This window comes from Rathayibacter sp. AY1C7 (genome assembly GCF_002931865.1).
GTDB lineage: Bacteria > Actinomycetota > Actinomycetes > Actinomycetales > Microbacteriaceae > Rathayibacter.
Map to the genome: position 1 here is coordinate 1 of NZ_PSWB01000023.1, position 56,917 is coordinate 56,917.

A 56,917-nucleotide genomic window follows, 5' to 3' on the forward strand; every position below is an offset into this window, starting at 1 on the left:
CCCCTCGGCCGAGCCGACCCGCACGCCGGCTCCCGCTCCGCAGGCGCCCTCCGAGAGCACCGCTCCCGACACCGAGGACGCCCCCACCGGAAGCTGACACCCGACCACCCGACCACTCGCCCCACCCGCCCCGCTCGCGCGGGGGAACGCCGACGGCCCGGAGGACACTGTCCCCCGGGCCGTCGGCGTCCGTCAGCGCGCGTCGCGGCGGCGGCGCGTGACTCCGAGCGCGAGCGCTCCACCGGCGAGCAGGGCGAGAGCCGCCGCGGCGGTCCAGCCCGTCTCGACGCCGGTGCTCGCGAGTCCCGAGCCGGTCCGCGGAGGAACGGCGCCGGCCGGAGCGGGAGCCGGCGTGCGGGTCGGCTCGGCCGAGGGGTGCGCGGTCGGCGCCGTGGTCGGCTCACCCGTCGGCGCCACCGTCGGCTCGACGGTCGGCCCAACAGGCGGTCCCGGCGTCGGTACCGTCCCCGTCCCGAACACGGACGCCGCGGAGCCGAGCGATGCGAGCACCGTCTCGCCGTTCGCGTCGTCCACGCCGTCGTTGTCGGTCACCGCGAACACCTCGCCGGAGCCGGTGATCCCGAGGCCCTCGAGCTTCTCCTGGGTCCAGCCGTTCCCGGCCTGCAGCGCGGGCAGCACGTCGACCGCGAGGGTCTTCTCGAGCATCGGCAGCGTCTCGCCGACCGCCGCGCCGGCCTCCGTCGGCAGCGGCACCGTGTACACGGCCTTCAGCGCGGCGTCCGGCCCGTTGAGCTTGTCGCGCTCGATCACCGCGAGCGTGCCCGCGGGGGTCAGCGTGATCTCCGAGAGCCCGTTCCAGTCGCCGTCCGCCCCGGAGACGGCCTCCAGCGGGTAGCCGAAGAAGCTCCAGCTGTCGGCGGCGACGTCGTAGCGCCCGATCCGGACCACTCCGTCGGCGTCGATCGAGGCCTCGCGCTGCAGCGCCGTCCAGACGATCTCACCGGCGGCGCCGTCCTCGACGGTCACTCCCTCGAAGCCCTGCTTGCCCAGTGCGGAGGCGAGCTCCGCGGGCAGGGCGATCCGCTCGGTCACCGCGGCGTCCGCGTCGAGCCGCAGGAGCGCGTTGCCGTCGCCTGTCCCGCCCTCCGTCACGGCCCAGAAGCCGCCGTCGACGCGGGCGGCGATCCCCTCCAGATCCAGAGCGGCGGGCTCGCCGCCCTCGGTCACCGTGAGCGTCGAGTCGAGCAGCGCCGGCGAGACGGAGGTGTCGATAGAGTGGAGGGTGCTCGGCGCGTAGGCGCTGTCGCTCACCGCGTACAGGCGGTCGGGCGCCGCCGGGTCGGTCGAGAGGCCCGAGAGCGCACCCCAGGGCAGCGGCGATCCGTCGACGTCGGCCGACAGCACGGTCGGGAACGCGGGGGCGGAGGCGCCGAGCGCGTAGAGCTGCACACTCGCGCGGACGGCGGCCTCGGCGTCGTCGGTCTCGCTCGAGACGACCAGCAGGTCGCGCTCGGGCAGGGCGAGCAGCCCCTCCGGGCCGGGCGTCGACGGCAGCGCCTGCACGAAGCGCGGCGCGGTCGGCTCCGACACGTCGTAGACGGCCACGAAGTTGGCCCGCTCGGCGCCGACGAACACGTAGGGGACGCCGTCGAAGGTGGCCGAGAGCAGGCCCTCGGGCTCGGAGCCCTTCGCGTCGGAGCGCTTGTCCGGGTAGAGCCCGAGGCGCACCGCGAGGTGGTCGAACGAGTTCCCGGCGTCCCACTGCACGGCCCCGGTCGCGGCGTCGAGGATCGACCAGCCGCGCGTGCCGCCCTTCCAGTCGCCCTCGTTCGCGATCGCGACGTGGTCGTCGCCGACCCAGCCGATCGCGTCGGGCTCGCGCGGGACGTCGGTGATCGAGCCGGTCAGCGAGATCGAGTCGTCGTCGAGCGTGTCGATGCCGCCGACGGAGGCGGTGCCCGCGGTGTACGAGGCGGTGACGGAGCGGGTGGCCAGGTCGACGATCGCGACGGCGTTGTTCTCCTGCAGCGTCACGGCGACGGCCGTGTCGGCCGGGTTGATCGAGACGTACTCGGGCTCCGGGTCCGACGGGGTGTCGAGGCCGGCGAGACCGGTGAGGTCGACGTGCTCCGGCACCCAGGCGGAGGGGTCGCCCGCGAGGTCCATCACCACGAGCTCCCCGGCGGGCGCCTGCGGGAGGTCGCCCTCCTCGCCGCCCTCGGGGGCGAGGTCCTCGTCGCGCTGGTTCTCGATCGCGATGACCGCGGTCGAGCCGTCGGTGGTGACGTCGATGGAGTCGGGCTGGCCGCCGAGCTCGATGCTCGCGACGGGCGCGAGGTCGTCGGCGTGCAGCACGCTGACGTGGCCGGAGGGGTTCGCGAAGTCGCCGTCGCTCGTGTCGACCACCGCGAGGACGTACTCGCCGGTCGCGTAGACCGAGGTCGGCTCGCCGCCCACGCCGACGCCGCCGAGCGGCTCGGGGGCGTCAGGGTCGGAGATGTCGAGGACGTCGATGCGCTGCCCGGCGGAGTCCGTCGAGTAGACCAGGCGGCCGTCGGGCGACGCGCTCGAGATCTCGGCGACGGCGGAGTCGGCGGACGGGTCGGCTGCGTTCAGGTAGGCCGGCACCGTGGCGATGCGGGTGAAGAAGGAGTCGCCCGCGGCGGAGGCGGGCAGGGCCGCGGCTCCGAGGGTGCAGCCGGCGAGGGTGACGGTGAGGGCGAGGGCGGCGGTGCGGGTGCGGGTATGACGAGAGGACACGGGTCTCCTGAGCGGCTTCGAAGGAACCCGCCCACGCTGGCCGCCCCCGGTGAACGCGCCGCCGCCCGCAGGTGTCCGCCCGGCGAACGCGCGGTGGCGGAGCCGCGACCGGGCGGGGGTCTCGAGACGCCGGCACGGACGCCTCGAGATCCGCCGGGCGGCGTGGTCAGCGCGCGAGGCCCTCCGCGGCCGAGCCCCAGGAGCCGAGGGCCGCGCGCACGCGCTCGTCGCGCGCGAGCGTCAGCGCCTCCGCGTACCCCTCCTCCAGCACGTCGTCGAGCCGCACCCGCGCACCCGTCTCGGAGGAGCGGACCGCCGCCTCCACCATCGCGAGGCTCCGCACGTTCGAGTGCACCTCGCCCGAGGGCACCGCCCCCGAGCCCAGCACCCGCACGAACTCCGCGAGCGAGCCCGCGATCTCCTCGGGCACGGGCTCGAGCGTGGCGGTCCGCACCGCCTCCGACTCGCGCGACTGCCACTCCGGAGCGCCGTCGCCGTCCCAGTGCGCGGTGCCGCCGGCCCCGTTCACGCGCCAGTCGCCGTTCCACGAGGTCTCGAGGCCGTCGGCGCACCAGCTGCCGGTGTAGCTGAAGCGCACTCCGCCGGCGAACTCGAACACGGCGCTCGCCGCGGCTCCGTCGGCGTACCAGCTCCAGGCCGGGTTGTACTCCTCGCAGTAGACCGCGACCGGGTCGCTGTCGAGCAGGTACCGCGCCGCGTCGAAGGCGTGGATCGCCATGTCGACCAGGAGCACGTGGTCCATCTCGTCGCGGAAGCCGCCGAAGCGGGGCGCCTTCGCGAAGTGCACGGAGGCGGTGCCCAGCTGCCCGAGCCCGGCGATCTGCTCGCGGAAGGCGGTGATCGCCGCGTAGTAGCGGCGCGACTGGCTGGTCATCAGGAGCCGGCCCGAGGCCTCGGCCGTCGCCGCGAGCACCAGCGCCTCGGCGATGGTCGGCGCGATCGGCTTCTCGGAGAGCACGGGCAGCCCGGCGAACAGCGCCTCCGAGCTGACGGGCAGGTGCGCCCGCGGCACGGTCACGTTGACCACGGCGTCGGCGCCGGAGCGCGCGGCGACCTCGGCGACGGAGGTGCCGACCGCGACCGGGCCGACCCCCTCCTCCTCCGCGGCAGCCGTGGCGAGGTCGACGTCGAGGTCGACGAGGCCGACGAGCTCGGCGTCCGGGGAGTCGCGGATGGTGCGGATCCAGGCGCGGCCCATCGCGCCGGCGCCGACCTGGACGAGGCGGACCGTCATCGGACGAGCGCTCCCTCGTAGTCCTGGCCGTTGTGGAAGTCCTCGGTCTCGTAGCGCTGCAGCACCGGGAGGCGGCGCTCGGGGCGCGAGGAGCGCACCCACTCGACGCCGTTCGCGATCACGCGGCGCACCTCGGCCTGGTGGTAGACGGGGTAGTCCTGGTCGCCGGGGGAGAAGAAGAAGATGCGCCCGTGGCCGCGCTTCCAGGTCATGCCGGAGCGGAACACCTCGCCGCCCGTGAAGGTCGAGAGGAACACGAGCTCGTCGGGCGCCGGCACGTCGAAGAACTCGCCGTACATCTCCTGCCGGGGGATCACGAAGGGGTGCGGGATCCCCTGGGCGATGGGGTGCGTGGGGTCGACGGTCCAGACCAGCTCGCGGTCCTGCTCCGAGCGCCAGCGCAGCGTGCAGGTGGTGCCCATGAGCTTGCCGAAGATCTTCGACCAGTGGCCGGAGTGCAGGACGACGAGGCCCATGCCCGAGAGGACGTGGCGCTGGACGCGCTCGACGATCTCGTCGGAGACGTCGCCGTGGGCCATGTGGCCCCACCAGACGAGCACGTCGGTGGCGTCGAGGACGTCCTCGGTGAGGCCGTGCTCGGGCTCGTCGAGCGTGGTGGTGGAGACGGTGGCGCGCTCGCCGAGGTTCTCGCGGATGCCGTCGGCGATCGTGCTGTGCATGCCGTCGGGGTAGATCGCGCGGACCTTCTCCTCGATCTGCTCATGGCGGTTCTCGCCCCAGACGAGGACGCGGACGGGGGAGGAGGGTGTGGTCACGGTGTTCCTTCTTCGACGGTGGAGACGGTGCGGCAGTGGGCGGCCCGACACGGGGTTAACCGCTTTACCGGCCGCGTCTCCTAGGATGCGGGAGACGTCCGCCCCGCGTCAACCACGGCCGGGCGGCGCGAGCGGAGGAGGCGCGGTGGCCACGATGAGGGACGTCGCGCGCCTCGCGGGGGTCTCGATCGCGACGGTCTCGTTCGTGGTCAACGACACCAAGCCCGTCTCGCCCGAGACCCGCGAGCGGGTGCGGGCGGCGATGCGCGAGCTCGGCTTCCGGCCGCACGCCCTGGCCCGCGCTCTCGCGCGGCGCCGCTCCGGGATCGTCGCGGTCGTCTATCCGCTCGTGTCGAGCCGGCCGCTCAACACCGCCACCTCGTTCCTGCTCGGAGCCGCCGAGGCCGCGGCGGAGCAGGACCACTCGATCGTCCTGTGGCCGACGGTCGGCGGCTCCGACCGCCTCGCCGACCTGCGCGCCGACGGCCTGATCGACGGCGTCGTGCTGATGCAGGTCACCAGCGAGGACGAGCGCGTGCCGGTCCTTCGGGACTCCGGCACGCCCTTCGCCCTCATCGGGCGCACCCGCGACCCGTCCGCCCTCGACTGGGTCGACATCGACTTCGAGGGGATGGTCGAGGAGGCGCTCGGCCGGCTCGCCGGCCTGGGGCACGCGCGGGTGGCGCTCGTGCTCGGCCCGGACCGCGACGCCGCGGCCGACTTCGGCCCCTACGCGCGCACCCAGGAGGCGTTCGCACTCGCCTGCGCGGCCCGCGGCGTCGAGGGCGTGCTGCTGCGCTGCGAGGAGTCGCCCGCCGGCGGCCGCACCCTCGCCCGCTCGTTCGACCCCGCCTCCGCGACCGCCGTGGTGATCGTCAACGGGGGCGCCGCCGTCGGGTTCGCGCACGAGGTGCGGCACCGCGGGCTGCGCGTGCCCGAGGACCTCTCGATCGTCCTGCTCGCCTCCGACCCCGACGTCGCCGACCTGGCCGACCCGGCGCTCGACCTGCTCGTCGCGCCCGGCCGCGAGCTCGGCCGCCGTGGAGTGGAGGCGCTGCTCGCCCGCCTCGCCGACCCGGCGGCGCCGCTCCTCCAGGAGCGCATCGGCGGCCCGTGGCGCCCCGGCGGCTCGGTCGCCCCTCCGCACTGACGGGCGCCACGGGAAGCCCCGGGGGCGCGCGCTACGGCACGATCGAGTCGATGTAGCCGCCGTCGACGCGCACGGCGGCGCCCGTGGTGGCCGAGGCGAGCGGGGAGGCGAGGTACGCCACCATGTGGGCGATCTCCTCCGGCTCGATGAGGCGCTTCAGCAGAGACTGCGGCCGGTGCAGGCGCATGAACTCGCGCTGCGCCTCCTCCCACGGGAGCTCGCGGTCGACCAGCTCGTAGACGAAGTCCTCGACGCCGCCCGTGTGGGTCGGCCCGGCGAGCACGCTGTTCACCGTCACCCCGGTGCCGGCGGCGGCCTTGGCGAAGCCTCGCGAGACGCCCAGCAGCGCGGTCTTCGACACTCCGTAGTGGATCATCTCGGCGGGCGTGACGACGGCGGAGTCGCTGCCGATGTAGAGGACGCGGCCCCACTCGCGCTCCATCATCCCCGGGAGGTAGGCACGGGTGAGGCGCACGCCGGTGAGCACGTTGACCTCGAAGTAGCGGCGCCACTCGTCGTCGTCGATGGAGAGCGCATCGGCGGAGCCGAAGATCCCGAGGTTGTTGACGAGCACGTCCACGTCGGCGGCCGCGCGCAGGAGGGAGGCCGTGCCCTTCTCCGTCGACACGTCGGCCGCGACTCCGCGCACCCGCGCCTCCGGCACCGCCGCGCCGACCGCCTCGATCGCCCGGCGGATCGACCGCTCGGAGCGGGCGTTCACGATCACCTCGGCGCCCGCCTCCGCGAGCGTCGTCGCGATGGCCAGCCCGATGCCCTGCCCCGACCCCGTGACGAGGGCCGTGCGCCCGGTGAGATCCAACCCGATCATGCTGCTCCGCTCCGCGCCGCCGCCCGCCGGCCGCGCTCGGGGTCGAGCATGCCACCGAGCCCTGACATCCGGCCCACTCCCGGCTGAGGACGCCCGCGGGTCGCCGCGGCGTCGCTCGGAACGGCGGAGACCGTTGCCAACCGGACACTCGTGCGTTACGGTCTAATCAATCGGCAATACGTATTACCCACGGGTAGTAGGCCGATGACCCAGACTGTCGACGAGGACGAGGCGGACGCGTGACCCCGATGCAAGCAGATGTCGCCGTGATCGGCGGCGGCCTCGGAGGAGTAGCGGCGGCGATCGCCCTCGCCCGCAACGGCCTCACGGTCGTGCTGACCGAGCAGTACCCGTGGCTGGGCGGCCAGCTCACCTCGCAGGGCGTCCCGCCGGACGAGCACACCTGGGTCGAGCAGTTCGGCGTCACCGCCGACTACCGGCGCCTCCGCGACGGCATCCGCGGCTACTACCGCCGCAACTACCCCCTCACCGCCGAGGCGATGCGCGACGACCGTCTGAACCCCGGCCGCGGACTCGTGAGCCGGCTCTGCGCCGAGCCCCGAGTGGCCGTCGCCGTGCTCGACGAGATGCTCGCCCCCTACCGCTCGAGCGGAGCGATCCGCGTCGTCACCGGCGTCGTCCCCTTCGCCGTCGACGGCGGCCCGGGCCGGATCGAGCGCGTCCTGCTGCGCGACGCGGTCTCGGGCGAGGAGCTCGCCGTCTCCGGACGGTACGTGGTCGACGCGACCGAGACGGGGGAGCTGCTCCCCCTCGCGGAGGTCGACTACGTCACGGGGTCCGAGTCGCGCGACGAGCACGGCGAGCCCAGCGCTCCCGCCGTCGCCGACCCGATGAACGTGCAGGCCGTCACCTGGTGCTTCGGCTTCGACAGCGCGGACGGCGACCACACCATCGAGCGCCCGGCCGACTACGACTACTGGCACGAGTACGAGGTGCCCTTCTGGGGCGGGAAGCTCCTCTCCTTCACCGCGCCGAACCCGAGGACGCTGCGCCCCGAGACCCGCACGATGCACGTCAACGCCGTGGGCGACACCCGCACCGCCGACCAGCGCGCGCAGGGCGGGGACACCGACCTCTGGATGTTCCGCCGGATCCTCGCGACCGAGACCCTCCGACCGGGCGCGCTCGACAGCGACATCGTGCTCGCGAACTGGCCGATGCTCGACTACCTCGACAGCTCGATCCTCGACGTGCCGGAGCCGGAGAAGCACCTCGCCGGCGCCCGCGCGCTCTCGCTGTCGTACTTCTACTGGCTCCAGACCGAGGCGCCCCGGCCCGACGGCGGCCGCGGCTGGCCCGGGCTCCGGCTCCGCGGCGACGTGATGGGCACCGCCGACGGCCTCGCGCAGGCCCCCTACATCCGCGAGTCCCGCCGGATCCGCGCGCTCACCACCGTGCGCGAGCAGGACGTGTCCGTCGCCGCCCGCGGGACGGGGAGCCCTGCGCGCTTCGACGACTCCGTCGGCGTGGGCATGTACCGGATCGACCTGCACCCGACCACCGGAGGCGACAACTACCTCGACGTGGAGTGCTCGCCGTTCGAGATCCCGCTCGGCGCCCTCGTGCCGCGCACCCCGACGAACCTGCTGCCCGGGGGCAAGAACATCGGGACGACGCACATCACCAACGGCGCGTACCGCCTCCACCCCGTGGAGTGGAACATCGGCGAGGCCGTCGGCGAGCTGGCGGCCCTCGCCCTCGCCGAGGACCTGTCGCCCCACGAGATCGCCGCCGACCCCGCCCTCGTCGCCCGCCTGCAGGCGAGGCTCGAGTCGCGCGGCGTAGAGACCCACTGGCCCGACGTCGTCGGGTACTGACCGGGAACACCGAGAAGACCATTGGAGAAAGAGAGACGATGAGACCAGCGAAGAAGCTGATGGCCTCGCTCGCCGCAGTCGGAGTGATCGCCGCCCTCTCGGGCTGCGGCGCCGCCGGCGGCGGGGACGACTCAGCACCCGTCGCTCTGAGGATGTCCGTCTGGACCTCCGACGAGAAGCAGCTCGCCCTGTTCGACTCGATGGCCGACGAGTACATCGCCGACCACCCCGAGATCGAGTCCGTGACCTTCGAGTCCCTCCCGTTCGCGGACTACAACTCGACCCTGACCACGCAGGCCGCGGGCGGCAACGCCCCCGACCTCGCCTGGGTGGGCGACATCGCGAAGGACCTGATCGACGCCGGAGCGCTCGCTCCGCTGACCGAGACCTTCGAGGGGACCGAGGGCTACGAGTACGACGACATCCTGCCCAGCGTGGCGCAGTCGTTCAGCCAGGACGGCGAGCTCTACGCGTACCCGTTCTCCAACTCGCCGTTCGCGCTGTACGTGAACCAGGACCTCATCGCGCAGGCCGGGCAGACCGTCGACCCCGCGACGCTCAGCTGGGAGGACGTCGACCGCATCGGCGCGGCCGTCAACGAGTCGACCGGCAAGGCCGGCTACATCATCCGCGACTTCGACTTCTCGGGCTGGCTGAGCCTCGCGAACCTGTGGGCGGGCTGGGGAGCCCAGCCGTGGAGCGACGACGGGACCCAGTGCACGATGGACTCGCCCGAGATGGTGGAGGCGTTCCAGTTCTTCCACGACTCGGTCTACGTCAGCGGCGCGACCCCCGGACCCGGCGTGACGGCGGACTTCTTCGCCGGCGACGCCGCGTTCACGACCGCGCAGGTCTCGCGCGCGAGCCTGCTCGACGGCTCGTTCCCGTTCGAGATCTACCCGCTGCCCGTCGGCCCCGCCGGCGAGTACGGCAACATCGGCCAGGCCGGCATGGCCGCGCTCGCAGGCGGCGACCACGTGGAGGAGGCGACCGGCTTCCTCTCGTTCATGACCAACCCGGAGAACTCCGCCAAGCTCGCGCAGTTCTTCCCGCCGCCCCGCGAGTCGCTGCTGTCCGGTGAGGAGCTGGCGAAGGTCAACACCCGCCTCAGCGCCGAGCAGCTCGACCGCGTCGTGGTCGACGAGCTCGCCGACGTGTCCGCCACCCCTCCGGTGACGAGCCCCGCCGAGATCACCTCGGTCGGCAAGACGGCGCTGGACCGCATGTGGTCGGCCGACGCCGACGTCGCCGAGGTGCTCGGAGGCGTCTGCGACGCCATCGCGCCCGTCCTCCAGGGGAAGTGATCCCGTGACCGCGACCTCGACGGACAGCCGCCGATCCGCTCCCGCCGGCGCCTACTGGAACCTCCGGCGCCGCGACGCGCTCGCCGGCTGGCTCTTCATCGCGCCCCAGCTGCTCGGTGTGATCGTGTTCGTGCTGCTGCCCGTCGGGCTCGCGGTCTGGTTCAGCCTCAACGAGTGGAACGTCTTCACCGGCTCCATGACCTTCGTGGGCGGCGAGAACTACGAGCGGGCGATCAACGACCCGAGCATCGGCGCGGTGCTCGGCACGACCGCGGTCTTCTCCGGGGGAGTGGTCGTCCTGAACCTCGCCCTCGGGCTGGGCCTGGCCGTGCTGCTCAACCGGAGGATCCCGGGCGGCGCCCTGTTCCGCACGCTCTTCTTCTCGCCCGTCGTCATCTCGGTGGTCGCCTGGACCCTCGTCTGGGGCTTCCTCCTCCAGGACAACGGCGCGATCAACGGCCTGCTCTCGCTGGTCGGCCTCGACGGGCCGAACTGGCTCCAGGAGGGACCCACCGCGATGGCGAGCGTCATCGTCACGCAGGTCATCCGCAGCGTCGGCGTCAACATGGTGCTCTTCCTCGCCGCGCTGCAGGGGGTGCCGGGCGACCTCTACGAGGCGGCCCGGCTGGACGGCGCGAGCCCCCGCGCGATCTTCTTCCGGATCACGCTACCGCTCATCTCGCCCACCCTGCTCCTCACCGCCATCCTCACGATCGTCGGCTCGCTGCAGGCGTTCGCGCAGGTCGCCGTCCTGACCGAGGGCGGGCCGGAGCTGTCGACGACAGTGCTCGTCTACTACGTGTTCCAACAGGCCTTCGAGTTCAGCGACATCGGCTACGGCGCGACGCTCTCGCTGATGCTGCTCCTCTTCGTCCTGATCCTCACGGTCGTGCAGTGGCAGCTGCGCAGGAAATGGGTCTTCTATGAGAACTGACGCCGTCGTCGAGCAGGGGACCCCGCTCACGCCACGCCTCGAAGCCGTCCCGGAGCCGCCCGTCAAGCGCCGCCGCGGCCGCAGCCCGCTCATGACCGCCCTGCTCGTCGTGACGCTGATCCTGCTCGTGCTGCCGTTCGCGGTGCCGACGTTCTGGATGATCGCCTCGTCGTTCAAGCCGGTGAACGAGATCTTCTCGAACCCGCCGACCCTGCTGCCGGACTCGCCGAGCCTGGCGGGCTACGCCGAGGCGTTCCGGTTCCAGCCGTTCGCGCTCCAGTACTGGAACAGCCTCTACATCGCGGTCACGGTCACCGTGGTGACGCTGCTGGTCTCGAGCCTGGCCGGCTACGCCTTCGCCCGGATCCCGTTCCCGGGCCGCAACGCGGTGTTCCTCGTCGTCCTGACCGGCCTGCTGGTGCCGACGGAGGTGACGATCATCCCGCTGTTCCAGATCTTCCGGCAGCTCGGCTTCATCGACACCCACGTGCCGCTGCTGCTGGTGCCGATGGTCGGAGCGCCGGCGGTGCTGGGCACGTTCATCATGCGGCAGTACTTCATCGCGATGCCCGGCGAGCTCGAGGAGGCCGCGCGCCTGGACGGCCTCGGCCGCTTCGGGATCTGGCGGCGCATCTTCCTGCCGCTGTCCAAGCCCGCGCTGTCGGCCGTCGCGATCCTGACCTTCCTCGGGTCCTGGAACATGTACCTCGAGCCGACGGTCTACCTGACCTCACCCGAGCTCTTCACCCTGCCCCAGGCGCTCACCCGCTTCACCGACGCCTACGGCGGGGAGATGTGGGACGTGCAGCTCGCCGCGGCGACGATGACGGTCGTGCCCGTGCTGGCCGTGTTCCTCCTCGCTCAGCGGCAGTTCGTGGAAGGGCTCGCGCACTCCGGTCTGAAAGGCTGACCCGGTGTTCACGGATCGCCCCCTCGCCGCCCTCCGCGAGTTCCGTGCGGAGGTCGCGGAGCCCGACGACTTCGACGCCTTCTGGCGGGCCACCCTCGCGCTCGGGCGGGAGGGCGGCCCCGCCGTGAGCGCCGCGCCGGTCGACGCGGGCCTCCCGCTGGTGCGGGTGCGGGACGTGCGGTTCCCCGGCTTCGCGGGCGAGCCGATCGCCGCCTGGCTGGTGACCCCCGCGGTCGACCCGGGCGCCCCGCTCCCCGTGGTGATCGAGTATCCCGGGTACGGCAGCGGACGGGGCCGTCCGATCGAGCACCTCTGGATCGCCTCCGCCGGGTACGCGCACCTGGTCGTCGACGCGCGAGGCCAGGGAGCCGGCCGCCTCGCCCGCTCCGGAGCCACCCCCGACCCCCACGGCAGCGGACCCGCGTACCCCGGGGTCACGACCCGCGGCATCGAGTCGCCCGAGACGTACTACTACCGGCGCCTGATCGCGGACGCGGCGCTCGCCGTCGACGCGGTGGAGGCGCTCCCCGGGCTGGACCCGGACCGCGTGTCGGTCTTTGGCGGCAGCCAGGGCGGAGCGCTCGCGACCGCCGCGGCGGCGCTGCGCCCCCGGGTGCGCGCGGCGATCGCCCTGGTGCCCTTCCTCTCCGACGTCCTGCGCGCGACGACCATCACGAACGAGGCGCCCTACGTGGAGATCGCCCGCTACCTCGCGACCCGCCCCGAGGACCTCGACGCCGTCGAGCGGACCCTCTCCTACGTCGACGGCGTCCACTTCTCGCGGCGCCTGGGCTGCCGGGTGCACCGCTCGGTCGGCCTGATGGACCCGATCTGCCCGCCCTCGACGGTCTTCGCCTCCCACAACGTCTCGGGCGGCGAGACGTCGATCGACGTGTGGCCGTACAGCGGGCACGAGGGCGGCGGGGTCGGCGACCGCGAGCGGGCGCTGGAGGTGCTGCGGGAGGTCCTCGGGTGACCGCGCGGGCGTGACCCCGCGTCTCAGGGCGTCGGCGCCTCCTCCATCCCGAGCCGCATCGCCAGGTCCATGGCGCGCAGGCGGGCCGGCGAGACGTCGTAGGGCAGGCTCCGGATGATCTCGCCGGCGCTCCGGGCGCGGGAGCCCTGCGCGGGATCGGGGGCCGGCGCGGGGTCCTCGGGCGGGTGCGCCTCGTCCCACGCGTCGAAGATCGCCTCGTCCTCCTCGAGCTGACCGGACTCCTCGACGACGCGCATCAGCCGGGCCTCGAAGGCGTGCCGCTCCTGCGCCACCTGCTCCACCCGGGGGTCGTCCTCGGCGACCGTGTCGTCGAGGGCCTCCTCGGCGGCGTCGACGCGGTCGGCCTCCGCCCGCAGCGCCGGATCGGCGGCGAGGACGACGAAGCGGCCGGCCTGGGAGACGGCACCCAGCGGGCCGAACATCCGCTCGGTGACCAGCAGGGTGTCGAGGTCGGCCTGGCGCAGCGAGCCCTCGGGTGCGCCCTCGAGGCGGCGCGAGACGATGTCATCGAGCAGCCCCAGCCGGCCGCCGAGGGTCCGCATGCGCCGGACCGAGGCCCGCTTCCGCTGCAGCTCCTCCTCCTGCGCGGCGAGCGCGGCGTCCAGTCGCGCGAGGACGCCCGCGACCTCGTCCTCGCGGTCGGCGCTGTCCTCGGCGCCGGCCGGGGCTGCGACGGCGAAGGCGTCCCGGATGTCCTCGAGTGCGACCCCGGCGTCGGCCAGGCGGCGGATCCAGAGCAGCCGGATGATGTCGTCGTAGCCGTAGCGCCTGCGGCCGTCTCCGCCCCGCTCGCGCTCGGGGAGCAGGCCGAGCCGGTGGTAGTGGCGGATCGCCCGCGGAGTGACGCCGGCGAACGCGGCGGCGTCGCCGATCTGCACCTGGCGGGGCGGGGCGGGGAACGACTGCATGAGGGACCTCTCCGATCGGGGCGGTGTGCATCGAGCAGACCACATGACGCAGGGGCAGGAGCAAGCCGACCCGGCCTGCTCCCGCCCCTCGTCCCCTCGCGCTCAGCGCGCCAGGCGCACCGTCGCGATCTCGAACGGACGCAGCTCGAGGCGCACGTCGGCCGACTCCGCCTCGACGGAGCTCTCGATGCGGACCTGCTCGGTGGGGCGCTCCATCAAATCGGTGCGGGTGACCGCCCGGACGGCGAAGGCGGCGCGGAGGGTCGCTGCGGCGCGGCGGCCGAGCGACTCGTAGAGCCGCACGATCACGTCGCCGCTCCCGTCGTCCGCCGCCTTCACGGCCTCGACGATCACCGAGGGGTCGTCGATCGACACCAGGGGAGCGACGGGCGCGGCGCCGGTGAGCCTGCGGACCGGGGTGTTCAGCGCGTAGCCGGCCTCGACGGCGTCGGGCAGCTCGGCGCCGACCACGAGCGAGACGGCGAGGCGGTGGCGGCCCTGGTCGGCGTCCGGGTCGGGGAACAGCGGCGCGCGCAGGAGCGAGAGCCGGACCGTGGTCGTCGGGGTGCCGGCCGCGGCGCGGTCGCGGGTGATGTCGTGCCCGTAGGTGGAGTCGTTGACGACCGCGACGCCGAAGCCCGGCTCGCCGACGTGCACCCAGCGGTGCGCGACGGTCTCGAAGCGGGCGGCGTCCCACGTCGTGTTCACGTGGGTCGGGCGGTGCACGTGGCCGAACTGGATCTCGGACGTCGCCCGGTCCGAGAGCAGGTCGAGCGGGAAGGCGAGCTTGAGCAGCTTGCGGCGCTCGTGCCAGTCGATGTCGAGGTCGAGGTCGACGGCCGCCCGGCCGATCTGCAGCGAGACGGTCTGCACGACCGTGGAGCCGCCGAACGAGCGGGTGATCACGACCGCCGGCACCTCGCGGCCGAGCGGGTCGTTCACGGTGCCGGCGCGGACCGAGTCGACGCCGACGAGGTCCTCCACCGTGCGGCGGTAGTTGTCGTCGAGGTCCCAGGCGTCCCACTTGTTCGGGGTGTCGCGGTGGAGCTGGAGGAGCCCCGCGGCGGCGCCGGCGGGCACGACCTCCCGGCCGCTCGCGAGGTCCACGACCGACTCGAGGAGTCCGGAGGCGCCGATCCGCACCCGGACGAGCCCGTTGTCGAGGACGTGGGCGTCGCCGTCGGAGCGGAGCGTCGGGGCCGAGTGCTCCGCGGCGGGGTCGGCCGCGGCCGCGCCGAGCGCCGGCACGCCCCCGACGGCGAAGGGGGAGGAGTTCACCAGCAGCTCCGCGGAGCCCTCGCCGGCGAGGGCCCGGACGGTCTCGGCGATCATCTCCTCGATCCGCTGCGCGATGCGGGCGTAGTTCTCCTCCGCCTCGCGGTGCACCCAGGCGATGGAGGTGCCGGGCAGGATGTCGTGGAACTGCTGCAGGAGGACCGTCCGCCACATCTCACGCAGCTCGTCGGCCGGGTACGGGACCCCGGCGCGGACGAGGGCCGTGGTCGCCCACAGCTCGATCTCGCGGAGCAGGTGCTCGCTGCGGCGGTTGCCCTGCTTGGTGCGCGCCTGCGACGTGTAGGTGCCGCGGTGGAACTCGAGGTAGAGCTCGCCCGACCAGGTGGGCGCGTCCGGGTACTCGGCCTGCGCCTCCTCGAAGAAGCGGCGGGGTGTGGACAGCTCGACGGTCGGCGAGCCCTCGAGGCTGCGCGTGCGGCGGGCGGCCGCGATCATCTCGCGGTTGGGGCCTCCTCCGCCGTCGCCGTAGCCGAAGGGCACGAGCGACATGGTGCCGCTGCCCTTCTCGGCGTACTGGCGCTCGGCTCGGGCGAGGTCCTCTCCGGAGAGGTCGGAGTTGTAGAGGTCGACGGGCGGGAAGTGCGTGAACACGCGGGTGCCGTCGATGCCCTCCCACCAGAAGGTGTGGTGGGGCATCGTGTTGGTCTCGTTCCACGAGATCTTCTGCGTGAGGAACCAGCGCCCGCCTGCTCCGGCGATGATCTGCGGCAGCGCGGCGGAGTAGCCGAAGGAGTCCGGGAGCCAGACCTCCTCGGTGTCGATCCCGAACTCGTCGAGGAAGAAGCGCTTGCCCTCGAGCAGCTGGCGCACGAGCGCCTCGCCGCCGGGCATGTTCGTGTCCGACTCGACCCACATACCGCCGACCGGCACGAAGCGGCCCGCGAGCACGTGGCCGCGGACGCGCTCGAACAGCTCCGGGTGGTCGCGCTTCAGCCACGCGTACTGCTGCGCGGAGGAGGCGGCGAAGACGAAGCCCTCCTCGCGCTCGATCAGATCGCAGACGTTCGAGAAGGTGCGGGCCACCTTGCGGGCGGTCTCACGGGCGGGCCAGAGCCAGGCGGAGTCGATGTGGGCGTGGCCGACGGCGTGAAGGTGGTGCGCGCTGGCCGAGGCGGGGCGCTCGAGGACGGTCCGCAGCGCCTCCCGGCCGGCGGCGGCGGTGCCGGACACGTCGTCCGGATCGAGGACGTCGACGGCGCGGTCGAGGGCGCGGACGATCTCGGCGCGGCGCTGGGAGGACTCGGGCAGCTGCCCGATCAGCCCGACGAGCACGGCCATGTCCTGCTCCAGCTCCCAGACCTCCCGGTCGAGCAGTCCGAGCTCGAGACGGCGGAGGCGGTAGAGCGGGTCGGACGGCAGGGCGCCGTCGGCGGGGCGGCCGCCGAGCGCCGTGGGGGTGAAGGACCAGTCGCCGGTGATGTTCGGGTTGGCGGCGGCCTCGATGTAGAGCTCGACCGTGCGGTCGCCCGCCTCGCGGCCGGGCAGCCGGTCGAGCGGGACCGACTGGTTGAACGGCTCGACGGCCTTCACGACCGTGCCGGTCGCGGTGAAGACGAGCCCCTCCGCCTCGAAGCCGGACTGGGCGCCGGTGTAGCCGAGGTCGACGACGAGCTCGGGCTCGCAGCCGTCGACGCCGACCCAGGAGGCGGGGATCTCGCCGCGCATGTGGAACCACACGGTGCCCCAGGGGGCGCCCCACGGCTCCCCGATGCGGGCGGGCGCGTAGGACGCGGCCCGCGCCTGGTCGAAGGGGACCGGCTCGCCCGGAGCGGTCCACGACTCGATCCCGAGCGGCTCGACCGCCCGGTGGATCGCCGGCCGGAGGCTCTCGGCGCGGAAGCGGGCGATGCGGGCTTCGATGCGGGTGCTGTCGTCATGCATGCGTTCTGGTGCTCGTTCCGTGTGCAGTGGGGGAGGGCGGCGGCGCGGAGGGCGCCGCCGCCCGGGGTCAGGAGGCGATGACGACGCGGTGCCCGTCGGGGAAGACGGCCACCTTCCGCCAGGTGTCGCCGGAGCGCTCCCAGCCCTCGTTGACCTGTCCGGCCGGAGGGGTCGGGATGGTCTCGGGGGCGCGGGCGACCGTGGTGTAGCCGGCCGCGCGCTCCACCCGGCCGCGGCCGAGCTCGAACGAGGTCAGGCGTCCGTCGTCGACGATCAGCGAGCCCTCGTCCACTCCCGCGGCGCCGCGCTCGATGAACGGGTTCACGAGGCGCGTCTGGGAGGAGTCGCTGCCCAGCACGATCGCCTTCTGCTGCGGGAAGCGGCCGAGGCTGAGCCCGTAGAAGCCGCCGAGGACGGTGAGGTTGCGCACCTCGAAGTCCGCTCCGCCGTTCGTCAGGCCGACGCCGAGGCAGTTCGCGCCCGAGGTCGGGAAGAAGTTCGGGTTCACGATCATGTGGCTCGTGCCGGCCTCGATCAGCACCTCCCAGCCGTCGCGGGAGCCCTCCGAGCGGAAGTTGATCAGGGTCAGGCCGGAGTTGACCGAGCGCCGGTTCTCGTTGCGGATCGACCGGAGGCCGACCGTGCCGCCGATGGCCTGACAGTCGAGCAGCGTCATGTTCGTCGGCGCGAGGAGGAAGCCGCCGAGGCCGGGGCTGATCGCCTCGACGTTGGTCATCGAGCCGCCGATGGAGGCCTTGCCCGAGTCCTCCACACCCCAGCCGGCGGGGGCGACGATCTTGATCTTGTTCCAGGAGTTGGCGTACGAGTACTCGTCGTCGACGCCCGAGACGAAGGTGGCGCGCTCGCGGAAGATGCCCGACTTGCCGGTCTTCTGGATCCACAGGTTGCGGAACTCGCAGTTGACCAGCGAACGCAGCGACATCCCGTGGCCGCCGGAGGGCGTGCCCGTCATCTCGAAGTCGGCGAGGACGACGCCGGTGGCCTTGTTGTTGTTGGCGGGGCCGGCCGCGTCGCCGGTCTGGCCGGAGACGGTGAAGATGTCGCGGGTCGAGCCCTCGATCTGGACGATCCTCGTCTGGCGCATGCCGGCGCCGACGATCTTCGGCCCGGCGTAGCCGTAGGGCGGCCCGTTCTCGGGCTGCACCGGGTAGCCGCGGTAGTCGACCGCGAGGCCCGTCACCCGGATCTCGCCGGCGGGCAGCGACACCTCGCCGCCCGGAGCGGTCATCGCCTTGTCGATGGCCGCCTGCACCGCGCGGGTGTTGTCGGCGCCGGCGCGGTCGTCCCAGCGGAACTCCTTGTCGAGCGGCGAGATCGGCCCCTCGGTGACGCTCAGGCGCTTCTTCTGCCCGGGAGCGTCGGCCGGGGGCGCGGCGGCGGCCGGAGTGGCGGCGCCGACGGCTCCTGCCGCGCCGGCGAGGGCGGCGGCGCCCCCGGCGAGGAAGAGGCGGCGCGAGTTGTCGGGCCTGCGCTGCGGATCGTGCTCGGGCTGCTGATCGGGCTTGTGCTGCCGATCGGGCCTCGGGGAGGCCGTGGTCTGGTTGTCTGGGTCTGCGGGATTCATCATCGTCGACGTTCCGCCCTCTCTCGCCCCGGATGGGCGTACGGCGATCCTTCGTCATCGGTAGCCTGAGGTCAAGACGTAATACCTATTACCAGGATGAAGCGGGGGTGTCCGGGTGCCGCGGATCACGCAGAAGGACATCGCGCGTCTCGCGGGAGTCAGCCAGACGACGGTGTCGTTCGTGCTCAACGACAAGGGCGAGCAGCTCGCCCGGGTCCCGGAGGCGACGCGGGCGCGGATCCTCAAGGCGATCCAGGAGACGGGGTACGTCGCCGACCCCATCGCGCGCCGCCTCAAGCAGGTCGGCACCGGCATGATCGGCGTCTACACCTACGAGAGCCTGTTCCCGCTCGACCGCGAGGACTTCTTCCATCCGTTCCTCGCCGGCATCGAGGAGGAGGCGCAGAACCGCGACATCGACCTCCTCCTGCTGACCAGCGGTCGCGTCGGCGGCCGTCGCGGCGGCCTCAGCGGCGGCACCACCCGGCTGCGCCTGGCCGACTCCTGCATCCTCCTCGGGCAGCGCATGCCCCGCGAGGAGCTCGAGTTCCTCAACGCGAGCGGCTTCTCCTTCGTCAGCATCGGCCGCCGCGACGACGCCGGCGGGCCCGTGCCCTACGTGGCCGCCGACTACGCGTCGATCGTCCGCGAGCTGATCTCCTGCGCGCGCGCCCTCGGCCACACCCGCTTCGCCTACGCCGGCCACGGCGAGGGCGTCGAGTCGTACACCGACCGCATGGCCGGCGCGCGGGCCGAGCTCGGCGACGGCTTCCTCCACCTCGTCCCGGGGCCGGAGGCGTCGCCGCGGGAGTGGATCCGCCGGATCGCCGCCGAGGGCGTCACGGTCGTCCTCGCCGAGCAGGAGGAGCAGTTCGTCCTCCTGCAGGAGGCCGCCGAGGCCGAGGGGGTGGCGGTGCCGGGCGACCTGTCGCTGGTGTCGCTCTCCGGATCGGCCGACCGCACCGGCTGGCAGGCCGGCTTCGAGCTGCCCCGGCGCGACATGGGGCGCCGCGCCGTGCAGATCCTGATCGAGGGCGACCCCGCGCGACGGGAGCAGCAGCTCCTCCGCTGCACGCTCGTCGACGGCGCCTCCCTGGCCGCGGCTCCGGCCTGACCGCTCAGTCTGAACGGCCGGGCTCAGCCCGAGTGGTGGCGCCCGATCGGCAGCACCAGCGGCGTCCGCGAGACCGGGTCCTCGATCACGCGCGACTCCATCCCGAACACCGCGCGCACCGTCTCCGGCGTCACCACCTCGGCGGGCGTGCCCGAGGCGTACAGGGCGCCGTCGCGCACGGCGACGAGGTGGTCGGCGTAGCGGGCGGCGAGGTTGAGGTCGTGCAGCACGATCACGATCGTCGTCCCGCGCGAGCGGTTGAGGTCGGTGAGCAGGTCGAGCACCTCGACCTGGTGCGACACGTCGAGGTAGGTCGTCGGCTCGTCCAGGAGGAGCACGTCGGTCCGCTGAGCGAGGGCCATCGCGATCCACACCCGCTGGCGCTGCCCGCCCGAGAGCTCGTCCACGGGGCGGTCGGCGAGCTCGAGCGTGCCGGTGTCGCGCAGCGCCTCCTCGACGATCGCGTCGTCGTCCGATCCGGAGCCGCGGCCGAACAGGCCCCGGTGCGGGTAGCGGCCCCGGGCGACCAGGTCGGAGACAGCGATCCCCTCCGGCGCGATCGGGGTCTGCGGCAGCAGCCCCACCTGCTGCGCGACCTGGCGCGTCGGGAGCCGGTGGATCGCGCGCCCGTCGAGCAGGACGCTCCCCGAGCGCGGGGTGATCAGCCGCGCCATCGCGCGCAGGAGCGTCGACTTGCCGCAGGCGTTCGCGCCGACGATCACCGTGATCCGGCCGGGCGGCACGGCGAGCGAGAGCCCGTCGACCACGACGCGCTCGTCGTAGGCGAGGGTGACCGCGTCGGCGGCGAGGGTGGGCGGGGCGTCGGTCACAGGGAGCCTCCGGAGCGGTTGCGGCGGGCGAGGAGCCAGAGCAGGAAGGGCGCGCCGAGGGCGCCGGTGACGACGCCGACCGGGAAGCGCGCGCCCGAGAACAGCGCGCCGACGACGTACTGGGCGAGCAGGTCGGCGGCGAGCACCACGACCGCGCCGACCAGGGCGGAGGGGATCAGCAGCGTGCGCGCGCTCGGCAGGATCCGCCGCGCGATCGGCCCCGAGACGAAGGCGACGAACGCGATCGGGCCGGTGGCGGCGGTCGCGACGGCCACGAGGCCGACTCCGACCGCGAGCAGTGCCAGCCGGCTGCGCCGCACGTCGAGTCCGAGCGCGGTCGCCGACTCGTCGCCGAGCTGCAGCACGCCGAGCCGGCCCGAGAGCAGCAGCGCCAGCGGCACCAGCACGAGCATCGTCAGCGCGAGCGGCGGGACGGAGGGCCAGGCGGCCGAGTTGAGGCTGCCGGTCAGCCAGCGCAGCGACTCCTGGACGTCCTCGAAGTCGGCGCGGGTCTGCACGTAGGCGATCACGCTCTGGAACATGGCCGCGACGCCGATGCCGATGAGGATCAGCCGCGCCCCGATCACTCCGCCGCCCTCGGCCAGTCCGGCGATGATCAGGGCGGTCGCGAGCCCGGCCGCGACCGCGATCACCGAGACCGCGCCGCCCGAGAGCCCGAAGAACGCGATCGCGACGACGGCCGCCGCGCTCGCCCCCGACGTGATGCCGATGATGTCGGGGCTGGCGAGGGCGTTGCGCAGCATCGTCTGGAAGATCACGCCGCCCATCCCGAAGCCCACGCCCACCAGGACGGCCGTGATGGTGCGCGGCAGCCGCAGCGTGCCCACGGTGAAGGAGGCGCCCGGCACGGTCTCGCCGAGGATCACGCGGACGACCTCCGGCACCGAGTAGACCGTGCTGCCGACCGTGAGCGAGACGGCGACGAGCACCAGAGCGAGCACCGCGAGGACCGCGCAGCCGATGACCGTGCGCCGACGGCGCAGCGTGCGGCCGGCCGCGATGCCGACCGCGGCGGGCGCCTCCGCGGTCCTCACAGCGCCCGCACCTTCGAGCGGCGCACGATCGCGATGAGCACCGGGGCGCCGATCAGCGCGGTCACGATGCCCACCTCGACGTCGCTCGGCCGGGCGACCACGCGGCCGACCACGTCGGCGACGAGCAGCAGCAGGGCGCCGAGCAGAGCGGAGGAGGGCAGCAGCCAGGCGTGCGCGGGGCCGGTGACGCGGCGGGCGAGGTGCGGGACGACCAGGCCGATGAATCCGATCGGTCCGGCGATCGCGGTCGCGGCGCCGCAGAGCAGCACGGCCGCGAGCCCCGCGACCAGGCGGATGCGCCCCACGCGCCGGCCGAGCCCGGTCGCCAGGTCGTCGCCGAGCGCGAGGGCGTCGAGCCCCCGCGCGCTGGACAGGGCCAGCACCGCGCCGACCGCGAGGAACGGGAGGACCTGCAGGATGCTCGCGGTCTCGGCGCCGCCGACTCCGCCGACCTGCCAGAAGCGGAAGCGGTTCAGCGTGGTCTCCTGCGTGAGCAGGACGGCGCTGATGAGGGAGGTGAGCGCGGCGGCGGTGGCGGCTCCGGCGAGGGCGAGCTTCAGCGGAGTGGCGCCCTCGCGGCCGAGCGACGCGACCGCGTAGACGAACGCCCCGGCGGCGGCGGCTCCGAGGAACGCGAGCCAGATGAACTGCGGCAGGCTCGTCGCGCCGACCCCGGCGATCCCGAGCACGACCGCGAGCGAGGCGCCGGAGTTGAGGCCGAGGATGCCCGGATCGGCGAGCGGGTTGCGGGTCAGGCCCTGCATCACGGCTCCGGCGAGCCCGAGCGCGGCGCCGACCAGGATCGCGAGGACCGTCCGCGGCACCCGCCCCTGCACCGCCGCGTCGACGATGGACGCCGGATCGGGCGAGGTCAGCGCCGGCCAGACCTCGCCGAGCGGGATCTCGCGGGAGCCGTACACGAGCGAGAGGACCGAGGCGACGGCCAGCGCGACGAGGGCGACCGCCAGCGCGGTCGCCCTCGTCTTCCGGGTGGGTGCGGTGCGGGTCACGACACCTTGTCGGCGGCCGCGGCGAGGCCGGCGGTGTACTCGTCGAGCACCCACGGGATGCTGAGCAGGTTCGGCGACGAGGTGGCCATGGCGGCGGAGGAGCCGTCCTCCAGCACGTAGACGGAGCCGCGCTCGACGGCCGGGATCTTGGAGAGCAGCGGGTCGGCCTGCAGCGCGGCGAGGGTCGTGTCGTCGCCGTAGACGACGAGCACGTCGGCGTCGAGCTGGTCGGCGTTCTCGGAGCTGATGGTGCCGCTGAACGCCTCCGAGTCGCCGGAGAGCTCGACGATGCTCGGGGCGACGTCGAGCCCGAGGTCCTCGACGAACTTCACGCGCGCGTCGTTCGGCGTGTAGTAGGTGAAGGTGCTCGCGTCGGTCGGGTCGTACCAGCCGTACATGAACGTGGTGCCCGCGAGCTGCGGGTAGGACGCGGTGGTCTGCGTGATGTCGCTCTCGATCTCGCCGACCTTCGCGACGGCCTCGTCCTCGAGGCCCAGCGCGGCGCCGTCGAGCTTCGCGGAGTCCTGCCAGGTCGTGCCCCAGGGCAGGCCCGGGTAGGCGACGGTGGGGGCGATCTGGCTGAGGGTGTCGTAGTCCTGCCGGGTGATGCCGGAGTAGGCCGAGAGGATCACGGTCGGGCTGAGGTTCGAGATCGCCTCGAAGGGCACGCCGTCGGTCTCGTCGAACAGGGTCGGGGTCTCGGCGCCGGAGGCGTCGAGCGCCTCCTTCGTCCACACCAGCAGGCCGTCGCCGTCCTCGTCGCCGTAGGAGGCGCGGGTGAAGCCGACCGGGGTCACGCCCAGCGCGAGCGCCACGTCCTGATTGGTCCAGCTCGTCGCGACGACGCGGTCGGCCGACTCGACGGTGGTGCTGCCGAAGGCGTGGTCGACGGTGACGGGGAAGCCCTCGCTGCTCTCGGCGGCGCTGCTCTCGGACGTGCCCTCGGAGCCGGCGTCGGCTCCTCCCGAGCAGGCGGTGAGCAGCAGCGCGGCGAGGCCGAGCGAGGCGACGGCGGTCAGGCGGAGGGGGGTGCGAGTGGCGGGCACGGCGATCCTTCGAAGGGGGTGGTGTGGGTTGCGAAGGTTAACCTAACCTAACCGCCTGGACGGGGCCAGTGGCCGGTGGGATCAGCGGCGGTGGGACGCGACCAGGCGGCGCAGGTGCTCGCGGGGAGCGTCGACGATCCGGACGGGGTCGTCGAGCACGAGCGTCGTGCGCTCGGATCCGTACTCGGGCCAGCCGGCGTCGCCCGTCGCCGCGAAGGCGGCCCAGCGCGACGAGACCTCGTCGCTGAGGCGCTGCGGGGCGGGCCCGATCGTGCCACGGGCGTCGTCGAGGCTGCGGAAGAGGAAGGGCAGCTCGAGGGAGTGGGTCGCGCCGCGGGAGTCGTCGGCGCGCCAGGCGAACAGGGCGGCGCGCGTCGATCCGGTCGCTGCGGCCCGGGCGTCGAGCAGCCGCAGACTCGGCTGCCGGTAGATCTCGTCGGCGAGGCACGCCTCCAGGGCCTCGGCGTCCGAGGGGGTGCGGCCCAGGTCGGCCGCCAGAGCCTCTCGATAGGCCCCCGCGTCCCCTCCCGGAAGCAGGTCGGCGACGTGCCGGTCGAGCTGTGCGCGCAGCTCGACGGAGTCGGGAGCCCGGAGGTCGACGGAGCCCGAGCCCTCGTTGACGTTCGTCGTCACGACGAGATCCACTCCGCTCGAGGCTCCCGCCGCGACGGCGGACACCGGGTCGCGGGTCAGCAGGCGGCCGTCGAGGCCCGCCCGGAACACGGCGACGGTGTTCGGACCCGCGGCCGAGCGGCGGGCGAGCAGGCGGTCCTGCGCCTCGATCAGGCGCGTCCAGGGCAGGTCCAGGAGCCGCTCCGGCGGCGCGCCGAGCAGGTCGAGCAGCTCCGCCGTCGCCTCCTCGCCGTACTCGCGGGACCCGACGCGCTCGGGGTTCGCGCTCTGCAGCACCGCTCGCGCGAAGAGGCCCTCGGCGCGGGGCGCTGCGAGCAGCATCGCGGCCGACGTCGCGCCGGCGGACTGGCCGGCCAGCGTGATCCGACCGGGGTCTCCTCCGAACGCCGCGATCTCGTCGCGGACCCACTCGAGCGCGGCGACGGTGTCGTGCAGGCCCGCGTTCGCGGAGTCGCGGTACTCGTGGCCGAGGAGGTGGTCCACGGTGAGGAATCCGAGCGCGCCGAGCCGGTGGCCGAGCGCCACGACGACGGTGCCGGTCCGGGCGGCGAGCCGTGCTCCGTCGCAGAAGGGCTCGGAGGGGGAGCCGGCGACGTGCAGCCCTCCGTGGATCCAGACGATCACCGGGCAGGCCTCGGCTGCCTCCGGCGTCCAGACGTTCACGGTCAGGCAGCCGGTCTCGCTTCCACCCGACGTCTGCGGAGCGCGCGGTCCGGGCTCCAGCGCCTCGCGCCGTCCGCTCCAGGCCTCGAGCGGCGGAGCCGGGAGGAAGCGCCGGGGGTCGCCCGCGTAGGGCACCCCGAGGAACGCGTGCGCCGCTCCGTCCGGCGTCTCGACGGTCCGCCCGAGCAGCCGGCCGGCGGAGACGACGGCCTCAGCCATCGCGCCCTCCGGGCTGCAGGAGCACCGGCCCGTGCCCGGGCGAGAGGGTGCTCTGCAGCACGAGGGAGGACGCTCCGACGGCGGCCGCGTCGCGCGGGTTGCTCGAGAGCTCGACCTCGATCGGGTGGGCCCGGCGGGCGAAGCGGCGCTCGTCGAGGCGGGCGCGGATCGCGCGGGTGTGGATCGATCCGGCGATGGCGACTCCGGGGCCGGTGAGGACCAGCTCGTCGAGGTCGAACAGGTTGGCCAGGATCAGAGCGCCGTCGGCCAGGTGCCCGGCCGCGCGCTCGATCAGGGCGAGGGCCGCCGGATGGCCGTTGATCGCCGCCAGGCTGAGCACGTCGAAGTCGCGGGCGTGCTCCTCGGCGCGGAAGGCGAGGTCGAGGCCGGCGAACGCGGCGCGGTCGGAGCGCGCCTCCTCCACGACCACCGTCGGCGAGGCGTACCGCTCGAGGCAGCCGACGTTGCCGCAGAAGCACTCGCGCCCGCCCGGCACGATCGTGACGTGGCCGATCTCGACCGCGTTCGAGCTCGCCCCGCGCAGCAGTGCGCCGTCGAGGACGACGCCGGCCCCGATGCCGGTGCCGACGTAGATGCTCCCGAAGGTGCGGTGCCGCGAGACGCCGCGGCTCCAGAACTCGCCGATCGCGGCGGCGGCGGCGTCGTTGTCGAGCAGGATCGGCGCGCCCAGACCGGCGCCGAGCTCCTGGCGGAGCGGGTGGTCGCGCCAGTGGTGCAGCGTCGGCGGGCCGAGGACGCGGCCCGCGGCCTGGTCGATCGGGCCGGGAGCGACGACCGCCACGCCCGCGATCGAGCCGCGGTCGATCCCGGTCCCGCGGATGAAGTCGTCGTAGGCCCGGACCAGGCGCGCGGTGACCTCCTCCGGGGAGGCGAGCGCGGCGCCGTCGATCTGCTGGCGTGCGATCACGCCTCCGCCCGTGTCGGTCGCGACCAGGGTGATCGACTCGAAGCCGAGCTGCAGGCCGATGGCGATCCTCGCCCGCGCGTTGATCTCGAGCAGCTGCCGCGGCTTGCCCCCGGTCGAGGTCGAGCCGGTCTGGCGGACGATGCCGTCGGTGAGGAGCTTGCGCACGATCATCGAGATGGCGGGCTGGGTGAGGCCGGTCGCGGCGGTCAGCTCGACGCGGCTGATCGGCCCGGAGGAGCGGATCAGGTCCACGACGAGGGCGCGGCTCCCGGGGGCCGCGGGTGTCGATTCGCGCCGTGCCATGCCGTCACCTCCCGTTCCGCTCGTCAGCGTACGGGACGGCTCCGCCGCCGATCGGCCCCCTACTCTGGACGGGCGACGAAGGGCGGTGGCGATGACGCGGACGAGACCGATCGGCCTGGCCCTGGTGCGGGCGACCGAGATCATGGGCGCGGAGCCGTACTTCCACGAGTTCATCGCCGGTGTCGAGCGGGCGGTCCGCCCTTCGGGCTACTCGGTGCTCCTCAACGTCCTGCCCGACGCCGACGCCGAGCTCGCGACCTATCGGCGGTGGAGCGAGGACGGCGAGGTGAGCGGCGTGATCCTGGTCGACCTCGAGGACGGGGATCCGCGGCCGGAGTTCGTGCGCGGCCTCGGCCTCCCCGCCGTCGTGATCGGCCCGCCGAGCGCCGCCGTCGGCTTCCGCGCGGTGTGGACGGACGACGACAACGCGATGCGCGCGGCCGTCGACTTCCTCGCAGGTCAGGGCCACTCCCGGCTCGGCCACGTCGCCGGACCCGCGGAGCTGCTGCACACGCGCATCCGCGAGGAGACGTTCGCGCAGGAGTGCGCGCGGCACGGAGTGTCCGGACCGACGGCCGGGGGCGACTACTCGCGGGCCTCCGGGGCCCGAGCTCTGGCGGCCCTGCTCGACGGCGACGAGCGGCCGACGGCGGTCGTCTTCGACAGCGACCTGATGGCGCTCGGCGGACTCGACGAGGCCCGCGATCGCGGTGTCGTAGTCCCGGGCGAGCTCTCGCTCCTCGCCTGGGACGACTCCGCGCAGTGCCAGCTCAGCGAGCCCCCGCTCTCGGCGGTCTCGCACGACGTGCAGGTCATCGGGATGCTCGCCGGCCGGGAGCTCCTGGCCGGCATCGCGGGTGGCGAGAGCCGCGCGATCAGCAGCCCTGCCGTCGTGATCGTCCCGCGCGGATCCACGGGCGCGCCGGCGGCCTGAGCATCTCCGACCGTCGGTCGACGGCCGTCGCCACGCCCCGCGTGCTCGCACTGACGTCTCCATTCGTTACATAAATTATTTACTTTTGATATTGACCTCGACGGGGAGGACAGGGGAGTCTGTCCGAGGACCGGCCGACGAGGGCGGGGCGACGAGCCCCGCTCCCGAGAGCGGAACGACGCGAGCCGGTCCTCCACCCCGGTCGAAGGAGCCCTGGAACACACATGACCCGTGCCGCAGCACCGCCCGCCCCGAGGCGCTCCCGCCTCCGCTCGGCCCTCGCCGGCGGAGCGATCGCCGCCGTCGTCGCCTCGACCCTCGTCGCGACCGCGTCCTCCGCCCAGGCCGCCCAGGCCGCGCCGGCCGACTGGACCAGCGCCAACACCGCGTTCGTCCAGCGCGACGGCAGCGCCCTCACCCTCGACGGCGAGCGCTTCCGTGCCAGCGGGACGAACATCTACTGGCTCGGCCTCGACGAGAACGTCGGCGGGATCGACTACCCGACCTACTTCCGCATCAAGGACGCCCTCGACACGGCGGCCGGGCTCGGGGTCACCGTCGTGCGCTCGCACATGATGACGTCGACCAGCCAGGACGACGCCGACCCGCTCGCGCTGATGCCGCGGCTCGGCGAGTACAACGAGGAGGCGTTCCGCACCATCGACTTCGCGGTCGCCTACGCGGGCACTCTCGGCATCCGCCTGGTGCTGCCGCTCACCGACCAGTGGGAGTACTACCACGGCGGTCACCGCGACTTCACGACTCCGCTCGGCCTCGAGTCGGACGACTTCTACACCGACCCGGCCGCGATCGCGGCATACCAGGACTACGTCGACCACGTGCTCGACCACACGAACACGATCACCGGAACGCGCTTCGTCGACGACCCGACGATCATGGCGTGGGAGCTGGGCAACGAGCTCGAGGGCATGACCCGCGAGTGGATCGACGCCCAGGTCGCGCACCTGAAGGAGAAGGCCCCGGAGCAGCTCGTCGCCGCCGGCCGCCGCTTCGACATCGATCCCGACACCCTCGCGTCGCCGGACCTCGACATCGTCGACGTCCACTACTACCCGCCGACCGCCGAGCGGGTCTCGGCCGACGCGCGAACCGTCGCGGACGCGGGCAAGGTCTACATCGCGGGGGAGTACGCCTCGACGGCCGCCTCCGCCACGCTGCTCGACGCGGCCGCGGCCGACCGGAACGTCTCGGGCATGTTCTTCTGGTCGCTGTTCGGGAACAACGACCGCGGGGGCTTCGTCCCGCACGACGACGGCTTCACCCTCCACTACCCGGGCGATTCGGCGCGGGAGCGGGAGAGCGTGGACGCGGTCGAGCGCTACAGCGCGGCCGTCGGCAGCACGACCGGCCGGCACGAGCTCGGCGCCCCGCTCGTCACGGCCCTCGACCAGGTGTACGGCATCACCACCGTCTCGTGGCGCGGGACCGCGGGAGCGCAGGGCTATCTCGTGCAGCGCTCGGTCGACGGCGGTGCCTGGAGCGACGTGACCGACGGCGCCGTCTCCGCCTCCGCCTCCCCGGTCACCGACTACGACTCGCCCGACGGAGCGCGCTACCGCGTGGTCGCGGTCGGCGAGGGCGATCGCCCCGGCCCCGCCTCCGACCCCGTGGCCGCGCCCGAGGCCGGCACGGTGCTCGTCGATCCGCTGCAGACCTGGACCCTCAGCTCGGCACACGAGAACGCGCGGCTCGAGCCGACGCCGGCCGGCGGAGTCGTTGCCGCGACGGGCGCTGCGAGCATCACCTGGCAGCGTGACGGCGTGACCGCCGCCGAGTTCCTCCTCTCGGACCCCTCGGCCGCGACCGTCTCGACGAGCACCGACGGGACGACCTGGACTCCGGCCGCGACCACGGTCGACGGCGGCGCCCTCCGAGCGGACGGCCTCGACGGCGACGCCGTCCGCCTCTCCTGGAGCGGCAGCGCCACCCTCGAGCGCGCCACCGTCACGAGCGCGGCGGAGGCGGTGGCCCTCGCCGACCCGCTCGACGACTTCTCGAAGGTGTCGGCCCGCACGGGCAGCCTCGCGATCGACTCCGGCTCGCCCGCGCAGTTCGGCGGAGACGTCTCCCGCGTGAAGCGCGAGAGCACCGATCCGGCGAGCCTCACCTGGAGCTTCGACGACATCAGCGGCGCCGACGTGACGGCCTGGTACTGGCCCGACCAGCCGGTCGCCCCGCTCACCGTGGAGGGCTCGGCCGACGGTGCGAAGTGGGCGCCGATCGCGGTCGACACCCGCGGCGGCACCGGGAACTGGAAGCAGTACACGCTGTCGGTGCGCGGCCTCTCCGGCGTGAACCAGCTGCGCGTCTCGTGGCCGCAGGGCCCGGGCGAGGCGTGGACGCCGCAGATCGGCTCCGTGAACCTCTTCTCGCCGAACGCCGCTCCGCTCGGCGCCCCGGCCGCCCCCGCGCTCGTCGCGCCGGCCGCCGGCGCCGACGGGATCACCGCGACCCCCGCGTTCTCGTGGGAGCCCGCCGCCGACGCCGCGTTCTACCGCTTCACTCTCTCGGCATCGGAGGACCTCTCCGACCCGATCGTGGAGACGACCGGGCTCACCGCGACCACCGTCCGCCCGGACGTCGACCTCGCCCCCGAGACGCGCTACTCCTGGCGGGTGACCGCCGTGAACGGCGTCGGCTCCGCCGTGTCCGAGGTCCGCTCGTTCGAGACCTCGGCCGTGCCGACGGAGCCCGTCGTGGTCGACGACTTCGAGGGCTACGCCGACGACGCGGCGGTCCGCGAGGCCTACGTCCGGAACAGCGGGGGCGGCACCATCGCGCCGACGCTGGTGCCCTCCGGCGCCGGCAGCGCCGCGCGCTTCGACTACGACACGGGTACGGCCGGCTACGCGGGCGTCGTGAAGACGTTCGATGCTCCGCAGAACTGGTGGGGCTACTCCGGGCTGACCCTCGACGTGGACGCCGCGGCCCCGTTCTCGGTGCAGTTCGTCGCGAACGGCGCCTACTGGGAGGCCTCCGTCACCCCGGCGACGGAGGGGCCGACCGTCGTCCCCTTCTCAGCCTTCGCTCCGCCGTCGTGGGCCCCGGAGGCCGATCTCGACCTGACCTCGGTGACCCAGTACGCCCTCTACGTGAACGGATCGGGGACCGGAGTCCTCACCGTCGACGACGTGGCGACGGTGGTCGCCGCCGGGCCCGCCCCGACGCCGACGCCGACCGCTCCGCCCACGACGACGCCGACCATCCCGCCGACGACGACGCCCACCGCACCGCCGACGACGCCCACCGCACCGCCGACGACTCCCACCGCGCCGCCGACGGCCGGACCCTCGCCCCACCCCCACGTGCCGTCGTGGCTGGAGTCGCTGGTGCGCCAGTACCTCCCGACGATCCGGCACTGGTGGCAGGCCCGTCACTGACCTCCGTCCCGCACCCACTGCACTCACCGTCGCACCGCGACGCCCTACCGAGGAGAACACCCGTGCAACGACCCACCAGAAACCGCAGGACCACGCTGACCGGCATCGTCGCCGTCGCCGTCACGTCCTCCCTCGCGCTCGCCGGCTGCTCCGGCGGATCGGCGGGGAACGACTCCGGCGAGCCGGCCGGCGAGATCACTGTGCTGACCAACCGCACCGACCTGGTCGACACGACCTTCGCCGACTACGCGACGACGTTCGAGGGGAAGTACCCCGGGACGACCGTGAAGTTCGAGGCCCTGACCGACTACGAGGGCGACACCAAGATCCGCCTGAACTCGAAGGACTACGGCGACGTGCTGCTCATCCCGAGCTCCAACGTCACCAAGGACGACTACTCCGACTACTTCGAGCCGCTGGGCTCGACGGAGGAGCTGTCGAAGACCTACCGCTTCACCAACGAGGGCTCGTTCGACGGCACCGCCTACGGAGTCTCGACCTTCGGCTCGGCCATGGGCTACGTGTTCAACCGCGACGTCTGGACCGCGGCGGGCATCACCGACCCGCCCGCCACGGAGGAGGAGTACCTCGCCGACCTCGAGAAGATCAAGGCCGACGGCGTCGTCCCCTATTACACGAACTACAAGGACGGGTGGCCCCTCGCGACGATCGAGGGCAACCTCGGCACGGTGCAGGGGGCGGACGTCCGCACCGAGATGATCGCGGACGACGCGCCCTGGACCGAGGGCAACGACCAGTACAACATCGACGGCCTGCTCTACGACACGGTCGCGCAGGGCCTCAGCGAGGCGGACCCGACCACCACGAACTGGGAGGAGTCGAAGGACCTCCTCGCGAGCGGGGAGATCGGCTCGATGGTGCTCGGCTCCTGGGCCGTCTCGCAGATGCAGGACGCGGCCGAGAAGGCCGGGAAGTCCCGCGACGTCATCGGCTTCTGGCCGATGCCGTGGGCGCAGGACGGGACCTTCACCTCGGTGACCGCCTCGGACAAGTTCCTCGCGATCAACAAGAACTCGGACAACAAGGCCACCGCCCGCGCGTGGATCGACTGGTTCACGAACGAGTCCGGCTACGCCGAGAGCCAGGGCGCGATCAGCCCCGTGATCAGCGACCCCGCTCCCGACACCCTCGCGGACTTCGACGCGCTCGGCGTGCAGTACCTCGAGCTCGCCCCGGACCCGGTCGGCAAGGAGGCGGTCATCAACGACATCGCCAACGAGGCCGAGATCGACCTGTTCGGCAACGCCTACCGCCAGGAGCTGATCGACGCCGCGCGCGGTGCGGGCGCCGGCGACAAGGAGTCGCTGTTCGCCGACCTCAACTCGCGCTGGGCCGCGGCCCGCGCCGACGTCGCCGAGTAGTCCCCGCGGGCGGCCGCCTCCCGCGGCCGCCCGCCCCCTCCCTCCGGAGCTCCACAGCTCCTGCACCCCCGAACGACGGAAGGATCGACCATGGCGATCACCGACGCTCCGCCCATCGAGGTCGGAGCGAGCAAGCGGATCCGGCCCCGCCGCCGGCAGCGCCTCACCGGCAGGCGCATCACCCCCTGGCTCTTCCTGGCGGTCCCGCTGGCGTTCCTGGTCGTGCTGACGTACATCCCGGTCGCGAACATGTTCTGGTACAGCGTCACCGACTGGGACGGCCTGGACCCCGACAAGACCTTCGTCGGCCTCGAGAACTACGTCGAGATCTTCACCCGGCCCGAGATCTTCCGGGTCTTCTTCGTCAGCCTGTTCTACCTCGCCGGCGCGATCGCGCAGCTCGGCCTCGCCCTCTTCTTCGCGACGCTGCTGAGCTTCCGCACCCGGTTCCGCAACTTCTTCAAGGGCGTCATCTTCTTCCCCTACCTGATCAACGGCGTCGCCATCGGGCTGATGTTCCTCTACTTCTTCCGCCCGGACGGAACGCTCGACGCGGTGCTCGGCGTCTTCGGCGTGCAGAACACCCCGCAGTGGCTCGGCGACCCCTCCGTCGTCAACGTGTCCCTCGCGGCCACCTCGGTCTGGCGCTACATGGGGCTGAACTTCGTGCTGTTCCTCGGTGCGATCCAGTCGGTCCCGGAGGAGCAGTACGAGGCGGCGGATCTCGACGGCGCGAGCGCGTTCGACAAGTTCCGCTACATCATCGTGCCGAGCATCCGGCGCATCCTCGGGCTGTCCTTCATCCTCGCGATCGCCGGGGCGCTCTCGGCCTTCGAGATGCCCTACATCATGACCGGCGGCGCGAACGGGTCCGAGACCTTCGTGATCCAGACCGTCGACACCGCCTTCCGCTACTCCAAGGTCGGCCTCGCGTCGGCGATGGCCGTGGTGCTGCTGGCGATCGTGCTGATCATCACGGCCGTGCAGCGGCGCGTGTTCCCCGACGAGAAGGCGAGCCAGGAATGACCAGCACCCAGCAGCGCCCCCCGGCGGTCACCGGTCTCCCGGTGACGCGGCAGGCGGCCGTGAAGGAGCGGCGCACCCGCCGGTCGGCGGGATCCGTCCTCGGCTCGATCGGGAAGTACGGCTCGCTGATCGTGGCCTGCCTCTTCGCTCTCGTGCCGATCGTCACGATCGTGATGCTCGCGTTCAAGACCTCGGCGGAGTACCGGGGCACCGGACCGCTCACGCCGCCCTCGAACTGGTTCAACCTCGAGAACTTCGCCATCGCCTTCACGCAGGGCGGGATGGTCACCGGGTTCCTCAACACCGGGATCATCCTCGTCGTCTCGATCGTGGGCACCGTGCTGATCGGCACGATGGCCGCCTACGCGATCGACCGGTTCCGCTTCCGCGGGCGGAGCCTGGTGACCGGGCTCTTCCTGCTCGCGACGCTGGTCCCCTCCGTCACCACGCAGGTGGCGACGTTCCAGGTGATCAACGCCCTCGACCTCTTCAACACCCGATGGTCGGCGATCCTGCTGTTCACGGGCACCGACATCGTCGCGATCTACATCTTCCTGCAGTTCATGCAGTCGATCCCGGTCTCGCTGGACGAGGCCGCGATGCTCGACGGAGCGAGCCGCTTCACCGTGTACTGGCGGATCGTGCTCCCGCTGCTGAAGCCCGCGATCGCGACCGTCGTGATCATCAAGGGCATCGCGGTCTACAACGAGTTCTACATCCCCTTCCTCTACATGCCCTCCCGCGACCTCGGCGTGATCTCGACCTCCCTCTTCCGCTTCATGGGCCCGTTCGGGGCCCAGTGGGAGGTCATCGCGGCGGGCACGATCCTGGTGATCGTGCCGACCCTCGTCGCCTTCCTCTTCCTCCAGCGCTTCATCTACAACGGACTGACCTCAGGAGCCACGAAGTGACCCACACCATCGACACCGACAGCCGGGCGACCACCGCGGCCACCCGCCGCCTGCACGAGGGCTGGAGCGTCCGCGCGACCCGCGGGCCCGTCCCCGCCGAGCTCGTCGCCGCCGTCGTCCCCGCGGTCGTGCCCGGCCTGGTGCACACCGACCTGCTCGCCGCGGGTCTGATCCCCGACCCGTATCTCGACCAGAACGAGAAGAAGGTCACCTGGATCGGCGAGACGGACTGGGAGTACTCCTCCTCGTTCGACTGGGCCCCCGACGGCCGCGACGTGCACGAGCTCGTCTTCGAGGGCCTGGACACGGTGGCCGTCGTCACGCTGAACGGGCACGAGATCGCCCGCACCCGCAACCAGCACCGCACCTACCGGATCCGCGTCGACGAGGCTCTGCAGGACGGGGCGAACGAGCTGGTCGTCGCCTTCGCCTCGCCCGTCGCCGAGGCCGACCGAGCGAGCCTCGAGATCGGCTACCGGCCGCACACCTACTCCCACCCCTTCAACGCCCTGCGGAAGGCCGCCTGCAACTTCGGCTGGGACTGGGGGCTGGACGCCGCCTCCGCCGGCATCTGGAAGCCGGTGACCCTCCATGCCTGGAGCGGTGCGCGCCTCGCCTCGGTGCGCCCCGTGGTCACGGTCGACGGGACGACCGGCCGCGTCGAGCTGCACGTGGGGCTCGACCGGGCCTCGGACGCCGAGGTGGAGGTGCGCGCCTCCGTCGCCGGCGCGGAGGCCGTGGCGAGCGTCCCCGGTGGCGAGCGCACCGCGGTCCTCCACCTCGAGGCGGCCGAGGTGGCCCTGTGGTGGCCGCGGGGCTTCGGCGGGCAGCCGCTCCACGACCTCGAGGTCGCGCTCCTGCAGGGCGGAGCCGTCATCGACGAGCGCTCCCAGCGGATCGGCTTCCGGACCCTGGAGGTGCAGCTCGACCGCGACGACGAGGGCACCTCGTTCCGCTTCGTCGTCAACGGCGAGCCCGTCTGGATCCGCGGAGCCAACTGGATCCCGGACGACGCCTTCATCACCCGGGTCGACCGCGAGCGCCTCGCCCGCAGGATGGACCAGGCCGAGTCCGCGAACCTCAACCTCCTCCGCATCTGGGGCGGCGGCTACTTCGAGTCCGACGACTTCTACGACCTCTGCGACGAGCGCGGCATCCTCGTCTGGCAGGACTTCCTCTTCGCCTGCGCGGCCTACGCGGAGGAGGAGCCGCTCCGCAGCGAGGTCGAGGCGGAGGTCCGCGACAACGTCACGCGGATCATGCCGCACCCGAGCCTCGCGCTCTGGAACGGCAACAACGAGAACATCTGGGGCTTCGAGGAGTGGGGCTGGGAGAAGCGCCTCCAGGGCCGCACCTGGGGCCTGGGCTACTACCTCGATCTGCTCCCGCGCCTGGTCGCCGAGCTCGACCCGGCGCGCTCGTACACGCCCGGGAGCCCCTGGTCGGGCGACCCGCAGATCTTCGCGAACGACCTCGACCACGGCTCCGTGCACCTCTGGGAGCTGTGGAACCGCGTCGACTACCCCGCCTACCGGGACGCCCACGCGCGATTCGTCGCCGAGTTCGGCTGGCAGGGGCCGGCGTCGTGGTCGACCATCCAGCGCTCGATCTCGGACTCGCCGCTGACTCCCGAGTCGCCCGGGATGATCCACCACCAGAAGGCGACCGACGGCAACGACAAGCTGACCGACGGTCTCGTCGCTCACCTCCCGCTGCCCGACGACACGGAGGACTGGCACTGGGCGATGTCGCTCAACCAGGCGCTCGCGGTGACGCTCGCGATCGAGCACCAGCGCTCCGAGAGCCCGCGCTGCATGGGCTCGATCGTCTGGCAGCTCAACGACTGCTGGCCGGTCACCTCGTGGGCCGCGGTGGACGGCGACGGCACCGCCAAGCCGCTCCTCTACGCGCTCAAGCACGTCTTCGAGGACCGTCTGCTCACCGTGCAGCCGCGCGGGGAGGGGCTCGCCGTGGTCGCCGTGGGCGACTCCCCCGAGGAGTGGGCCGGCGAGTGCGTCGTGCGCCGCCTGGCGTTCGACGGGACGGTGCTGGCGGAGGAGCGGCAGGAGCTCGCGGTCGGGGCGCGCTCGGTGCGCACCCTGCCGATCGGGTCCGGCGTGGCGACGCCCGAGGACGCCGCCGCCGAGCTGCTCGTCGTCGACTTCGCCGGGACGCGCGCGTTCTGGTTCTTCGCCGAGTACCGCGACTCCGCCCTGGAGGCCGCGCGCCTGCGCACGAGCGCCGCCCCCGTCGAGGGCGGAGTGCAGGTGACCGTCACCGCCGAGAACCTCGTGCGCGACGTCACCCTCCTGGTCGACAAGGTGGACCCGTCCGCCGTCGTCGACGACCAGCTGGTCACGCTGCTGCCGGGCGAGAGCATCGTCTTCACGGTGCGCGGCTCCGGTCTCGACACCGAGGCGCTGGTGTCGCCGAGCGTGCTGCGCACGGCCAACCAGCTCGTCGCCGACTGGGCCTGATCCGCGGTGAGCACGCAGCCCGCCCTGGCCGTCGACGTCGGCGGCACGAAGATCGAGACCGCCCTCGTCGACGCCGGGGGCGGGCTCGTGCCCGGCACGCGGCACCGGCGCGCGACCGGCCCCGCCCTGACTCCTGAGGAGTTCGAGCGGGCGCTCGCGGAGTGCGTCGCCGCCTCGACGGCCGGGGCGGACGTCGTCGGCGTCGGCGCCGGATCCGCGGGGCCGATCGACCTCGACGGCGGCCGGATCCGACCGAAGAACCTCCCGCTGCTCCACGGCGTCCCGCTCCGGGAAGCGCTCGAGCGGCTCGTGCCCGGTCGGCCGGTCGAGCTGCGCCTCGACGGGACCTGCATCGCCCTCGCCGAGCACTGGTACGGGGCCAACCGGGGCGCCGTCTCCTCGGTGAGCCTCGTCGTGTCGACCGGGATCGGCGGCGGGATCGTCCTCGACGGCCGGGTGCTGGCGGGCCGCTCCGGCAACGCCGGCCACCTGGGCCAGGTGCACGTCGCCGACGCCGACCCCGAGGAGGGGAGCGACGGGACGCTCGAGAGCATCGCCTCCGGACCGAGCACCGTCGCCTGGGCCCGGCGACGGGGCTTCGCCGGGAGCACCGGGGAGGAGCTCGGGCGCGCGGCCGCGGACGGCGACGCCGTGGCCCTGTCCGCGGTCCGCCGCTCCGCCGAGGCCGTCGGCACGGCGATCGCGGGCGCGGCGACCCTGCTCGACGTGCACGACTTCGCCGTCGGCGGCGGTTTCGCGGGCGTGACCCGCGACTACCTCCACCTCGTGCAGGCGAGCGCCCGGGAGCACGCTGTCCTGGACTACGCCCGCGGTCTCGACGTCCGCCCGTCCGGGCTCGGCGGGGAGGGGCCTCTGATCGGCGCGGCCGCCCTGATCCTCCGATCGACGGCGGCGGCGCGCGAGCCCGCCCTCGTGCCGTGAGCGGCATCTCCTCCGAGCATCCGCTCCGCTCGGCCCTGCGCCCGTCGCGGCACCGGGTCGTCGGGGCGGCGCTCGCCTACGTCGTCAAGGACAGCCCGCTGTGGATCCTGCCGCTCGTCACCGCCGCCGTGGTCGACGCCCTCGTCGACGGCCGGTCGCCATCGGCGCTCGTCGTGCCGGCCGCGGCCGCCGCGGCGACGATCCTCGCGAACATCGGGGCGAACGCGGTCTACGTGCGGCTCTCCTCGTCCGCCGTCCGCGCGCTGGGCCTGCGGCTGCGGGAGGCGCTCGCCGAGCGGCTGCAGAGCCTCTCGCTCGACTACCACTCGCGAGGCAGCGCCTCCATCGCCCAGACGAAGGTGGTGCGCGACGTCGAGAACCTCGAGCTGATGCTGCAGCAGGCCTTCGGGCCGGTGCTGACAGCGCTGGTGGTGCTCGTCGGAGCCGGAGTGGCGACGGGCACGAGGGTGCCGCAGTTCCTGCTGGTGTTCGCGCTGACCGTCCCGCTCGCGGCCGCACTCGTGCTCTGGCTCCGTCGGCGGACAGCGGCCGGCAACGAGGCGTTCCGGCGCCACGTCGAGACGATGTCCGGCACCGTCGGCGAGATGTCCGCGCTCCTCGAGGTCACCCGCGCCCACGGCCTCGAGAAGGTCTCGGTCCAGCGGGTGGTGGAGGCCGCCCGCCGCGTCGAGCGGGCGGGCGTCGCCCTCGACCGCCTGAACGGGCGCTTCGGGGCGCTGTCGTGGAGCAGCTACCAGCTCATCACGCTCGGCTCGCTCTTCGGCGCAGCCGTCATCGCGATGACGGGCGTCCTGCCGGTGACGGTCGGCGAGGTCGTGCTGCTGAGCTCCTACTTCGCGCTGCTCACCGGGACGATCACGGCGGCGTTCCAGACTGCTCCGCTGGTCACCCGCGGCCTCGAGTCGCGCCGCTCGATCGCCGAGGTCCTGGCGGACCCCGACGTGGAGCACAACGAGGGCGAGCCGGTCGTCGACGCCCTCGCCGGAGGAGTCGAGCTCGACCGGGTGAGTGTCGACTACGGCGACCGGCGCGTGCTGCACGACGTGTCGCTCCGGATCGCCCCGGGGGAGACCGTGGCCTTCGTCGGCCCCTCCGGCTCGGGGAAGTCGACGCTGACCCGGGTGGTCCTCGGATTCGTCCGCCCCTCGCAGGGCCGCGTGCTGCTCGACGGCCGTGACATCGCCGCCCTCGACATGCGCACGGCCCGCCGCTTCGTCTCGGTCGTGCCGCAGGAGTCGGTGCTCTTCCGCGGCAGCATCCGCGACAACGTGCTCTACGGGACAGCGGACGCCGACGACCACCGGCTCGAGGCGGCGCTGCGGGCGGCGAACGCGGAGTTCGTCCTCGAGCTGCCCGACGGCTGGGACACGGTCGTGGGGGAGCGGGGCGCCCTGCTGTCGGGAGGCCAGCGCCAGCGCCTCGCGATCGCGCGGGCCCTGATCCGCGACCCCCGTCTGCTCGTGCTCGACGAGGCGACCGCCGCACTCGATCCGCGCACCGAGCGCGAGGTCCGGCTCGCCCTCGACCGGTTGCGCGAGGGGCGCACGACGCTGATCGTCGCCCACCGCCTGAGCACCGTCCGCACGGCCGACCGGATCGTGGTGCTCAGCGAGGGGCGCGTCGTGGAGCAGGGGACGCACGATGAGCTGCTCGCGACGGGCGGCGCGTACGCCGCGCTGCACGCGACGGCCTGAGCGGGCCGCGGCCGCGTCCATCCGTCGTCCGCGGCCCGTGCCCGCCGCCGGGACGGGCCGCTGCTGACGGATCGATCGCGGGTGCGGCCCAGCGGGAGCATCGTTAGCGTGGAGGTCCGCGCCGATCGCCGGCGCCGAGGGGAGCCCCATGGATCAGACCGTCGAGATCGACGCCCGGGCGGAGGCCCTGCGCGCCGACCCCGAGAGCTTCGCCGCGATGGACGCGCTCTGGCGCAGCGTCTACGCCCTGCCGGTGTGGTGCTTCATCGCGCGGGGGCCGGACGACGCGCCCACCCCCTTCGTCGGCGGCCTGGAGTCGGGGCCGATGGTCTTCGCCTTCACCACGGGGGAGCGCGCCCGCGCCGGGGCGCTGCACGCCGGCCTCTCCGACGAGGACGCGTCGCGCGTGCTGAAGGTGCCGATGCCGGCCGCGCTCGAGTGGATCGCGGCGATGGGGTCCTCCGGAGTCGCGGGAGTGGTCTTCGACCTGCCCCGCTTCGGGTACTTCGCGCCCCTCCAGAACCTGCTGCCGATGCGCGACTTCATGGCGGCGAACCCGCCGGCCTGAGCCCCGCCCCGTCGAGACCAGCGGATCCGCCGATACCAGCTGATCCGCCGGTTGTCGTCGCCCCGAACTGGTCACTGGACGACACCCGAGGATGGTGGGCCGGAGGCGCGCCCGTCCTCCGAGGACGAGGCCGGGAGACGCCGATGGGGAAGCTGCACTACGACGGATCGGTCGAGATCGACGTCGAGGACCGGGTGCTCGCCCACCTGCAGATCGTCCTCACCGCGAAGCTGCGCCGGGGGGAGTCGTGCCTGCTCACCTGGCGCGACGAGAACGGGATGAGCGACGGCCGCAGCGCGATCTGGCTGCACCCCTCGCACACGCTCCGCTACACCTACGCCGGCGGCCGCATGCCCCGCATCAACCCCGCCTGGATCTCGGCGCTCACCGATCTCGCGAACTCCGCCGGCGGCCTCCGCTTCGTCCCCGAGCCGCCGGAGCCCGTGCGTCCCCCCGGTGGGAGCGCTCGCCGGTGACCGGCGTCCGGCCCCGTTCCCGGCCTCGGGCTCAGCAGCCGGAGTCGGCGGCGTCCGCGTCGAGCGCCGCCGCGGTGCCGAGCGCGATCAGCGACTGATCCGTCGCGACCGCGACCCTCGGGAAGCCCAGCGCTCGCAGCAGCCCGGCGCGCTCGCGGTCGCCGGCGTAGGCCCCGGCACCCTTGCCCGCGCGCCGGGCCGCCGCGGCGATCCTCGGCAGCGGGTCGTCCGGACCGTCGGCGGCGAGCAGGTCGGACAGGTCCCGTCCGAGGCCGATCGCGAGGTCGAACGGGCCGACGAAGACTCCGCTCACGCCCGGCACCGCGAGGATCCGATCGACGGCGTCGAGGCCGGCCTGCGTCTCGATCATGACCCAGAGCGCGGTGCGCGCCTCGGCGGCCGACGGGGGAGTGGCGCCCCAGAGATCGGACATCGGCCCCCAGCTGCGGCGGCCGAGCGGCGGGTAGTGCGCGGCGCGGACGGCCGCGAGCGCCTCCTCGACCGTCTCGATCATCGGGACGACGACGACGTCCGCTCCGGCGTCGAGCGCCCTGCCGATCAGCGCGTCGGAGATTCCCGCGACCCGGACGCCGACGGGCGGCCTCCCGCTCACGGCGCCGAGCGCGCGAAGGGAGGCGAGGACCGCGGCGTCGTCGAACCCGCCGTGCTGCGCGTCCAGGCACAGCCACGCGGGCCCGCCGCGAGCGATCTGCGCGACCGTCAGCGGCTCCCCGAGCCGGCACCACACCCCGTCGGCCCGACCGTCACCGAGAACCCGTTCCGCATCCACGGGTCCGATCCTCGCGCACGGAGCGCCGCCTAGGCGAGGACCGCCAGCGCCGTCGACAGGATCCCGAGGACGACGCCCGCCCCGAGCAGGATCAGGCCGGTCAGGCGCAGCGCCCGCACCGCGTCGCTCCACCGGTGCAGGCGGATGCGGTGCGGATCCTCCTCGCGGTAGTGCACCTCCCGCTGGTCCGACCGCGTCGGCGTCAGCGGGTCCCCGGCGGACAGCGGACGCGATCGCACCTCGCCGGCCCGGGTCACCCAGTGCAGCGCGAGGGGCGGACCCTCCTCGAGGTAGGCGGTCGTCGTCAGCCAGCGTCCGTCGATCAGCGCCGCGACGAACGCGGCGAGCAGGAACAGCACGCCGAGGGGGAGGGTGACCAGCGAGAGGGCCTCGGAGATCGTCTCCAGCATGCAGCGTCCCTCCGACCGGATCCGGTGCTGAGCGTACCGAGTCGGCGGCCGGCGCGTCCGCAGTGGGACGCGCCCCGCCGCCGAGCCCGCGGGCCTCAGCCCCAGGCGACCTCGAGGTCGACGACGAACGTCACTCCGAAGCGATCGCGCAGCATCCCGTAGAGGGGCGACCAGGCCGCCGGGGCCAGGGGCACGACGACCGCCGCCCCCTCCGAGAGGCCGTCCCAGAGGCGGTGCAGCTCGTCGGCGTCGGAGCCGCGCAGCGACACGAACACCGGGATCGTGCCCGGGTCGTAAGCCGTGTGCGCGGGGACGTCGTACGCCATGACGCGGAAGCCGGCCTCGGAGACGACCTGGCCCCACATCAGCTGGTCGGCCTCGTCGGGCGCGGTGACAGCGTTCGCGTCCGCGTAGGACATCGCGTCGACCCGGCCTGCCGTGACCGAGGCGTAGAACTCCAGTGCCTCGCGGGCCTGTCCGCGGAAGTTGAGGTGGGTCGTCGTGGTGATGCTCATGGTGCGCTCCTCGCAGTCGTGCCGGGTCGATCACCCGGTGCCCCGACGCTCCCAGGAGAAGAGGACGGTGACGGTCCTCTTCTCGGAATACCCTCGGGACGTGCCCACGACGACCGAGCGGCTCCTCCTGCTCCTCTCTCTCCTGCAGACCCGCCGCGACTGGCCGGGCGGAGTGCTCGCCGAGCGCCTGGGGATCGCGCCGCGGACGGTGCGTCGCGACGTCGACCGACTCCGCACGATGGGCTACCGGATCGACGCGGCGAAGGGCCCCGACGGCGGGTACCGGCTCGAGGCCGGCGCCGAGCTCCCGCCGCTGCTCTTCGACGACGAGCAGGTGCTCGCCCTCACCGCCGCCCTGCGCGCGCCGATCGCGGGGCTCGAGGAGGCGTCGGCCCGTGCGCTGGCGACGGTGCGGCAGGTCCTGCCCGCCCGGCTCCGGCCCCGAGCTGATGCGCTGCGCTTCACGGTCGCGGCGGCGTCGGCCCCCGCGGTCCCTCCGGAGCGGCTGGTCGCGGTCGCGGCGGCCGTCCGGGCCTCGGAGGTGTTCCGCTTCGCGTACGCGTACGCGGAGGCGGTGCGCCGCGTCGAGCCGCACCACCTGGTCGCGCGTCAGGGCCGCTGGTACCTCATCGGCTTCGACCTCGACCGCGACGACTGGCGGGTGTTCCGCGTGGACCGGCTCGAGCCGCGCTCGCCCCGCGGCGCCCGCTTCCGCCGCCGGGCGCTGCCGGGCGGGAGTCCCGCCGAGTTCCTGGAGGCGCGGTTCCGCGGCGGAGCGCCCGGGGAGGGGTGGCCGTGCCGCGGCTCGGTCGTGCTGACGGCGCCCGCCGCCGAGGTCCTGCCCTACGCGGGCGACGGGGAGGTGGAGGACCTCGGCGACGCGGGCTGCCGACTCGCCCTCGGCGCCTGGTCGTGGGAGGCGCTCGCCGCGTCGTTCGGCCGGTTCGACGCTCCGATGGCCGGGGCCGAGCCGCCCGAGCTGGCCACCGCGTTCCGCGTGCTCGCGGAGCGGTACGCCGCGGCGGGAGCCTGATCGGAGCGCGTCGGCCGTCCGGCGCCGCTACTTCACCGAGTACCGGGCGCTCCCCGTGCTGCCGTCCGCCGTCGTGACCGTCAGCGTCCAGCAGGTGCCCCGCTTCGCGGGCACCGTCCACGCCTTCACGTAGCGGTTCGTCGCGGTGTCGTAGCGGAGGCGTCCGGTCAGGGTGGTCGTCGGCGCTCCGGTGAGGACGGCGCCGGCGGTGCAGGAGGTCTGCCTCTGCGTGACGCTGCGCACGTCGGCGAGGGCGGAGTGGCGGAACGTGCCCGCGGACGACGTGGACGTCACCTGGAACGTCATGCCGGTCGCGGCTCCGGCGGTCACGCTCTTCACCGAGGTGCTGAGCCCGCCGATCGCCCACGGGGTCACGGTGTAGGACGCGGTGAGGGTCGAGACGTTGCCCGCCCGGTCGGTCGCGGTCGCCCGGTACACGTGCGGTCCGACGGAGCGGCCGCCGCCCGTGATCACGCAGTCGCCGGTGAGTCCCGAGAGCGCGTCGTCCGCGAGGCAGCGCGCTTCCGGGAGCGCCGTGCCGTAGGGGTAGGACCCCTCGGGCTTCGACGTGAACGAGAGCTGCGGCTTCGTGGAGTCGATGTCGATGCCGCTGCGGGTCGTCGTGGCACGGTTGCCCGCGTTGTCGACGGCGGTGCCGGTGACGCTCTGGCCGGGGCCCTCGCGCAGGATCCGCGCGGGGGTGCAGCTGCGGATCCCGGAGCCGCTGCCGTCGGCGCAGGAGAAGCCGACGGAGACGGGGGAGCGGAACCAGCCCGCGGCGTTCGGAGCCGTCGGCGCGGTCGTCGCGGCGATGGTGGGGACGCCGGTGTCGACGATCCGGTAGGTCGCGGTGGCGGTCGTGGTCAGTCCTCCGGGGTCGGTCCAGGTGCAGGTCGCCGTGCGGGTGCCGAGGCCGTTCACGAGCGTGCCGGTGACGACGGCCTCCTCGCTGAACGTTCCGCTCTCCGCATCCGTGATCGCGCAGGCGGCCCTCGGCTCCGAGCCCTTCTCGTAGGAGGCGCCGTCGGTGGCGTAGGCGACCGTCACGACGGGCGGGGTGTTCGCGGGGACCACGGTGACCGTGTGCGGCACGCCGGCCGTGGTGCCGTACGCGTTCCGCGCGCTCACCGTGAAGGTGGAGTCGCCTGCGGTGGTCGGCCTGCCCGAGACGACGCCCTCCGGCGAGAGGGCCAACCCCGCGGGAAGGGCGCCGGACGAGACCTCGAAGGTCGCGGCCGGGCCGGACGCCGTGAAGGTCGCGGAGTAGCGGGTCCCGGTCTTGACGAGCGTCTCGGCGGTGTCGGCGGTGAGGGTCGGCAGCGGGCCGATCGCGAAGGCGTGGTTGAAGCCGACCGCGATGCCGGTGGCGCCCGTGATCCCGGCCGGGACGTCCAGCTCCGTGTCGCCGTCGGGGTGCAGGGAGACGACGGTGCCGTCGGACGTCAGCAGGACGCTGAAGCCGATGCCGGCGGCGATCGCGGTGATACCGCCGAGATCGGCGGGGACCCGCGGCAAGCCGGAGTCGGCGGGGTCGCCCCAGGTGACGACGGTGCCGTCCCGCTTCAGGGCGAGGCTGTGGGAGTAGCTGACCGACACGGCGACGACGTCGCGGAGGCCTGCCGGGGCGGTGTACGCGCCCCTGTCGTCGCCGCCCCACGCCACGACGGTCCCGTCGGCGCGCAGCGCGAGGCTGTTCCAGCCGCCCGCGGCGATCGCGACCACTCCGGAGAGACCCACCGGCACGTCGGTCGCTCCGAACCGATCGGAGCCCCAGGCCGCCACGGTCCCGTCGCCCCGCAGAGCGAGGGTGTGGTAGCTGCCCGCGGCGACGGCGGTCACGCCGCCGAGTCCGGCCGGGACGTCGGTCTGGCCCTGACGGTCGTCGCCCCACGCGACGACCGTCCCCTCCATCGTGAGGGCGATGCTGTGGAGGTACCCGGTCGAGATCGCGGTCACCTCGCGGAGCCCGGCCGGCACGTCCCGCTCGCCCTCCAGATCCGCTCCCCAGGCCTCGACGGTGCCGTCGGTGTGGAGCGCGAGGGTGTGGCTGTAGCTGCTCGCGACGTCCGTGAGGTCGGACATGCCCGCCGGCACGTCCCACTCCCCGTTGAGGTAGCGCCCCCAGGCGGCGACGCCGTTGGCGAGGTGGTCGTTCCCGACCGGCACCGGGTCCGGCTCGGCGGAGGCGAGGGGAGCCGCAGTGCCGGCGAGCAGAGCGACGGTCGCGGTCAGAGCGAGCAGAGTGCGGCGCAGACCCGCGGCGGTGCGGGCGGGGCGCGGAGAAGCGGGGTCGGTCACGGGCTCACGCTAGGGGCCGGCTCTCCTCCGCGGCGGGGGCGGGGGCGCCCTGTAGCGGACATGTCCTCTAGAGGGCGGAGCGCCGCTCCTCCAGGGCGGAGCCCGGGCCCTCCAGGGCGGAGCCTGGCCCCTCGGGGCCCGCGGCGGAAGGGCTTGCCCGGATCCGCGGCGGGCGATTGGCTGGAGGGCAGGAGAGAGAGGTGTCACCATGACGCAGACCTTCCCCGCCTGGTTGCGGGATCAGCAGAAGAGGGACGACGAGGTCGGCCGCTTCGCGCAGGCCTTCGGCGGTCGCGACGACCTGCCCGAGCACGGCGGCCGCGCGATCTACGACGGCTACTTCGCCAGCGAGCCCGAGTCGGCGCAGGCCGATCTGGACCGCGCCTGGATGGAGTTCGAGGCGCACCCCGAGCCGTCCGCCACGTCCGACGAGCCGGAGGGACTCCGATGAGCGACCAGACCCCGAGTCCCGTCGAGGACCCGGACGACCAGTCCGACAAGCCGTCGCAGGCCGAGGGCGAGGACGAGCGCGACACCCCGCACGAGGTCCTGCCCGCCGAGGGCAAGCCCTCGAAGGCCGAGGGCTGAGCCGACGCACTGAGCCGACGCACTGAGCCGACGCACTCCCCGGAGGGGCGAATCCTGCAGAGGGTGCGCCCCTCCGTCGCGTCAGCGCCCGGTGACCGCCAGCAGCTCGTGCGCCGCGGCGCTGTCCGGGTAGCGGGAGAGCACGCGCTCCAGATCGCGCCGAGCAGGAGCCGTGCGCCCGTCCGAGAGGAGCGTGCTCGCGCGCTCGAGCAGCGCCTCCGCCCGCAGCTCCACGGGACGCGCGCTGGTGACGGTCGGGCGCACCACGCGGTCGAACGCCTCGAGGGCGCCCTCGATCAGGCCGAGCTCGCGGAGAGCGACGCCGCGGCGGATGAGCACCGCGGCGGAGGCGGCGTCCACGTTCTCGACGGGCGCCGAGAACTCGGCCACGTCGCTCCAGCGGCGGCGGGCGGAGTAGAGGGAGGCGAGCGTCGACGCCGCGAGGGTCGACGGCTCCAGGGTCTCGACCGCCACGACAGCCGCGGTCGGATCCATCGGTGCTGCCAGCTCGGCGTAGAGCAGGCGCAGCGCCGGGGCGTCGAGCGGCACCTCCACGTCGAGGCCGCCGCTCAGCGGCAGGCGGACGGTCAGCGCGATCCCGTAGCGGCGGAGGAAGGAGTCGGCCGACGGGTCGTAGCGGATGCGCACCAGCCAGCCGGTGAGCCGCAGAGCGCGATCGTCGTCCGCGGAGTGCAGGGCGTCGCGGACGAGCTCGACGACGGCCGCGAGGCGCGAGCCCTCGGGGGAGCCGGTGGTCGCCTCGTGCAGGTCCTCCGCCGGCGCCCCGGCGCGCACGAGCCGGAGCAGGGGCGCCTCCCACGCCGGAGCGAGGGCGGAGGGGCGCACGAGACCCGGCCCGCCGGGCATGCTGAGCCAACCGGACAGCCGGGAGCGGTGGTCCTCGGGGGAGAGCGGGTCGCCGGCCGCCCGGAGCCGGGGGCGCGCGAGGGCACGGAGCTCACCGCTCCGCCGGAAGCCGACTGCCACGGCCGATCCCCCTCCGCGTGCGGCGGCGGCTGAGGACCGTCGATCCGCCGAGTCTACGGCGTCGCCCCCCGCCGTCACCCCCGAACGGGGAGCGACGCGCTGGCGGCGATCCCCCGCCTCCCGTCGTCGCCCCCCGGCGCTGTCAGGCGCCGATCGAGCCCGCCGTGCGCAGCGGCATCACGTCGGGCTTCTCGGCGGTGCTCGCGATCGTCACGACCGCCTTCTCCACGTTCGAGCGGAGCACGGCGTCCATGATCTCGAGCACGTGCAGGGCCACGCGGCCGGAGGCGCGGTGCGGGCGGTCCTCCGCGATCGCCTCCGCGAGGTCGGCCAGTCCCACTCCGCGACCGGTGTCGATCACGCCGGCGGAGTCGGGGACGACCCGCCAGTCCTCGTCGCGGACGGCGACCTCGACCGGGTCCGAGAACATGTTCGGATCCGGGACCGAGATGGTGCCCTCGGTGCCGTAGACCTCGAACTTCGGGGCCCGGCTGCGCCAGACCTCGAAGCTCACGGTGACGGTGGTGGCGACTCCGCTCGCGTGCTCGAGCAGCGCGGTGATGTGCGTGTCGATCGTCACCTCGATCGGCGTGCCCGCCTTCGGCCCGGTCTCGATCGTGCGCGGGCGGTCGGAGCGGGTGGCCAGGCCCGTGACGCGGACGACCGGCCCGAAGAAGTGCACGAGCGCCGTCAGGTAGTACGGGCCCATGTCCAGCAGCGGGCCGCCGCCGGGCTGGTAGTAGAACTCGGGCGCCGGGTGCCAGCGCTCGTGGCCGGGAGCGGCCCAGTGCACCTGCGCGGCGATCGGGGTGCCGATCGCGCCGGAGTCGAGGGTGAGGCGCGCGGTCTGCACGCCGGTCCCGAGCACCGTGTCCGGGGCGCTCGCGAAGCGCAGGCCCAGCTCGTCCGCGAGGTCGAGCATCGGCGCGGCCTCGGCCGGGTTCAGCCCGAGCGGCTTCTCGGCGAAGACGTGCTTGCCCGCCTTCAGGGCGCGGGTGCCGATCTCGACGTGCGCCGCCGGGATCGTGAGGTTCAGCACCGCGTCGATCTCCGGGTCGTCGATCAGCGCGTCGACGGTGAGGGCGCGGACGCCCTGCTCGTCGGCGACCTGCTGCGCCCGCTCCTGGTTCAGGTCGGCGACCGCGACGAGGCGGAGGCCGGGGAAGGTCGGGAGGTTCGCGAGGTACTGCTCGCTGATCTTCCCGACGCCGATGATGCCGACTCTCAGCGGGACGCCCACAGCATTCCCCTCTCGATGATCGTGCGGACGTTGTCGTCCTGGAGGATCTCGACGCGGTGGCCCGGCGTCGAGACGAAGATGCGGCCCTCGCCCCAGAGGCGGGTCCAGATCGCGGGGGAGGTGATGGGGCGCTTCCACGGGTCCCACGGGCGGACGGCCTGCGTGGTCGTGGCGAGCACGTCGTTGTAGTCGTCGTGCAGCACCCAGTACTGCTCCGTGACCAGCTCGAAGTCGGTGATGCCCTGCGTGATCGGGTGGTCGGCGGCGAGGGCCGTCATCTCGATCGTGTGCGGCATGTAGTTGTCCGACTGCTCGCCGGTGCGCTCGTCCGGGTGCTTGCCGGGGTGCGAGGCGAACTGGCCGCCGATCAGCTGCAGGTAGTCGGAGTTGTCGCGGTAGGAGTCGGCGATCCCGCCGTGCCAGCCGGCGAGGCCCGTGCCGCGCTCGACCGCCGCGCGGAGGCCCAGGAACTCCTCCCACTGGATGGAGGTCATCGTGTTCGACTGCACGATCAGGTCGACCGTCCGCATGTAGGCCTCGTCGGCGTACACGGCGGTCGACTCCTCGACGCGCACGTCGTAGCCGTTGTCGCGGAGGAACGGCAGGAACAGCTCGGTCGCCTCGACCGGTTGGTGGCCGTCCCAGCCCCCTCGGACGACGAGGGCCGTCTTGCCGGGAGTGGTCGGGGAGTGGTCGGTCATCGTCGTCCTCACGTGCGGGCGGATCGCTCCGCGGTTCGTCATCGAACAGGACTTGCGCAACTTCTGCGCGGGAGCCCCAGCGTCCGACCATCATGCACCGCGGTTCCCGGCGGGAGCAAGCCGTCCTGCCGCAGGGCTAGTTGCGAAAGTCGGCATCCGCTACGGTGAGCACATGCCCGACCACGACGACGTCTCCGGAGCGACCACGCGCCCGACCATGGCGCTCATCGCCGAGCGCGCCGGGACGAGCGTCCCCACCGTCTCGAAGGTGCTCAACGGCGGCACCGACGTCTCGGAGGCGACCCGCCTGCGCGTGATGGAGGCGGCGCACGCGCTCGGCTACCGCCGCCGCCCGCGCCTGCGCCCGCCGGTCGAGGATCCGCACTCCGCCCAGATCGTCGACGTCGTCGTCGGCCACATCGGCGGCACCTGGATCGGACCGGTCCTCGAGGGGATCGAGGCCGAGGCCTCCGCCGCCGGGGTCGACCTGGTGCTCACCCGCGCCCGCGACGACGGCGCCTGGATCAGCCGCCTCCTCCGCCGCCCCTCGCTCGGCGCCATCGTGGTGCTGGTCAACGTCTCGGCCGCGCAGCTGCACCTGCTGACCGCCGCCGAGCTGCCCGTCGTCGTCGTCGACCCCAGCACGCGGCCGCCGGCCGACGTCGCGAGCGTCGGCGCGACCAACTGGGACGGGGGCCGCATGGCCGCCGAGCACCTCCTCGACGCCGGCCACACCCGCTTCGGCGTCCTCGGCGGCACCCGCACCCAGCTCTACAGCAGCGCCCGGATCGACGGCTTCACCACCGCGCTCCGCGCCGCCGGGGTCGAGGATCCGCGCGTCGCCTACTGCGACTGGGACCGCGAGCTGGCCCGCGAGGCCGCCGGGCTGATGCTCGCCGAGCCGGACGCGCCGACCGCCTTCTTCGCCTGCTCCGACGTGATGGCGCTCGGCGTCTACGAGGCCGCCGACGACGCCGGCCTCCGCATCCCGCGAGACCTCAGCGTCATCGGCTTCGACGACGTCGAGGAGTCGGCCTGGGCGACCCCGCCGATGACCACGATCCAGCAGCCCATCGGCGAGATGGGCGCCATCGCCTTCCGGATGCTGCACCAGGCGCACCGGTCGGCGACCCTGCTCGCCTCGGGAGCCTCGGCCACCCGCATGGAGCTGGAGACGCGGCTGATCCGCCGCGCCTCCGTCGCGCCCGTGCGCGTCTAGCGCCGCCCGCTCGCCCTCCCACCCCCGCCCCCTCGGGATCGATGCGTCACGAACGGTCCTCATCCGCCCGCCGTGACGACCGTTCGTGACGCATCGACCCCGGCGGGCGCCGCGGTCCCGCGGCCCCCGCCCTCAGTGCCCCGCGCCGAGGTTCCCGGCGAGGCGGCCGTGCATCCGGGTGGAGGCGTCGTTCATGCCCTCGATCACGGCGCGGGTGCCGTGGCGCTCGTACTTGGTCGTGACGGCGTCCAGCGCGGCGACGGTCGAGGCGTCCCAGATGTGGGAGCCGGAGAGGTCGATCACGACGTGCGCAGGGTCCTCCGCGTAGGAGAACTGCGTGGTGAGGTCGTTGCTGGAGGCGAAGAACAGCTCGCCGGTCACCGTGTAGTGGGCCGTCGATCCGTCGGCCGAGAGGGTGCGCTCGACGGTGGCGAAGTGGGCGACCCGGCGGGCGAAGACGACCATGGCGGCGAGGACGCCGACGACGACTCCGATCGCCAGGTTGTGGGTGAGGACGACCACGACGACCGTGGCGATCATGACGACCGTCTCGCCCACGGGCATCCGCTTCAGGGTCGACGGGCGGATGCTGTGCCAGTCGAAGGTCGCCACCGAGACCATCACCATCACCGCGACCAGCGCGGCCATCGGGATGATCGCGACGAGGTCGCCGAGCGCGACGACGAGGATCAGGAGGAACACGCCGGCGAGGAAGGTCGAGATGCGGGTGCGGGCGCCGGACGCCTTCACGTTGATCATCGTCTGGCCGATCATCGCGCAGCCTCCCATGCCGCCGAACAGGCCGGAGAGCACGTTCGCGGCGCCCTGCCCGAGTGACTCGCGGGTCTTGCGGGAGGGGGTGTCGGTGATGTCGTCGACGAGCTTCGCGGTCATCAGCGACTCGAGGAGCCCGACGAGCGCCATCGCGACGGCGTACGGCGCGATGGTCGTGAAGGTCTCCCAGGTCAGCGGTACGTTCGGCAGGAACAGCTCGGGGAGGCTGCGGGGCAGCTCGCCCTGATCGCCCACGGTGGGGACGGCGACCGCCGTGACGACGACCGCCGCGGTGATGAGGACGATGGCGACGAGAGGCGCCGGAACGGCCTTCGTCAGGCGCGGCATCACCACCATGATCACGATGCCGACGGCGACCAGCGGGTAGACCAGCCAGGGCACGCCGATCAGGTTGGGGATCTGCGCCGAGAAGATCAGGATCGCCAGCGCGTTCACGAATCCGACCATCACGCTGCGGGGGATGAAGCGCATGAGCTTCGCCACTCCGAGCAGCCCGAGCACGATCTGGAGCACGCCCGCGAGGATCACCGTCGCGATGAAGTAGTCCATTCCGTAGTCGCGGGCGACGGGGGCGATCACCAGGGCGACGGCGCCGGTGGCGGCGGTGATCATCGCGGGGCGGCCGCCGAGGAACGCGATCGACACGGCCATCACGAACGACGAGAAGAGGCCGACCCGCGGATCCACGCCCGCGATGATCGAGAACGAGATCGCCTCGGGGATGAGCGCGAGTGCGACGACGAGGCCGGCGAGGACCTCGCGGGTCAGGATGCGGGGGGTGCGCAGCGCCGTCATCACGGTGGGCTCGGCGTGCGGGCGGGCAGGGGTCTTCGAGGCGAGGGCCATCGCGGCGGCTCCAGGGAGTGGGAGGGGTGCTCGACGAGGAGCGCGGAGGGCTGCGGCATCGGGTCGGCGGAAGCGGGCGGGGATGCCAAGCTTGCAGAGGCGTGTCAGCAGCACGGGCAACCCTACCCTCACGTAAGGGTAGATCTGAAGGGGTGAGCAGGATCGGCACCATGCACATCGGCGAGCTCGCCGAGCGGACCGGCCTCTCGCTCCGGACCCTGCGCCACTACGACGAGATCGGCCTCGTGAAGGCGTCCGGCCGCACCGAGGGCGGCTTCCGCCTCTACACGTCCACCGACTACGACCGCCTGATCCTCATCCGCCGCATGAAGCCGCTCGGCTTCTCGCTGGAGGAGATGGCCGCGCTGCTCCGCGTGATCGACACCCTCGAGGCCGAGGGCGACGACGCGCCGGCCGAGGTCCGCGCGCAGCTCGACGCCTTCGTCGCGCAGGCCCGCGAGCGCCGCGAGGCGCTGAGCGCCCAGCTCGCGATGGCGGACGAGTTCGTCGAGCTGCTCACCAGCCGCTGAGCCCGGCCGCCTGCGCGATCGATGCGTCGCGAACGGCTCCCCTTCGCCTCCGATGACGACCTTTCGCGACGCATCGGATCCCGGGAGCGCGGGAGAGCCGCTCAGGTCGCGCTCGCGTCGGGCAGCTGCTCCGGGCAGTCGCCGCCCGGCTCGGTGGCGAGCTCGAAGTGCCAGATCTCGTTCGCGTAGATCTGGCAGAGCCCGTAGTCGGTGCCGTGCTGCGCGAGCCAGCTGTCCGCGTCCGTGTAGCCGATGTCGACCGCGCCGCCGGTGAGGTGGGCGGAGGAGGTGACGGATGCGACGCGGCGGCCGCGGTCCGACGGCGGCCGTCAGCCGCGCGGGCCGCGGGCCAGTAGGGCGTGCAGCAGCGGAAGCGCCGACGCGATCATCAGCACGGTCCCGAAGCCGCTGTCGTCCGGGCGCACGACGGCGCCCGCGATCAGCAGGCCCGCGAACAGCACGGCCGAGATCACGCGGCGGACGGTGCCCTCGAGCCGGTTCAGCCGGCGCTCGATGGTGGGGACGGTGACCGCGAGCTCGCCGTCGTCGAGGGTCGTGACGAGCTCGTCGAGCCGGCGCGGCAGGCGCCAGATCAGGCCGAGCGTGTCGACGGCCTGCTTGCCGACGTCCTGCACGACGGAGCCGCGCTCCTCGCGGATCAGCTGCTGCGCGTAGGGCTCGACCGAGTCCCACAGGTTGAAGGCCGGGTCGAGCGCGCTGCAGACGCCCGAGGTCAGCGACATCGCGCGGATGACGAGCAGGAAGTTCTCGGGGAGCTGGAACGGCAGAGCGCGCACGACGTCGCCGAACTGCACGGCGAAGTCGCGGAACTCGCGCGGATCCACCTCCCGCAGCTCGGCGAAGCCCATGCCGCCGAAGCGGGCGAAGAGCTGCGTGAGCGCCCGCTCCAGCTCGCGGGAGTCGGCCGAGGGGAGGAGGACGCCGACCGCGCGGGCCGCGTCGACGAGCCCCTTGCCGTCGCGGGAGGCGGCGGCGATCAGCATCCGGCGCAGTCCCGCGCGGGTGCTCGGCGGCACCTCGCCCATCATCCCGAAGTCGATGAAGGTGAGGCGCCAGGGCAGCTCGCCCCCAGGGGTCGGCGTGACGAAGACGTTGCCGGGGTGCGGATCCGCGTGGAAGTAGCCGTTGGTGAAGAGCTGGTCGAACATCACGGCCGCGAAGACCGGAGCGACCTCCCGCGGGTCGATCCCGGCGGCCAGCAGCGCGGCGTGGTCGGTGATCTTGATCGCGGTGACGTCCTCGAGCGTGAGGACCTTGCGGGTCGAGCGCTCCCAGACCACGTCCGGGACGGCCACCCGGGCGTCGCCCGCGAAGTCGGCGGCGAAGCGGACGGAGTTGGCCGCCTCCTGCAGGTAGTCGATCTCCTCGAGGCTGGTGACCGCGAACTCCTCGACGAGTGCCGGGGCGTCGACGCGGTCCGAGACGAGGCGAACGTGGCTGAGCCAGCCGCCGACGCGGCGCAGAGCCGCGAGGTCGACCTCGACGATCTGGTCGATCCCCGGCCGCTGCACCTTCATGATGGCCGCGGAGTAGCCGGTGTCCTCGGCGTCGGCGGGGGAGAGCCGGGCGCGGTGGGCCTGGCCGAGCGAGGCGGCGGCGACGGGCGACTCGTCGACTCCGGCGTACGCGCGCTCGAGCGGCAGCCCGAGCTCGGACTCGGCCAGCGCCCGGATCCGCGGGAACGGGACGGGCGGGACCTCGTCCTGCAGCCCCTCCAGCTCGCGGGTGATCTCGGGCGGCAGCACGTCCAGGCGCGACGACATGAACTGGCCGACCTTGATCATCAGGCCGCCGAGGTCGACCGCGAGCACGTGGAAGCTGCGGGCGAAGCGGCGCATCCGGCCGGGCCGGGTGCGGAGCGCGACGCGCGTGAGCCCCACCCGCGGCAGGAGCAGGTCGAAGAACCAGGTGACCGCGAGATGCCACGCGGCGAAGCGGAGGATCCGGCGGTAGCGCCGCCGGTCCTCCCGCTCTCGGTGGCCCGGGGCGGCAGGACCCGGGCTGACCGAGGCCACCCGGGTCAGTCCTGCGCGAGGATCGCGTACAGGCGGCGGCGCACGTCCTCGAGTTCGGCGACGGCCTTCCGGATCTGCTCGGGGGTGCCCGAGCGTCCGACCTGGGCCGCGGCCTGGGCGAGCTCGAGGCCCGCCTTGGGCAGGGCGCCGAAGTCGACGTGGTCGGAGTCGTTCCACGGGGTCGAGGTGCCGTGCTCGGCGACCGTCGCGCGGCCGGCGTCGGTCAGCGTGTAGGTCTTGCGGCCGTTCTGCTCGTCGGCCGTGATGAGGCCCTCGTCCGCGAGGAGCTGGAGGGTCGGGTAGACCGAGCCGGGGCTCGGCTTCCAGTCGCCTCCGCTGCGCTCCTCGATCTCGCGGATGATCTGGTAGCCGTGCATGGGCTGCTCGGCGAGGAGCGCGAGCACCGCGGTGCGCACGTCCCCGCGGCCGACCCGGGAGCCGACGCGCTTCTCCATGCGGGAGCGGGCCTGCTCCATCGCGCGCCAGATGCTCTCGATGGGCGTGCCGGTGCCGAACGCGCCGGTCGATGACGATCCGTTCATGATGACCTCCTGTTTCTCCGAACGATACTCAGCGATATGGGTGGCGACTGTGAACGACTGCCGCGTCGGCTCAGAGCTTCGCGAGCTTCGCCCGGGCGACGAGGAACAGCCCGTACATGACCAGTCCCGCGCTGACCAGGGTCAGGGCGATCGTGCCGTACGGAGGGACGTCGAGGAAGCGGATGGCCCCGTCGAGCCCGGTCGCCTGGCGGGCGTCGCCGGTCAGCGCCGCGACCACGAAGATCCCGCCGGCCAGGCCCAGAGCGAGCCCCTTCGTGATGTAGCCGGTCGCGCCGAGGATCAGCACTGCCGTCCCAGTCGGGCCCTCGGGGATGCGGACGAGCTTGCGGAAGCCGCGCCGGATCCCGATCGCGACGAAGCCGATCCCGCTGCCCAGCACGATCCCGCCGACGATCACGAGGATCACGACGCCGACCGTGCTCGTCAGCAGCTCGGTGTTGATGCGGCGGATCGTGGCCGAGGAGCTCGTCGAGCCGCCGAGCGCGAAGACGAGCGTGGTGCCCGCGAGCGTGAGCGAGGCGAAGCCCTTGCCCGACTCGACGATCCGGCGGCCCAGGCGGGCGGGGAGCCCCGGCGCGGAGGAGCGCCCGCCGAGGGAGAGCTGCCAGAGCCCGAGCGCGACCAGCCCGACCAGCGCAGCCCAGACCACCACGAGCCCGACGGGGGAGTCGGCCATGCGCCCGATCGCTCCGGACGCGTCCGCCTCCCGCGAGGTCTCGTCGCTGACCGCGACGCGCAGGGCGAGGCCGCCGATCAGGAGGTGGATCAGTCCGTTCACGGCGAATCCCGTGCGGGCGAGGCGCCGGAAGCGCCGGGTCCGGACTCCGGCGCGCGGCGACGGCACGCTCGCAGTGGACATCGCGCAACCCTCTCATCCCCGGTGGCCCCGGCGCCTCCTGACCCGCCGACGCGCGCGTGGCAACCCTCTCCCCGGCCGGGGTGCCCGAGTCGTCGGATGGAGGTGCGGTGCAGATCGCGCCGCAGCAGGACGAGAGAAGGAACCCCATGCGTGCACGCCGACGTCGCGCGGGCGGTCGCCGAGGGCCGAGGCGGGGCGGACGTCCCGGACCGGTCCCGGGCAGGGGAGGGCGGCGACGATGACCGGAGCGACGCTCCTGGTCCGCCGCCCGTCGAGCCCGGCCTCGCGGGTTCTGGTGCTCCACGCGACCGCGGTCGAGCTGGAGCTGCTGGTGGCCGCGCTGCTCGGGCTCGCCGAGGAGACGCCGTGCCTGGACGTGCGGGTGGCGGCGAGGTCGCGGGCGGCGCTCCTGCTGGCGACCGTCGATCCGGAGGCGGTGCTGCCGCTGGCCGAGGCGCGGCGGGTCCGCGTCGGGCTCCGCCGCGAGCGCGAGGAGCTGGAGCGCGGCGGGATCGGGTGCCGGCACGTCGTCGAGGCGCGGGCAGGCCGTCGGTAGCTCCGGAGCGGGTCCGATCGGCCGCCGGCCTCGCGACGAAGTCCTGACGGAGGTCGTCCACCGCCGATGTGCGCCGCGCCGTCCCGCCCCCGTCAGCAGCAGCCGCAGGCCTCCGAGTCCTCGCTCGTCAGCGCGGCGATCGGCGTCGTGCAGGTCTCGCCGCGCCAGGCCTCCAGGCCTTCGCGGACGGCGACCGCGGCGATCACGAGGCCGGCGACGGGGTCGGCCCACGTCCATCCGAGCGTGCTGTTCAGCAGCAGGCCCACCAGGACGGCGGCGGAGAGGTACGAGCAGAGGAGCGTCTGCTTCGAGTCCGCGACCGCCGAGGCCGAGCCGAGCTCGCGGCCGGTCCGGCGCTCGAGCAGGGAGAACGCGGGCATCACCAGCAGGCTGACGGCGGCCAGCACGATGCCGACGGGGGAGTGCTGGGCCTCCGAGAATCCGAGCAGCGCCCGGACCGAGTCGACGGCGACGAACGCGGCCAGGCCGAGGAACGAGACGGCGATCACCCGCAGCGCGGTGCGCTCGCGCGCCTCCGGATCGCGGCCCGAGAACTGCCAGGCGACGGCCGCGGCGGAGAGCACCTCCACCACGGAGTCGAGGCCGAAGGCGACGAGCGCGGTGGACGACGCGACCGTCCCGGCGGCGAGTGCCACGATCGCCTCAACCACGTTGTAGGCGATGGTCGCGCCGACGATCCAGCGGATCCGCCTCTGCAGCACGCGGCGGCGGGCGGGGAGGAGCGGAGCGCGCAGGGCGCTCATGCGCAGCGGCAGTCGTCGCCGGAGCAGCAGTCCGGATCGACGACCAGGGCCAGGCGGAGCAGGTGGTCGAGCGCCCCGGCGATCCGGGTCTCGGCCAGCCGGTACCAGGTGTACCGGCCGTCCTTCACGGCCTCCACCAGCCCGCATCCGCGGAGGCACGCGAGCTGATT

General features: G+C 73.4%; 49 protein-coding genes (1 of these 49 cut by a window edge). 23 read left to right on the forward strand and 26 right to left on the reverse strand.

All coding sequences use genetic code 11. The features are described from left to right. Window positions 1-192: 192 nt before the first annotated feature. The 3 genes from C5C69_RS12485 to C5C69_RS12495 form a co-directional block, all read right to left on the reverse strand. Entirely contained in the window at window positions 193-2,721 is a 2,529-nt protein-coding gene (locus C5C69_RS12485; protein WP_104258012.1) for an esterase-like activity of phytase family protein, read from the reverse strand. A gap of 166 nt (window positions 2,722-2,887) precedes the next feature. Next, window positions 2,888-3,976, reverse strand: coding sequence for a Gfo/Idh/MocA family protein (locus tag C5C69_RS12490; RefSeq protein ID WP_104224318.1), 1,089 nt, complete (start codon window positions 3,974-3,976; stop codon window positions 2,888-2,890). Further along, a complete protein-coding gene (locus C5C69_RS12495; protein ID WP_104258013.1) occupies window positions 3,973-4,752 on the reverse strand; it encodes a ThuA domain-containing protein in 780 nt (259 codons plus the stop codon). Before C5C69_RS12495 ends, C5C69_RS12490 begins: the two co-directional genes overlap by 4 nt. Before the next feature lie 154 nt (window positions 4,753-4,906). Between C5C69_RS12495 and C5C69_RS12500 the strand changes: the two genes are divergently transcribed. Next, on the forward strand, window positions 4,907-5,902 hold the full coding sequence (locus C5C69_RS12500) for a LacI family DNA-binding transcriptional regulator (RefSeq protein ID WP_258062920.1): 996 nt from the start codon (window positions 4,907-4,909) through the stop codon (window positions 5,900-5,902). A gap of 31 nt (window positions 5,903-5,933) precedes the next feature. Here the strand turns inward: C5C69_RS12500 and C5C69_RS12505 are convergent, their stop codons facing one another. Continuing rightward, on the reverse strand, window positions 5,934-6,728 hold the full coding sequence (locus tag C5C69_RS12505) for an SDR family NAD(P)-dependent oxidoreductase (RefSeq protein ID WP_104238803.1): 795 nt from the start codon (window positions 6,726-6,728) through the stop codon (window positions 5,934-5,936). Window positions 6,729-6,979: 251 nt separating this feature from the next. On the opposite strand from C5C69_RS12505, the gene C5C69_RS12510 reads away from it, so the two are divergent. Genes C5C69_RS12510 through C5C69_RS12530 form a run of 5 tightly spaced genes read left to right on the forward strand, consistent with a single transcriptional unit; the run spans window position 6,980 to window position 12,693 of the window. After that, the gene (locus tag C5C69_RS12510) at window positions 6,980-8,569 is read left to right on the forward strand and encodes an FAD-dependent oxidoreductase (protein ID WP_104258031.1); all 1,590 of its coding nucleotides are present in this window, start codon (window positions 6,980-6,982) and stop codon (window positions 8,567-8,569) included. Between the two features lie 38 nt (window positions 8,570-8,607). Further along, a complete protein-coding gene (locus tag C5C69_RS12515) occupies window positions 8,608-9,873 on the forward strand; it encodes a sugar ABC transporter substrate-binding protein (RefSeq protein WP_104224315.1) in 1,266 nt (421 codons plus the stop codon). A 4-nt stretch (window positions 9,874-9,877) separates the two neighbouring features. Then, window positions 9,878-10,807 carry a carbohydrate ABC transporter permease gene (locus tag C5C69_RS12520; RefSeq protein WP_104234014.1) on the forward strand — a complete coding sequence of 310 codons (930 nt, stop codon included), beginning with the start codon at window positions 9,878-9,880 and terminating at the stop codon, window positions 10,805-10,807. Next, window positions 10,797-11,717, forward strand: coding sequence for a carbohydrate ABC transporter permease (locus tag C5C69_RS12525; protein WP_244229554.1), 921 nt, complete (start codon window positions 10,797-10,799; stop codon window positions 11,715-11,717). Before C5C69_RS12520 ends, C5C69_RS12525 begins: the two co-directional genes overlap by 11 nt. A gap of 4 nt (window positions 11,718-11,721) precedes the next feature. Continuing rightward, entirely contained in the window at window positions 11,722-12,693 is a 972-nt protein-coding gene (locus tag C5C69_RS12530) for an acetylxylan esterase (RefSeq protein WP_104258015.1), read from the forward strand. A gap of 23 nt (window positions 12,694-12,716) precedes the next feature. On the opposite strand, the gene C5C69_RS12535 is transcribed toward C5C69_RS12530, so the two are convergent. From C5C69_RS12535 to C5C69_RS12545, 3 genes are all read right to left on the reverse strand, one after another. After that, the gene (locus C5C69_RS12535; protein WP_104258016.1) at window positions 12,717-13,622 is read right to left on the reverse strand and encodes a MerR family transcriptional regulator; all 906 of its coding nucleotides are present in this window, start codon (window positions 13,620-13,622) and stop codon (window positions 12,717-12,719) included. 102 nt (window positions 13,623-13,724) lie between these two features. Next, on the reverse strand, window positions 13,725-16,799 hold the full coding sequence (locus tag C5C69_RS12540) for a glycoside hydrolase family 38 C-terminal domain-containing protein (protein ID WP_104258017.1): 3,075 nt from the start codon (window positions 16,797-16,799) through the stop codon (window positions 13,725-13,727). Between the two features lie 67 nt (window positions 16,800-16,866). Then, window positions 16,867-18,384 (reverse strand): hypothetical protein, encoded by a 1,518-nt coding sequence (locus C5C69_RS12545; protein ID WP_181127060.1) that lies wholly within the window; start codon window positions 18,382-18,384, stop codon window positions 16,867-16,869. A 115-nt stretch (window positions 18,385-18,499) separates the two neighbouring features. On the opposite strand from C5C69_RS12545, the gene C5C69_RS12550 reads away from it, so the two are divergent. Beyond that, window positions 18,500-19,498, forward strand: coding sequence for a LacI family DNA-binding transcriptional regulator (locus C5C69_RS12550; protein ID WP_104227154.1), 999 nt, complete (start codon window positions 18,500-18,502; stop codon window positions 19,496-19,498). Between the two features lie 23 nt (window positions 19,499-19,521). On the opposite strand, the gene C5C69_RS12555 is transcribed toward C5C69_RS12550, so the two are convergent. The 6 genes from C5C69_RS12555 to C5C69_RS12580 form a co-directional block, all read right to left on the reverse strand. Next, window positions 19,522-20,328, reverse strand: coding sequence for an ABC transporter ATP-binding protein (locus tag C5C69_RS12555; RefSeq protein ID WP_104224308.1), 807 nt, complete (start codon window positions 20,326-20,328; stop codon window positions 19,522-19,524). Beyond that, window positions 20,325-21,383 carry an iron chelate uptake ABC transporter family permease subunit gene (locus tag C5C69_RS12560; protein ID WP_104258018.1) on the reverse strand — a complete coding sequence of 353 codons (1,059 nt, stop codon included), beginning with the start codon at window positions 21,381-21,383 and terminating at the stop codon, window positions 20,325-20,327. The genes C5C69_RS12555 and C5C69_RS12560 overlap by 4 nt, the downstream gene beginning before the upstream one ends. After that, window positions 21,380-22,393: an iron ABC transporter permease gene (locus tag C5C69_RS12565; protein WP_104224306.1), complete on the reverse strand. Its 1,014-nt coding sequence runs from the start codon at window positions 22,391-22,393 to the stop codon at window positions 21,380-21,382. Before C5C69_RS12565 ends, C5C69_RS12560 begins: the two co-directional genes overlap by 4 nt. Beyond that, entirely contained in the window at window positions 22,390-23,439 is a 1,050-nt protein-coding gene (locus C5C69_RS12570) for an iron-siderophore ABC transporter substrate-binding protein (protein WP_181127061.1), read from the reverse strand. The genes C5C69_RS12565 and C5C69_RS12570 overlap by 4 nt, the downstream gene beginning before the upstream one ends. 81 nt (window positions 23,440-23,520) lie before the next feature. After that, window positions 23,521-24,954, reverse strand: coding sequence for a carboxylesterase/lipase family protein (locus C5C69_RS12575; RefSeq protein ID WP_104234021.1), 1,434 nt, complete (start codon window positions 24,952-24,954; stop codon window positions 23,521-23,523). Continuing rightward, window positions 24,947-26,185, reverse strand: a complete 1,239-nt coding sequence (locus C5C69_RS12580) for an ROK family transcriptional regulator (RefSeq protein ID WP_104258019.1) — start codon at window positions 26,183-26,185, stop codon at window positions 24,947-24,949. Before C5C69_RS12580 ends, C5C69_RS12575 begins: the two co-directional genes overlap by 8 nt. Window positions 26,186-26,276: 91 nt before the next feature. Here C5C69_RS12580 and C5C69_RS12585 point away from each other — a divergent pair, with 91 nt between their 5' ends. The 10 genes from C5C69_RS12585 to C5C69_RS12630 all read left to right on the forward strand — a co-directional run bounded on the left by C5C69_RS12585 (window position 26,277) and on the right by C5C69_RS12630 (window position 40,017). After that, window positions 26,277-27,119 carry a LacI family DNA-binding transcriptional regulator gene (locus tag C5C69_RS12585; protein WP_219812374.1) on the forward strand — a complete coding sequence of 281 codons (843 nt, stop codon included), beginning with the start codon at window positions 26,277-26,279 and terminating at the stop codon, window positions 27,117-27,119. Between the two features lie 224 nt (window positions 27,120-27,343). Next, entirely contained in the window at window positions 27,344-30,520 is a 3,177-nt protein-coding gene (locus tag C5C69_RS12590) for a cellulase family glycosylhydrolase (RefSeq protein WP_104258020.1), read from the forward strand. Between the two features lie 62 nt (window positions 30,521-30,582). Continuing rightward, window positions 30,583-31,902 carry an ABC transporter substrate-binding protein gene (locus C5C69_RS12595; RefSeq protein WP_244230529.1) on the forward strand — a complete coding sequence of 440 codons (1,320 nt, stop codon included), beginning with the start codon at window positions 30,583-30,585 and terminating at the stop codon, window positions 31,900-31,902. 90 nt (window positions 31,903-31,992) lie between these two features. Further along, a complete protein-coding gene (locus tag C5C69_RS12600; protein WP_104258021.1) occupies window positions 31,993-32,928 on the forward strand; it encodes a carbohydrate ABC transporter permease in 936 nt (311 codons plus the stop codon). Beyond that, window positions 32,925-33,839 (forward strand): carbohydrate ABC transporter permease, encoded by a 915-nt coding sequence (locus C5C69_RS12605; RefSeq protein WP_104255948.1) that lies wholly within the window; start codon window positions 32,925-32,927, stop codon window positions 33,837-33,839. The genes C5C69_RS12600 and C5C69_RS12605 overlap by 4 nt, the downstream gene beginning before the upstream one ends. Continuing rightward, window positions 33,836-36,316 (forward strand): glycoside hydrolase family 2 protein, encoded by a 2,481-nt coding sequence (locus C5C69_RS12610; protein ID WP_258065273.1) that lies wholly within the window; start codon window positions 33,836-33,838, stop codon window positions 36,314-36,316. The genes C5C69_RS12605 and C5C69_RS12610 overlap by 4 nt, the downstream gene beginning before the upstream one ends. 6 nt (window positions 36,317-36,322) lie before the next feature. Beyond that, the gene (locus C5C69_RS12615; protein ID WP_104238483.1) at window positions 36,323-37,258 is read left to right on the forward strand and encodes an ROK family protein; all 936 of its coding nucleotides are present in this window, start codon (window positions 36,323-36,325) and stop codon (window positions 37,256-37,258) included. Continuing rightward, window positions 37,255-38,973, forward strand: a complete 1,719-nt coding sequence (locus tag C5C69_RS12620) for an ABC transporter ATP-binding protein (protein WP_104258022.1) — start codon at window positions 37,255-37,257, stop codon at window positions 38,971-38,973. The genes C5C69_RS12615 and C5C69_RS12620 overlap by 4 nt, the downstream gene beginning before the upstream one ends. Before the next feature lie 148 nt (window positions 38,974-39,121). Further along, window positions 39,122-39,541: a hypothetical protein gene (locus C5C69_RS12625; RefSeq protein WP_104258023.1), complete on the forward strand. Its 420-nt coding sequence runs from the start codon at window positions 39,122-39,124 to the stop codon at window positions 39,539-39,541. A 143-nt stretch (window positions 39,542-39,684) separates the two neighbouring features. Beyond that, entirely contained in the window at window positions 39,685-40,017 is a 333-nt protein-coding gene (locus C5C69_RS12630) for an ATP-dependent DNA ligase (RefSeq protein ID WP_104258024.1), read from the forward strand. Window positions 40,018-40,048: 31 nt separating this feature from the next. On the opposite strand, the gene C5C69_RS17030 is transcribed toward C5C69_RS12630, so the two are convergent. From C5C69_RS17030 to C5C69_RS12640, 3 genes are all read right to left on the reverse strand, one after another. Continuing rightward, window positions 40,049-40,807 (reverse strand): HpcH/HpaI aldolase/citrate lyase family protein, encoded by a 759-nt coding sequence (locus C5C69_RS17030; protein WP_181127062.1) that lies wholly within the window; start codon window positions 40,805-40,807, stop codon window positions 40,049-40,051. Between the two features lie 29 nt (window positions 40,808-40,836). After that, window positions 40,837-41,217: a hypothetical protein gene (locus C5C69_RS17035; protein ID WP_104267914.1), complete on the reverse strand. Its 381-nt coding sequence runs from the start codon at window positions 41,215-41,217 to the stop codon at window positions 40,837-40,839. Window positions 41,218-41,312: 95 nt separating this feature from the next. Next, window positions 41,313-41,732, reverse strand: a complete 420-nt coding sequence (locus C5C69_RS12640; RefSeq protein WP_104258026.1) for a VOC family protein — start codon at window positions 41,730-41,732, stop codon at window positions 41,313-41,315. Window positions 41,733-41,832: 100 nt separating this feature from the next. On the opposite strand from C5C69_RS12640, the gene C5C69_RS12645 reads away from it, so the two are divergent. Then, window positions 41,833-42,765 carry a YafY family protein gene (locus C5C69_RS12645; RefSeq protein WP_258067530.1) on the forward strand — a complete coding sequence of 311 codons (933 nt, stop codon included), beginning with the start codon at window positions 41,833-41,835 and terminating at the stop codon, window positions 42,763-42,765. Between the two features lie 27 nt (window positions 42,766-42,792). Here C5C69_RS12645 and C5C69_RS12650 read toward each other — a convergent pair whose 3' ends face one another. Next, complete coding sequence (locus tag C5C69_RS12650; protein WP_104258027.1) at window positions 42,793-45,063, reverse strand: PxKF domain-containing protein; 2,271 nt, start codon at window positions 45,061-45,063, stop codon at window positions 42,793-42,795. Window positions 45,064-45,271: 208 nt separating this feature from the next. On the opposite strand from C5C69_RS12650, the gene C5C69_RS12655 reads away from it, so the two are divergent. Together C5C69_RS12655 and C5C69_RS17040 are read left to right on the forward strand one after the other, a co-directional pair. Further along, window positions 45,272-45,514, forward strand: a complete 243-nt coding sequence (locus C5C69_RS12655; protein WP_104227148.1) for a hypothetical protein — start codon at window positions 45,272-45,274, stop codon at window positions 45,512-45,514. Beyond that, window positions 45,511-45,651 (forward strand): hypothetical protein, encoded by a 141-nt coding sequence (locus C5C69_RS17040; RefSeq protein WP_159940045.1) that lies wholly within the window; start codon window positions 45,511-45,513, stop codon window positions 45,649-45,651. Before C5C69_RS12655 ends, C5C69_RS17040 begins: the two co-directional genes overlap by 4 nt. A gap of 81 nt (window positions 45,652-45,732) precedes the next feature. Here the strand turns inward: C5C69_RS17040 and C5C69_RS12660 are convergent, their stop codons facing one another. The 3 genes from C5C69_RS12660 to C5C69_RS12670 all read right to left on the reverse strand — a co-directional run bounded on the left by C5C69_RS12660 (window position 45,733) and on the right by C5C69_RS12670 (window position 48,579). Next, window positions 45,733-46,638 carry a tol-pal system YbgF family protein gene (locus C5C69_RS12660; RefSeq protein WP_104227147.1) on the reverse strand — a complete coding sequence of 302 codons (906 nt, stop codon included), beginning with the start codon at window positions 46,636-46,638 and terminating at the stop codon, window positions 45,733-45,735. A gap of 142 nt (window positions 46,639-46,780) precedes the next feature. Next, a complete protein-coding gene (locus C5C69_RS12665; RefSeq protein WP_104227146.1) occupies window positions 46,781-47,878 on the reverse strand; it encodes a Gfo/Idh/MocA family protein in 1,098 nt (365 codons plus the stop codon). Beyond that, a complete protein-coding gene (locus C5C69_RS12670; protein WP_104227162.1) occupies window positions 47,863-48,579 on the reverse strand; it encodes a ThuA domain-containing protein in 717 nt (238 codons plus the stop codon). Before C5C69_RS12670 ends, C5C69_RS12665 begins: the two co-directional genes overlap by 16 nt. A gap of 172 nt (window positions 48,580-48,751) precedes the next feature. Between C5C69_RS12670 and C5C69_RS12675 the strand changes: the two genes are divergently transcribed. Further along, window positions 48,752-49,798, forward strand: a complete 1,047-nt coding sequence (locus tag C5C69_RS12675; RefSeq protein WP_104258028.1) for a LacI family DNA-binding transcriptional regulator — start codon at window positions 48,752-48,754, stop codon at window positions 49,796-49,798. 132 nt (window positions 49,799-49,930) lie between these two features. On the opposite strand, the gene C5C69_RS12680 is transcribed toward C5C69_RS12675, so the two are convergent. After that, complete coding sequence (locus C5C69_RS12680) at window positions 49,931-51,439, reverse strand: SulP family inorganic anion transporter (protein ID WP_104227143.1); 1,509 nt, start codon at window positions 51,437-51,439, stop codon at window positions 49,931-49,933. A 170-nt stretch (window positions 51,440-51,609) separates the two neighbouring features. On the opposite strand from C5C69_RS12680, the gene C5C69_RS12685 reads away from it, so the two are divergent. Further along, window positions 51,610-51,969 (forward strand): MerR family DNA-binding transcriptional regulator, encoded by a 360-nt coding sequence (locus C5C69_RS12685; protein ID WP_104227142.1) that lies wholly within the window; start codon window positions 51,610-51,612, stop codon window positions 51,967-51,969. Between the two features lie 329 nt (window positions 51,970-52,298). Here the strand turns inward: C5C69_RS12685 and C5C69_RS12690 are convergent, their stop codons facing one another. The 3 genes from C5C69_RS12690 to C5C69_RS12700 form a co-directional block, all read right to left on the reverse strand. Then, window positions 52,299-54,005 carry an AarF/ABC1/UbiB kinase family protein gene (locus C5C69_RS12690; protein ID WP_104227141.1) on the reverse strand — a complete coding sequence of 569 codons (1,707 nt, stop codon included), beginning with the start codon at window positions 54,003-54,005 and terminating at the stop codon, window positions 52,299-52,301. A gap of 5 nt (window positions 54,006-54,010) precedes the next feature. Next, a complete protein-coding gene (locus tag C5C69_RS12695) occupies window positions 54,011-54,547 on the reverse strand; it encodes a PadR family transcriptional regulator (RefSeq protein ID WP_104224292.1) in 537 nt (178 codons plus the stop codon). 70 nt (window positions 54,548-54,617) lie between these two features. Further along, window positions 54,618-55,427: a DUF1206 domain-containing protein gene (locus C5C69_RS12700; protein WP_104227140.1), complete on the reverse strand. Its 810-nt coding sequence runs from the start codon at window positions 55,425-55,427 to the stop codon at window positions 54,618-54,620. Between the two features lie 238 nt (window positions 55,428-55,665). Here C5C69_RS12700 and C5C69_RS12705 point away from each other — a divergent pair, with 238 nt between their 5' ends. Further along, window positions 55,666-55,983 carry a hypothetical protein gene (locus C5C69_RS12705; protein ID WP_104224290.1) on the forward strand — a complete coding sequence of 106 codons (318 nt, stop codon included), beginning with the start codon at window positions 55,666-55,668 and terminating at the stop codon, window positions 55,981-55,983. A gap of 92 nt (window positions 55,984-56,075) precedes the next feature. Here the strand turns inward: C5C69_RS12705 and C5C69_RS12710 are convergent, their stop codons facing one another. After that, window positions 56,076-56,747, reverse strand: a complete 672-nt coding sequence (locus C5C69_RS12710) for a cation diffusion facilitator family transporter (RefSeq protein WP_104258029.1) — start codon at window positions 56,745-56,747, stop codon at window positions 56,076-56,078. Beyond that, a protein-coding gene (locus tag C5C69_RS12715) for a helix-turn-helix transcriptional regulator (protein ID WP_104224288.1) crosses the window boundary here: on the reverse strand, window positions 56,744-56,917 show its 3' portion. It continues 162 nt past the right edge of the window; the window shows 174 of its 336 coding nt (coding positions 163-336); the start codon falls outside the window, past its right edge; the stop codon is at window positions 56,744-56,746. The genes C5C69_RS12710 and C5C69_RS12715 overlap by 4 nt, the downstream gene beginning before the upstream one ends.

What these genes read in the sequence shown, in the direction of transcription:
- C5C69_RS12490 (WP_104224318.1), bottom strand. Translation starts at nt 3,976, where the DNA reads ATGACGGTCCGCCTCGTCCAGGTCGGCGCCGGCGCGATGGGCCGCGCC.
- C5C69_RS12500 (WP_258062920.1), top strand. Translation starts at nt 4,907, where the DNA reads ATGAGGGACGTCGCGCGCCTCGCGGGGGTCTCGATCGCGACGGTCTCG.
- C5C69_RS12510 (WP_104258031.1), top strand. Translation starts at nt 6,980, where the DNA reads ATGCAAGCAGATGTCGCCGTGATCGGCGGCGGCCTCGGAGGAGTAGCG.
- C5C69_RS12515 (WP_104224315.1), top strand. Translation starts at nt 8,608, where the DNA reads ATGAGACCAGCGAAGAAGCTGATGGCCTCGCTCGCCGCAGTCGGAGTG.
- C5C69_RS12525 (WP_244229554.1), top strand. Translation starts at nt 10,797, where the DNA reads ATGAGAACTGACGCCGTCGTCGAGCAGGGGACCCCGCTCACGCCACGC.
- C5C69_RS12535 (WP_104258016.1), bottom strand. Translation starts at nt 13,622, where the DNA reads ATGCAGTCGTTCCCCGCCCCGCCCCGCCAGGTGCAGATCGGCGACGCC.
- C5C69_RS12540 (WP_104258017.1), bottom strand. Translation starts at nt 16,799, where the DNA reads ATGCATGACGACAGCACCCGCATCGAAGCCCGCATCGCCCGCTTCCGC.
- C5C69_RS12545 (WP_181127060.1), bottom strand. Translation starts at nt 18,384, where the DNA reads ATGAATCCCGCAGACCCAGACAACCAGACCACGGCCTCCCCGAGGCCC.
- C5C69_RS12575 (WP_104234021.1), bottom strand. Translation starts at nt 24,954, where the DNA reads ATGGCTGAGGCCGTCGTCTCCGCCGGCCGGCTGCTCGGGCGGACCGTC.
- C5C69_RS12580 (WP_104258019.1), bottom strand. Translation starts at nt 26,185, where the DNA reads ATGGCACGGCGCGAATCGACACCCGCGGCCCCCGGGAGCCGCGCCCTC.
- C5C69_RS12585 (WP_219812374.1), top strand. Translation starts at nt 26,277, where the DNA reads ATGACGCGGACGAGACCGATCGGCCTGGCCCTGGTGCGGGCGACCGAG.
- C5C69_RS12590 (WP_104258020.1), top strand. Translation starts at nt 27,344, where the DNA reads ATGACCCGTGCCGCAGCACCGCCCGCCCCGAGGCGCTCCCGCCTCCGC.
- C5C69_RS12600 (WP_104258021.1), top strand. Translation starts at nt 31,993, where the DNA reads ATGGCGATCACCGACGCTCCGCCCATCGAGGTCGGAGCGAGCAAGCGG.
- C5C69_RS12605 (WP_104255948.1), top strand. Translation starts at nt 32,925, where the DNA reads ATGACCAGCACCCAGCAGCGCCCCCCGGCGGTCACCGGTCTCCCGGTG.
- C5C69_RS12625 (WP_104258023.1), top strand. Translation starts at nt 39,122, where the DNA reads ATGGATCAGACCGTCGAGATCGACGCCCGGGCGGAGGCCCTGCGCGCC.
- C5C69_RS12630 (WP_104258024.1), top strand. Translation starts at nt 39,685, where the DNA reads ATGGGGAAGCTGCACTACGACGGATCGGTCGAGATCGACGTCGAGGAC.
- C5C69_RS17035 (WP_104267914.1), bottom strand. Translation starts at nt 41,217, where the DNA reads ATGCTGGAGACGATCTCCGAGGCCCTCTCGCTGGTCACCCTCCCCCTC.
- C5C69_RS12640 (WP_104258026.1), bottom strand. Translation starts at nt 41,732, where the DNA reads ATGAGCATCACCACGACGACCCACCTCAACTTCCGCGGACAGGCCCGC.
- C5C69_RS12655 (WP_104227148.1), top strand. Translation starts at nt 45,272, where the DNA reads ATGACGCAGACCTTCCCCGCCTGGTTGCGGGATCAGCAGAAGAGGGAC.
- C5C69_RS17040 (WP_159940045.1), top strand. Translation starts at nt 45,511, where the DNA reads ATGAGCGACCAGACCCCGAGTCCCGTCGAGGACCCGGACGACCAGTCC.
- C5C69_RS12670 (WP_104227162.1), bottom strand. Translation starts at nt 48,579, where the DNA reads ATGACCGACCACTCCCCGACCACTCCCGGCAAGACGGCCCTCGTCGTC.
- C5C69_RS12675 (WP_104258028.1), top strand. Translation starts at nt 48,752, where the DNA reads ATGCCCGACCACGACGACGTCTCCGGAGCGACCACGCGCCCGACCATG.
- C5C69_RS12680 (WP_104227143.1), bottom strand. Translation starts at nt 51,439, where the DNA reads ATGGCCCTCGCCTCGAAGACCCCTGCCCGCCCGCACGCCGAGCCCACC.
- C5C69_RS12685 (WP_104227142.1), top strand. Translation starts at nt 51,610, where the DNA reads ATGCACATCGGCGAGCTCGCCGAGCGGACCGGCCTCTCGCTCCGGACC.
- C5C69_RS12695 (WP_104224292.1), bottom strand. Translation starts at nt 54,547, where the DNA reads ATGAACGGATCGTCATCGACCGGCGCGTTCGGCACCGGCACGCCCATC.
- C5C69_RS12700 (WP_104227140.1), bottom strand. Translation starts at nt 55,427, where the DNA reads ATGTCCACTGCGAGCGTGCCGTCGCCGCGCGCCGGAGTCCGGACCCGG.
- C5C69_RS12705 (WP_104224290.1), top strand. Translation starts at nt 55,666, where the DNA reads ATGACCGGAGCGACGCTCCTGGTCCGCCGCCCGTCGAGCCCGGCCTCG.
- C5C69_RS12710 (WP_104258029.1), bottom strand. Translation starts at nt 56,747, where the DNA reads ATGAGCGCCCTGCGCGCTCCGCTCCTCCCCGCCCGCCGCCGCGTGCTG.